This is a genomic window from Streptomyces sp. CB09001, assembly GCF_003369795.1.
Classification (GTDB): domain Bacteria; phylum Actinomycetota; class Actinomycetes; order Streptomycetales; family Streptomycetaceae; genus Streptomyces.
Map to the genome: position 1 here is coordinate 6450915 of NZ_CP026730.1, position 57671 is coordinate 6508585.

Annotated in this window: 42 protein-coding genes and 1 tRNA gene (2 of these 43 cut by a window edge); 32 read left to right on the forward strand and 11 right to left on the reverse strand. The window is 72.0% G+C overall.

Going from position 1 to position 57671, the window contains the following annotated elements:
* The 3 genes in view from C4J65_RS29855 to C4J65_RS29865 are tightly spaced (each overlapping or abutting the next) and all read right to left on the reverse strand, a layout consistent with a single transcriptional unit that may run on beyond the window.
* Nucleotides 1–1169: the 5' portion of an NAD(P)H-dependent oxidoreductase subunit E gene (locus tag C4J65_RS29855; protein WP_162833412.1), read on the reverse strand. It extends 781 nt beyond the left edge of the window; only the first 1169 of its 1950 coding nucleotides appear in the window; its start codon is at nt 1167–1169; its stop codon lies beyond the left edge, outside the window.
* Nucleotides 1150–3078, reverse strand: a complete 1929-nt coding sequence (locus C4J65_RS29860; protein WP_115745204.1) for a molybdopterin-dependent oxidoreductase — start codon at nt 3076–3078, stop codon at nt 1150–1152. The genes C4J65_RS29855 and C4J65_RS29860 overlap by 20 nt, the downstream gene beginning before the upstream one ends.
* The gene (locus tag C4J65_RS29865) at nt 3075–4046 is read right to left on the reverse strand and encodes a 2-dehydropantoate 2-reductase (RefSeq protein ID WP_115745205.1); all 972 of its coding nucleotides are present in this window, start codon (nt 4044–4046) and stop codon (nt 3075–3077) included. Before C4J65_RS29865 ends, C4J65_RS29860 begins: the two co-directional genes overlap by 4 nt.
* Nucleotides 4047–4223: 177 nt before the next feature.
* Between C4J65_RS29865 and C4J65_RS29870 the strand changes: the two genes are divergently transcribed.
* The 19 genes from C4J65_RS29870 to C4J65_RS29955 all read left to right on the forward strand — a co-directional run bounded on the left by C4J65_RS29870 (nt 4224) and on the right by C4J65_RS29955 (nt 28251).
* On the forward strand, nt 4224–5564 hold the full coding sequence (locus C4J65_RS29870; RefSeq protein WP_115745206.1) for an OFA family MFS transporter: 1341 nt from the start codon (nt 4224–4226) through the stop codon (nt 5562–5564).
* Nucleotides 5533–5685 (forward strand): hypothetical protein, encoded by a 153-nt coding sequence (locus C4J65_RS36425; protein ID WP_205351090.1) that lies wholly within the window; start codon nt 5533–5535, stop codon nt 5683–5685. Before C4J65_RS29870 ends, C4J65_RS36425 begins: the two co-directional genes overlap by 32 nt.
* 179 nt (nt 5686–5864) lie before the next feature.
* Complete coding sequence (locus tag C4J65_RS29875; RefSeq protein ID WP_115745207.1) at nt 5865–6815, forward strand: beta-ketoacyl-ACP synthase III; 951 nt, start codon at nt 5865–5867, stop codon at nt 6813–6815.
* A gap of 133 nt (nt 6816–6948) precedes the next feature.
* A complete protein-coding gene (locus C4J65_RS29880) occupies nt 6949–7626 on the forward strand; it encodes a GntR family transcriptional regulator (protein ID WP_115745208.1) in 678 nt (225 codons plus the stop codon).
* Between the two features lie 276 nt (nt 7627–7902).
* A complete protein-coding gene (locus C4J65_RS29885) occupies nt 7903–9084 on the forward strand; it encodes an ROK family transcriptional regulator (protein WP_115745209.1) in 1182 nt (393 codons plus the stop codon).
* A 222-nt stretch (nt 9085–9306) separates the two neighbouring features.
* Complete coding sequence (locus C4J65_RS29890; protein ID WP_115745210.1) at nt 9307–10824, forward strand: sugar ABC transporter ATP-binding protein; 1518 nt, start codon at nt 9307–9309, stop codon at nt 10822–10824.
* A complete protein-coding gene (locus tag C4J65_RS29895; protein ID WP_115745211.1) occupies nt 10821–11840 on the forward strand; it encodes an ABC transporter permease in 1020 nt (339 codons plus the stop codon). Before C4J65_RS29890 ends, C4J65_RS29895 begins: the two co-directional genes overlap by 4 nt.
* 17 nt (nt 11841–11857) lie before the next feature.
* Nucleotides 11858–12904 carry a substrate-binding domain-containing protein gene (locus C4J65_RS29900; RefSeq protein ID WP_115745212.1) on the forward strand — a complete coding sequence of 349 codons (1047 nt, stop codon included), beginning with the start codon at nt 11858–11860 and terminating at the stop codon, nt 12902–12904.
* 86 nt (nt 12905–12990) lie between these two features.
* Nucleotides 12991–14283, forward strand: coding sequence for a Gfo/Idh/MocA family oxidoreductase (locus C4J65_RS29905; protein WP_115745213.1), 1293 nt, complete (start codon nt 12991–12993; stop codon nt 14281–14283).
* Nucleotides 14284–14299: 16 nt separating this feature from the next.
* Nucleotides 14300–15298 carry a sugar phosphate isomerase/epimerase family protein gene (locus tag C4J65_RS29910; protein ID WP_115745214.1) on the forward strand — a complete coding sequence of 333 codons (999 nt, stop codon included), beginning with the start codon at nt 14300–14302 and terminating at the stop codon, nt 15296–15298.
* A gap of 263 nt (nt 15299–15561) precedes the next feature.
* Nucleotides 15562–19278, forward strand: a complete 3717-nt coding sequence (locus C4J65_RS29915) for a ThuA domain-containing protein (RefSeq protein ID WP_115745215.1) — start codon at nt 15562–15564, stop codon at nt 19276–19278.
* 139 nt (nt 19279–19417) lie between these two features.
* Nucleotides 19418–20725, forward strand: a complete 1308-nt coding sequence (locus C4J65_RS29920; protein WP_115745216.1) for an inositol-3-phosphate synthase — start codon at nt 19418–19420, stop codon at nt 20723–20725.
* Nucleotides 20722–21813, forward strand: coding sequence for an SCO3242 family prenyltransferase (locus C4J65_RS29925; RefSeq protein WP_115745217.1), 1092 nt, complete (start codon nt 20722–20724; stop codon nt 21811–21813). Before C4J65_RS29920 ends, C4J65_RS29925 begins: the two co-directional genes overlap by 4 nt.
* On the forward strand, nt 21810–22751 hold the full coding sequence (locus C4J65_RS29930; protein ID WP_115745218.1) for a sugar phosphate isomerase/epimerase family protein: 942 nt from the start codon (nt 21810–21812) through the stop codon (nt 22749–22751). Before C4J65_RS29925 ends, C4J65_RS29930 begins: the two co-directional genes overlap by 4 nt.
* Before the next feature lie 13 nt (nt 22752–22764).
* Entirely contained in the window at nt 22765–23502 is a 738-nt protein-coding gene (locus tag C4J65_RS29935) for an EboA domain-containing protein (RefSeq protein ID WP_115745219.1), read from the forward strand.
* Nucleotides 23502–24350, forward strand: coding sequence for a TatD family hydrolase (locus tag C4J65_RS29940; RefSeq protein ID WP_115745220.1), 849 nt, complete (start codon nt 23502–23504; stop codon nt 24348–24350). The genes C4J65_RS29935 and C4J65_RS29940 overlap by 1 nt, the downstream gene beginning before the upstream one ends.
* Before the next feature lie 3 nt (nt 24351–24353).
* The gene (eboE, locus tag C4J65_RS29945) at nt 24354–25529 is read left to right on the forward strand and encodes a metabolite traffic protein EboE (protein ID WP_115745221.1); all 1176 of its coding nucleotides are present in this window, start codon (nt 24354–24356) and stop codon (nt 25527–25529) included.
* A complete protein-coding gene (locus C4J65_RS29950; RefSeq protein ID WP_115745222.1) occupies nt 25526–26923 on the forward strand; it encodes a nucleotide pyrophosphatase/phosphodiesterase family protein in 1398 nt (465 codons plus the stop codon). The genes eboE and C4J65_RS29950 overlap by 4 nt, the downstream gene beginning before the upstream one ends.
* 146 nt (nt 26924–27069) lie before the next feature.
* On the forward strand, nt 27070–28251 hold the full coding sequence (locus C4J65_RS29955; protein WP_205351174.1) for a sugar phosphate isomerase/epimerase family protein: 1182 nt from the start codon (nt 27070–27072) through the stop codon (nt 28249–28251).
* A 77-nt stretch (nt 28252–28328) separates the two neighbouring features.
* Here the strand turns inward: C4J65_RS29955 and C4J65_RS29960 are convergent, their stop codons facing one another.
* The 4 genes from C4J65_RS29960 to C4J65_RS29975 form a co-directional block, all read right to left on the reverse strand.
* Nucleotides 28329–29708: an OFA family MFS transporter gene (locus tag C4J65_RS29960; RefSeq protein WP_162833413.1), complete on the reverse strand. Its 1380-nt coding sequence runs from the start codon at nt 29706–29708 to the stop codon at nt 28329–28331.
* Between the two features lie 123 nt (nt 29709–29831).
* A complete protein-coding gene (locus C4J65_RS29965) occupies nt 29832–31976 on the reverse strand; it encodes an acetate--CoA ligase family protein (protein WP_115746696.1) in 2145 nt (714 codons plus the stop codon).
* 4 nt (nt 31977–31980) lie between these two features.
* The gene (frc, locus tag C4J65_RS29970; RefSeq protein ID WP_115745225.1) at nt 31981–33258 is read right to left on the reverse strand and encodes a formyl-CoA transferase; all 1278 of its coding nucleotides are present in this window, start codon (nt 33256–33258) and stop codon (nt 31981–31983) included.
* 10 nt (nt 33259–33268) lie between these two features.
* Nucleotides 33269–34951: a thiamine pyrophosphate-binding protein gene (locus tag C4J65_RS29975; protein WP_115746697.1), complete on the reverse strand. Its 1683-nt coding sequence runs from the start codon at nt 34949–34951 to the stop codon at nt 33269–33271.
* A 143-nt stretch (nt 34952–35094) separates the two neighbouring features.
* Between C4J65_RS29975 and sucC the strand changes: the two genes are divergently transcribed.
* From sucC to C4J65_RS29990, 3 genes are read left to right on the forward strand one after another with little or no spacing between them, the layout of a single operon-like run.
* Entirely contained in the window at nt 35095–36246 is a 1152-nt protein-coding gene (gene sucC / locus C4J65_RS29980; protein ID WP_115745226.1) for an ADP-forming succinate--CoA ligase subunit beta, read from the forward strand.
* A 14-nt stretch (nt 36247–36260) separates the two neighbouring features.
* A complete protein-coding gene (gene sucD / locus C4J65_RS29985) occupies nt 36261–37178 on the forward strand; it encodes a succinate--CoA ligase subunit alpha (RefSeq protein WP_115745227.1) in 918 nt (305 codons plus the stop codon).
* The gene (locus tag C4J65_RS29990) at nt 37175–38737 is read left to right on the forward strand and encodes an aldehyde dehydrogenase family protein (RefSeq protein WP_115745228.1); all 1563 of its coding nucleotides are present in this window, start codon (nt 37175–37177) and stop codon (nt 38735–38737) included. The genes sucD and C4J65_RS29990 overlap by 4 nt, the downstream gene beginning before the upstream one ends.
* Nucleotides 38738–38768: 31 nt before the next feature.
* Here the strand turns inward: C4J65_RS29990 and C4J65_RS29995 are convergent, their stop codons facing one another.
* Nucleotides 38769–40100, reverse strand: a complete 1332-nt coding sequence (locus C4J65_RS29995; RefSeq protein WP_115745229.1) for a DUF2254 domain-containing protein — start codon at nt 40098–40100, stop codon at nt 38769–38771.
* 152 nt (nt 40101–40252) lie between these two features.
* Between C4J65_RS29995 and C4J65_RS30000 the strand changes: the two genes are divergently transcribed.
* Both C4J65_RS30000 and fusA read left to right on the forward strand, forming a co-directional pair.
* Nucleotides 40253–40337 (forward strand) — tRNA-Leu (locus C4J65_RS30000).
* A 355-nt stretch (nt 40338–40692) separates the two neighbouring features.
* Nucleotides 40693–42759 (forward strand): elongation factor G, encoded by a 2067-nt coding sequence (gene fusA / locus C4J65_RS30005; protein ID WP_115745230.1) that lies wholly within the window; start codon nt 40693–40695, stop codon nt 42757–42759.
* Between the two features lie 121 nt (nt 42760–42880).
* Here fusA and C4J65_RS30010 read toward each other — a convergent pair whose 3' ends face one another.
* Nucleotides 42881–44677 carry a coagulation factor 5/8 type domain-containing protein gene (locus tag C4J65_RS30010; protein WP_115745231.1) on the reverse strand — a complete coding sequence of 599 codons (1797 nt, stop codon included), beginning with the start codon at nt 44675–44677 and terminating at the stop codon, nt 42881–42883.
* A 280-nt stretch (nt 44678–44957) separates the two neighbouring features.
* Between C4J65_RS30010 and C4J65_RS30015 the strand changes: the two genes are divergently transcribed.
* The 4 genes from C4J65_RS30015 to C4J65_RS30030 all read left to right on the forward strand — a co-directional run bounded on the left by C4J65_RS30015 (nt 44958) and on the right by C4J65_RS30030 (nt 51781).
* A complete protein-coding gene (locus tag C4J65_RS30015; RefSeq protein WP_115745232.1) occupies nt 44958–46040 on the forward strand; it encodes a DUF1996 domain-containing protein in 1083 nt (360 codons plus the stop codon).
* A 93-nt stretch (nt 46041–46133) separates the two neighbouring features.
* Nucleotides 46134–47921, forward strand: a complete 1788-nt coding sequence (locus C4J65_RS30020; RefSeq protein WP_115745233.1) for a discoidin domain-containing protein — start codon at nt 46134–46136, stop codon at nt 47919–47921.
* A 33-nt stretch (nt 47922–47954) separates the two neighbouring features.
* Nucleotides 47955–50675, forward strand: a complete 2721-nt coding sequence (locus C4J65_RS30025; protein ID WP_115745234.1) for a glycoside hydrolase family 3 C-terminal domain-containing protein — start codon at nt 47955–47957, stop codon at nt 50673–50675.
* Nucleotides 50676–50740: 65 nt separating this feature from the next.
* Complete coding sequence (locus C4J65_RS30030; protein ID WP_115745235.1) at nt 50741–51781, forward strand: LacI family DNA-binding transcriptional regulator; 1041 nt, start codon at nt 50741–50743, stop codon at nt 51779–51781.
* A 27-nt stretch (nt 51782–51808) separates the two neighbouring features.
* Here the strand turns inward: C4J65_RS30030 and C4J65_RS30035 are convergent, their stop codons facing one another.
* Entirely contained in the window at nt 51809–52462 is a 654-nt protein-coding gene (locus tag C4J65_RS30035) for a TetR family transcriptional regulator (protein WP_115745236.1), read from the reverse strand.
* An 87-nt stretch (nt 52463–52549) separates the two neighbouring features.
* The gene (locus C4J65_RS30040; RefSeq protein ID WP_115745237.1) at nt 52550–53866 is read right to left on the reverse strand and encodes an ROK family protein; all 1317 of its coding nucleotides are present in this window, start codon (nt 53864–53866) and stop codon (nt 52550–52552) included.
* 176 nt (nt 53867–54042) lie between these two features.
* Here C4J65_RS30040 and C4J65_RS30045 point away from each other — a divergent pair, with 176 nt between their 5' ends.
* The 4 genes in view from C4J65_RS30045 to C4J65_RS30060 are tightly spaced (at most 55 nt apart) and all read left to right on the forward strand, a layout consistent with a single transcriptional unit that may run on beyond the window.
* Nucleotides 54043–55359, forward strand: coding sequence for a sugar ABC transporter substrate-binding protein (locus C4J65_RS30045; RefSeq protein ID WP_115745238.1), 1317 nt, complete (start codon nt 54043–54045; stop codon nt 55357–55359).
* A gap of 55 nt (nt 55360–55414) precedes the next feature.
* The gene (locus C4J65_RS30050) at nt 55415–56452 is read left to right on the forward strand and encodes a sugar ABC transporter permease (RefSeq protein ID WP_115745239.1); all 1038 of its coding nucleotides are present in this window, start codon (nt 55415–55417) and stop codon (nt 56450–56452) included.
* A gap of 7 nt (nt 56453–56459) precedes the next feature.
* Nucleotides 56460–57299 (forward strand): carbohydrate ABC transporter permease, encoded by an 840-nt coding sequence (locus C4J65_RS30055; RefSeq protein WP_115745240.1) that lies wholly within the window; start codon nt 56460–56462, stop codon nt 57297–57299.
* A 44-nt stretch (nt 57300–57343) separates the two neighbouring features.
* Nucleotides 57344–57671, forward strand: partial view of a GH1 family beta-glucosidase gene (locus C4J65_RS30060; RefSeq protein ID WP_115746698.1) — the beginning only. 1031 nt of this gene lie beyond the right edge of the window; 328 of the gene's 1359 nt are visible here — the first part of the coding sequence; the start codon lies at nt 57344–57346; its stop codon lies off the right edge, out of view.

Here is a 57671-nt window from a genome sequence, read left to right on the forward strand (position 1 = left end):
CCGAGCAGGCCGCGGGTGCGGGCCTGCTCGATGGCGTGGGTGAGGCGGGCCAGCGCGCGGGGGTACTCGCCGCGGAGGTAGAGGTGGCCCCGGTGGGCGCCGGTCGCGTAGGCCGCGATCGTCATCGCCTCGACCAGGGCGTACGGGTCGCCCTCCATGAGGACGCGGTCCTTGAAGGTGCCCGGTTCGGATTCGTCTGCGTTGCAGACCAGGTAGTGCGGGTGGTCGGGCTGGGCGGCCGTCGCCTGCCACTTGCGGCCGGTGGGGAAGGCGGCGCCGCCGCGGCCGACCAGGCCGGCGTCGGTGACCTCGCGGATGACGGCGGCGGGGCCGAGTTCGAAGGCGCGGCGGAGGGCGGTGTAGCCGCCGTGGGCGCGGTAGTCGTCGAGGGAGGCGGGGTCCACGGTGCCGATGCGTTTGAGGAGGGTGAGGTCGGGGGCGCCGGTCTGGGGGACCGCCAGGGCGGGGGCGGGTTCGGTTGGGGCCGATTCGGGGGCGGTGGCGGTTCGGACCGCCGTGTCCGGGGTCGCGGGGGCGCAAACGGCCGTTGCGCGGAGAGTGGTTCGCCCCCGTCGCCCCTTCCCTGTCCCGTCCCCGGGGGCTGCCGCCCCCGGACCCTCGCTGTCGGCCCGGACGGCCTCGTCCTCGAACTCCCCCGGAGGGGGTACCCCCAGACGGGCTGATTCGCCCGCCCGGATCGCCAAAGTCGCCGGGGCACGCTCGCACAGGCCCAGGCATGGGCTGCGCTCGACCTGCACTCCGCTCTCCGGGCCCAGCCGTGCCTCCACCGCCGCGCACAACTCACTCGCGCCCCCCGCCGTGCACGCCAGGTCGGTGCAGACGTGCAGGACCGTGGCCGGGCGGGGGCGGACCGAGAACATCGCGTAGAAGGTGGCCACGCCGTACGCCTCGGCCGGGGGGACGGTCAGGCGGCGGCACACGTAGTCCAGGGCGCCCTCGCTGATCCAGCCGACGCGGTCGTTGAGTGCGTGCAGGGCCGGCAGGAGCTGGTCGCGGCGGTCCCGGGCCTCGCGGCCGCCGCGTGCCCACCTGAGGTCGGCGTCGGAACGGTCCGCGCCCTCCCAGGACGACGTGGGCGGGCCGAGCAGGGCGTCCACGGCCGCGCGTTCCTCGTCCGTGGGTTTGCTGTCACCGAAGCGCAGGTCCACTGGCGCTCACCTTCTCGATCCGGATCGCCGAGGCCTTGAACTCCGCCGTCCCGGCGATCGGGCAGTTGGCCTCGATGGTCAGCTGGTTGGTGTCCACCTCGTCGGGAAAGTGGAAACTCATGAAGGCCAGCCCGGGGCGCAGGGCCGTGTCGACCCAGACGGGCGCCAGGAGCGAACCGCGCCGCGAGGTGACCCGGACCTCCTCGCCGACCACGACCCCGTAGCGTTCGGCGTCCTCCGGGCAGAGCTCGACGGACTCGCCGCGGCGCAGGGGCGAGGCGTAACCGCCGCTCTGCACCCCCGTGTTGTAGGAGTCGAGGCGACGTCCCGTGGTGAGCCGGATCGGGTACCGCTCGTCGGTGAGGTCCACGGGCGGGTCGTGCCGGACGAGGCCGAAGGGGGCTGGGCGGCCGCGGTCGGACCGCTCCCGGGCCCACAACCTGCCGTGCAGATAGGTGGGTTCCAGCTCCTCCGTGCTCGGGCACGGCCACTGGATGCCCCGGTGCTCCTCGAGGCGGGCGTAGGTCATGCCGTGGTGGTCGGGGGAGAGGGAGCGCAGCTCGTTCCAGACCGCCTCCGCGTCGGCGTACTTCCAGTCGTGGCCGAGGCGGGCCGCGAGGTCGCAGAGGATGTCGATGTCCTCGCGGGCCTCTCCGGGCGGGGTCACGGCCCGTCGCACGCGTTGGACGCGCCGCTCGCTGTTGGTGGTGGTGCCCTCCGTCTCCGCCCAGCCGGCCGTCGCCGGGAGGACCACGTCGGCCAGTTCGGCTGTCCTGGTGAGGAAGATGTCCTGGACCACCAGGAAGTCCAGGGCACGCAGGCGGCGTACCGCCTGTTCGGCGTCCGCCTCCGACTGGGCCGGGTTCTCGCCGATGCAGTAGACGGCGCGGAGCGTGCCCTCGTCCATCGCCTCGAACATCTCCGTCAGCGTGAGGCCGTGGTACGGCTCGACCACCGTGTCCCACGCCGTCTCGAACTTCCGGCGGACCTCCGGATCGAGCACGTCCTGGAAGCCGGGGAGGCGGTTGGGGATGGCGCCCATGTCGCCGCCGCCCTGCACGTTGTTCTGGCCGCGCAGGGGCTGAAGACCGGAGCCGTAACGGCCGACGTGGCCGGTGAGCAGGGAGAGGTTGATCAGGGCGCGGACGTTGTCCGTGCCGTTGTGGTGTTCGGTGATGCCGAGGGTCCAGCACAGCTGTGCGCGCTCGGCGCGGGCGTAGGCGTGCGCCAGCTCGCGGATGGCGGCGGCCGGTACGCCGGTCACCTTCTCGGCGAGGGAGAGGGTCCAGGGTTCGACCAGGGCCCGGTAGTCGTCGTAGCCCGTCGTCGCGCGTTCGATGAACGCCTCGTTGGCGAGGCCCGCGTGGATGATCTCCCGGCCGACCGCGTGCGCCAGCGGGATGTCCGTGCCGACGTTCGGTCCGAGCCAGCTCTCCGCCCACTCGGCGGTGGAGGTGCGGCGCGGGTCCACCGCGTACATGCGGGCGCCGCCCCGGATGCCCTTCAGCACGTGCTGGAAGAAGATCGGGTGCGCGAAGCGGGCGTTGGAGCCCCACATCACGATGACGTCGGTGTGCTCGATCTCCTCGTAGGAGGAGGTGCCGCCGCCCGAGCCGAAGGCGGCGGACAGGCCGGCCACGCTCGGTGCGTGACAGGTGCGGTTGCAGGAGTCCACGTTGTGGGTGCCCATGACCACCCGGGCGAACTTCTGCGCCACGTAGTTCATCTCGTTGGTCGCCCGCGCGCAGGAGAACATCCCGAACGCGCCGCGCGCCGCCGCCAGGCCCCGGGCCGTGCGGTCCAGGGCCTCCTCCCAGGTCGCCCGGCGGAAGGGCTCGTCGCGCGAGTCCCGGACCAGGGGGTGGGTGAGACGGGTGTAGGTCTTGGGGGTTCGGTCACGTTTCCTCATGCGGCGCTCCTCAGCGCGAGCAGGTCCGACAGGGCGTGCACGGTGCGCAGGGTGGGCACCGGGACCCCGGTGATCTCCGCCAGCTCGACGACGGCCGCGAGCAGGACGTCGAGTTCGAGCGGCTTGCCGCGCTCCAGGTCCTGGAGCGTGGAGGTGCGGTGGTCGCCGACCCTCTCGGCGCCCGCGAGCCGGCGCTCGATGGAGACGCCGACCTCGCAGCCGAGGGCCGCGGCGACCGCCAGCGTCTCGGTCATCATGGTCTCGATGACCACCCTGGTGCCGCCGTGCCGGCACATCTGCCGCATGGTGGCCCGGACCAGGGCGCTGATCGGGTTGAAGGAGATGTTGCCCAGCAGCTTCAGCCAGATGTCGCCCCGCAGGTCCGGCTCGACCGGGCACTTCAGGCCGCCCGACCGCATCGCCTCGCTGAGCGCCAGGCACCGCGGCGAGACCTCCCGGCCGGGCTCGCCGATCGAGAACCGGGTGCCTTCCACGTGGCGTACGACGCCCGGTTGTTCCAGTTCGGTGGCCGCGTACACGACGCAGCCGACGGCCCGTTCGGGTGCGAGCACCGCACTGACCGCGCCGGCCGGGTCCACGCTTTCGAGACGGCGCCCGTCGTGGGGGCCGCCGTGCCGGTGGAAGTACCACCAGGGGATGCCGTTCTGGGCGGCCACGACCGCCGTGGCCGGGTGCAGCAGCGGCTCGATCAGCGGCCCGCACGCCGCGTACGAGTTGGCCTTCAGACCCAGGAACACGTAGTCGACCGGGCCGACTTCGGCCGGGTCGTCGGTGGCGCGCGGATGCGCGGTGAAGTCGCCGCGCGGGCTGCGCACCCGTACTCCGTACTGCCTCATGGCCGCCAGATGGGGTCCACGGGCGATGAGATGCACGTCGGCGCCCGCACGGTGGAGCGCGGCGCCGACGTAGGCGCCGATCGCCCCGGCGCCGAGGACTGCGACTTTCATGGCGGGGGAGCTCCGTTCGGTCGAGGGATACCGAGGAACTGGAAAGTGTGTCGACGAAATATTGTCTACAGTATGGAGGTTGGAGCGGCAAGGCTTTGTGCAGCAGTGGTGGTGGTCTGTAGTTGTCCGCTCAACAGTCTTCTCAAGCGCATTCCGGATGCCTACGGTTGGGGACCCATGAGTCCCCCCGTCGCACCCCCGGGCTGGAGCCGCTGGCTCGTTCCCCCGGCCGCTCTCTCGGTCCACCTCTCCATCGGCCAGGCCTATGCCTGGTCCGTGTTCAAACCGCCCCTGGAGTCCGCGCTCGGCCTCAGCGGCACGCAGAGCGCGCTGCCCTTCCAGCTCGGCATCGTCATGCTCGGGCTCTCGGCGGCGTTCGGCGGCACGCTCGTGGAGCGGCACGGGCCGCGCTGGGCGATGACCGTCGCCCTGATCTGCTTCTCGTCCGGCTTCCTGCTCTCGGCGCTCGGCGCGGCGGTGGAGCAGTACTGGCTGATCGTCCTCGGCTACGGCTTCGTCGGCGGCATCGGCCTCGGCATCGGCTACATCTCGCCCGTCTCGACGCTGATCAAGTGGTTCCCGGACCGGCCCGGCATGGCCACCGGCATCGCCATCATGGGCTTCGGCGGCGGCGCCCTGATCGCCTCGCCCTGGTCGGCGCAGATGCTGAAGTCCTTCGGCACCGACAGCTCGGGGATCGCCCTCGCCTTCCTCGTCCACGGACTGACGTACGCCGTCTTCATGCTGCTCGGCGTGCTGCTGGTACGGGTGCCGCGGCCCAGGGAACGGGCGGACGGCCGGCCCGGCCCGCTCGAAGGGGTCCAGGTCTCGGCGCGTTCGGCCATGCGTACCCCGCAGTTCTGGCTGTTGTGGATCGTGCTCTGCATGAACGTCACCGCGGGCATCGGCATCCTGGAGAAGGCCGCGCCGATGATCACGGACTTCTTCGCCGACACCTCCACGCCGGTGTCGGCGACCGCCGCCGCCGGGTTCGTGGCCCTGCTGTCGGCGGCCAACATGGCGGGCCGGATCGGCTGGTCCTCCGCCTCCGACCTGATCGGACGCAAGAACATCTACCGCGTCTACCTCGGTGTCGGCGCGCTGATGTACACCCTGATCGCGCTGTTCGGCGACTCCTCCAAGCCGCTCTTCGTCCTGTGCGCCCTGGTCGTCCTGTCCTTCTACGGCGGCGGCTTCGCCACGGCCCCCGCCTACCTCAAGGACCTCTTCGGCACCTACCAGGTCGGCGCGATCCACGGGCGGCTGCTCACCGCCTGGTCGCTGGCCGGTGTCCTCGGGCCGCTGATCGTGAACTGGATCGCCGATCACCAGGAGGAGGCCGGACGGCACGGCTCGGCCCTGTACGGCACGTCCTTCCTCATCATGATCGGGCTGCTGGTCGTCGGCTTCGTCGCCAACGAACTCGTCCGCCCCGTCCACGCCCGGCACCACGAACCCGCCACCCCGACACAGCAGGAGGGCAACGATGTCACCCGACCGCAGCCAGAGTCCGCCTGAGGCGACCGGGACGGCCGGCCGGCGGCCGCTCATCGCCTTCACCTGGCTCTGGGTGGGCGCGCCGCTCGCCTACGGTCTGTACGAACTCGTGCGGAAGGCGACCCAGCTCTTCACCGGGTGACGGCGCGGGCCGGCGACCGGGAACGACCGGGAACGGCCGCCCGACCGGGGGCGACCGGGGATGCTGACCGAAGCCGACAAGCCGGCCGCCGGTTTCCTGTCGTATCGCCTGCCGCCGTACCCGTCGGTCACTGACCACACTGGTGGATCCCGTACCCCGAGGCAGCGAGGACTCCACCCATGCACCAAGGCTCCCGCATCACCGCCGTCGGCCACTACCAGCCCGCCCGGATCCTCACCAACGAGGACCTGGCGGGCATGGTCGACACCAGCGACGAGTGGATCAGGAGCCGGGTGGGCATTCGTACGCGCCGGATCGCCGGACCCGACGAGCCGGTCGACGAGCTGGCCGGCCACGCCGCCGCGAAGGCGCTCGCGGCGGCCGGGCTGACCCCCGCCGACGTGGACCTGGTCGTGGTCGCCACCTCCACCGCGATCGACCGCTCCCCGAACACCGCCGCCCGTGTCGCGGCCCGACTCGGCATCCCCGGCCCGGCCGCGCTGGACCTCAACGTCGTGTGCGCGGGCTTCACCCATGCCCTCGCCACCGCCGACCACGCCGTCCGGGCGGGCTCCTCGGGTCGGGCGCTGGTCGTCGGCGCGGACAAGATGTCCGAGGTCGTCGACTGGACCGACCGCACCACCTGCGTGCTGGTCGGCGACGGGGCGGGGGCCGCCGTGGTCGAGGCCTGCGACGAGGGCGAGGAGGCGGGCATCGGCCCCGTGCTGTGGGGGTCTGTGCCCGAGATGGGCAACGCGGTCCGCATCGAGGGGACCCCGCCGCGGTTCGCGCAGGAGGGGCAGAGCGTCTACCGCTGGGCCACCACCCGGCTGCCCGCCATCGCGCGCCAGGCCTGCGAGCGGTCCGGTCTCGAGCCGGCCGACCTCGCCGCGGTCGTCCTGCACCAGGCCAACCTGCGCATCATCGAACCCCTCGCCGCGAAGATCGGCGCCGTCAACGCCGTGGTCGCCCGCGACGTCGTCGAGTCCGGCAACACCTCCGCGGCGAGCATCCCGCTGGCGCTCTCCAAGCTGGTGGAGCGGGGCGAGATCACCACCGGTGACCCGGTGCTGCTCTTCGGCTTCGGCGGCAACCTCTCCTACGCCGGACAGGTCGTCCGCTGCCCCTGAACGTCCCGGACCGTCCCTCGGTGTGACGTGGCCTACACCCACGGCGTCCCGGCCCGGGCGCGCCGTAGACTGTAGACGAAAGACAATCAATACTTCGCGTACTGATTGTGTTCCGGCCGTCGAGGGGGGACCGATGTTGTCCGCAGGACTGCCGCAGGGCGCGGTGCCCAGGCTCGAACGGCCCGGCCCGTTGCGGGACCGTGTCTACGAGGCGCTGCTCGAACTCATCACCACCCGGGCCCTCCAGCCCGGCCAGCACCTCGTCGAGAGCGAACTCGCCGGTCACCTCGGGGTGTCGAGGCAGCCCGTGCGCGAGGCGCTGCAGCGGCTCAACACCGAGGGCTGGGTCGACCTGCGCCCCGCGCAGGGCGCGTTCGTGCACGAGCCGACGGAGGAGGAGGCGGACCAGCTCCTGACGGTGCGTACGCTCCTGGAGGCCGAGGCGGCCCGGCTAGCCGCGGCCAACGCCTCCAGCGCCGGCATCGCGGCGCTGGAGGAGCTGTGCGAGGAGGGGGAGCGGGCCGTCGCCGCCGAGGACGTGGACGCCGCCGTCGCCTGCAACGCCCGTTTCCACGGCAAGGTCATGGAGCTGGCGGGCAACGCCGTCCTCGCCGAACTCGCCGCGCAGGTCGACCGCCGGGTCCGCTGGTACTACACGCCGGTCGCCCGGCAGCGCGGCCGGCAGTCCTGGATCGAGCACCGCGGGCTGATCGCCGCCATCACCGAACGGGACGAGCAGGCGGCGACCCGGCTGATGCGCGAACACACCGAGCACACCCGCCACTCGTACCACGCACGCGGAGAATCCTGAGGTCACAGCCCGTCCGCAGCGGGTTCACGGGCCGTCCGGCGCATGGGCCGGACGGCCTCTTCGCGTCCGGGGGCGTCCCGTGTCGCACCCTTCTTTGTCCACTCAGTGGAGAAAGTTCGCAGCAATTCGTGCGTGACTTCTTCCCACACCCGGCGCCCACTGCTACGTTCCCTCCGAAAGCAAGCCACGACGACAAGTCACGACGACAAGTCACGGACGTGGCCGGAAACCGGCGGACCCAAGGCCGATCGAGGCGGGGAGGGGCTCGTGAGACGCATGACCGCACGACCCGCTAACGCCCACCAAGCGCGACTGCTCCAGCTGTTGCGCGACGGAGGGCCCAACTCCCGTGCCCAGCTGGGCGACCAGGTCGACCTCTCCAGGTCCAAGCTGGCCGTCGAGGTGGACCGGCTGCTGGAGACCGGTCTCGTCGTGGCCGACGGACTCGCCGCCTCGCGCGGCGGGCGCCGCAGCCACAACGTCCGCCTCAACCCCCAACTGCGCTTCCTCGGCGTCGACATCGGCGCGACCTCGGTCGACGTCGCCGTCACCAACGCCGAACTGGAGATCCTCGGACACATCAACCAGCCTCTGGACGTGCGCGAGGGCCCGGTCGCGGTCTTCGAGCAGGTACTGTCCATGGCCGCCAAACTGCGCGCCTCCGGGCTCGCCGAAGGTTTCGACGGCGCCGGCATCGGCGTCCCGGGACCGGTCCGCTTCCCCGAGGGCGTGCCGGTGGCCCCGCCGATCATGCCGGGCTGGGACGGCTTCCCCGTACGGGAGGCGCTCAGTCAGGAGCTCGGCTGCCCCGTCATGGTCGACAACGACGTGAACCTGATGGCGCTGGGGGAGCAGCACGCGGGCGTCGCCCGCACCCAGCACGACTTCCTCGTCGTCAAGATCGGTACCGGCATCGGCTGCGGCATCGTCGTCGGCGGGGAGGTCTACCGCGGTACGACCGGCAGCGCGGGCGACATCGGGCACATCCAGGCCGTGCCCGACGGACGCCAGTGCGCCTGCGGCAACCGGGGCTGCCTGGAGGCCCACTTCAGCGGCGCCGCCCTGGCCCGCGATGCCACGGAGGCCGCCGAGCAGGGGCAGTCGGTCGAGCTGGCGAACCGGCTGGAGGCGAACGGGGGCCTCAGCGCCGCCGACGTCGCCGCCGCGGCCGCCGCGGGCGACGCCACCGCGCTGGACCTGATCAGGGAGGGCGGGCGCAGCACCGGCCAGGTCATCGCCGGCCTGGTCAGCTTCTTCAACCCGGGCCTGGTGGTGATCGGCGGCGGGGTGACCGGCCTCGGTCACAACCTGCTGGCCGCGATCCGTACTCAGGTCTACCGCCAGTCGCTGCCCCTGGCGACCGGCAACCTGCCCATCGTTCTGGGGGAGTTGGGACCCACCGCCGGAGTCATCGGCGCGGCCCGGCTGATCAGCGACCACCTGTTCTCACCCGCGTAGCCGCCTTCGCTTTCCCACGCTCCACGGCTGCACGGCTCCACATCTGTACGGCTCCACGGCTCCACGGCTCCACGGCTCCATGGCTCCGCAGCTCCGTCCGGCACAGCGCTCTACCCCGACACGCCCTGTTCCGCCCAGCACAACCCAGCCCAGCCCAGCACTGTCCCGCCCAGCCCCGCTCTGCCCTGACACCGGCCCGCACGCCCGCCGAGGGGACCTCACATGGCACCAGAACCACCGCTGCTCAGCATGTCCGGCATCACCAAGTCGTTCCCCGGAGTCCGGGCCCTCGACGGCGTCGACCTCGACGTCCAGGCCGGCGAGGTGCACTGCCTCCTCGGCCAGAACGGCGCCGGGAAGTCCACCCTCATCAAGGTGCTGGCCGGCGCCCACCAGCCCGACACCGGCACCATCCGCTGGCGCGGCGAGGAGGTCACCCTGCGCTCGCCCATCGCGGCCATGCGTCTGGGCATCGCCACCATCTACCAGGAACTCGACCTGGTCGAGCACCTGTCGGTCGCCGAGAACGTCCACCTCGGCCACGAGCCGACCGCCGCCGGCTTCGTCGTACGGGGGAGGGCGGCCAAGGCGTCGACGGCCGCGCTGCTCAAGCGGCTCGGGCACCCCGAGGTCGACCCGGGGCGGCTGGTCGGGGAGCTGTCGGCGGCGCAGCAGCAGATCGTGTCCATGGCACGGGCGCTGTCGCACGACGTACGGCTGATCGTGATGGACGAGCCGTCCGCCGCGCTCGACCCGGACGAGGTCGACAACCTCTTCCGCATCGTCGCCGACCTCACCGCCGACGGAGTCGCCGTCGTCTACATCTCGCACCGCCTGGAGGAGATCCGCCGCATCGGCGACCGGGTCACCGTCCTCAAGGACGGCCGCGCGGTGGCCGGCGGGCTGCCCGCCGAGTCGACGCCGACCAGCGAGGTAGTGGCGCTGATGACCGGCCGCAACGTCGAGTACGTCTTCCCGGACCGGCCCACCGCGCCGCCCGCGGGCGAACCCGTGCTGAGCGTCGAAGGGCTGTCCCGGGAGGGGGAGTTCGACCGGCTCGACCTGGAGGTGCGCCCCGGCGAGATCGTCGGCCTCGCGGGACTGGTCGGCTCCGGCCGCTCCGAGATCCTGGAGACGGTCTACGGCGCCCGGAAGGCGAGCACCGGCCAGGTCCTCGTCGACGGGCGGCCGCTGAGGCCCGGCAGCGTGCGGGCCGCGGTCCGCGCCGGGCTGGGCCTCGCCCCCGAGGAACGCAAGGCCCAGGCCCTGCTGATGCTGGAGTCCGTCACCCGCAACGTGTCGGTCTCCGCCATGTCCCGCTTCTCGCGCGGCGGCTGGATCGACCGCGGCGCCGAACTCGGCGCGGCCCACAAGGCGACCCGCGAGCTGTCGCTGCGGCCCGACAACCCCGCGGTGCCCGTGCGCACCCTGTCCGGCGGCAACCAGCAGAAGGCGGTCCTCGCCCGCTGGCTGCTGCGCGGCTGCCGGGTCCTGCTGCTCGACGAACCCACCCGCGGCGTCGACGTCGGCGCCCGCGCCGAGCTGTACGCCGTCATCCGGCGCCTCGCCGACGAGGGCCTCGCCGTCCTGCTGGTCTCCAGCGAGGTGCCCGAGGTGCTGGGCCTCGCCGACCGCGTACTGGTGCTCCGCGAGGGCCGCGTCGTGTACGAGGCCCCCGCCCGCGAACTCGACGAACACCGCGTACTCGACCTCGTGATGGAAGGAAGCCCGGCGTCATGACGCAGCACGTGTCCCCGCCACGGGGCGGCACCGACAAGGCGGCACCCGTGGAGGGTCCGCCCGCCTGGCGGGTCCGGTTGGGCCGCGCCGACGTCCGCACCCTCACCCTGCTCGGTGTGCTCGCCGCACTGGTCCTCATCGGCGGCATCACCCAGCCCGACGCGTTCCTCGACACCCGCAACCTGCAACTGGTGCTCACCCAGGCGTCCGTGATCGGCGTCGTCACCGTCGGCGTCACCTTCGTGATCATCTCCGGCGGCATCGACCTGTCGGTCGGCGCCATCGTCGCCCTCTCCTCGGTGTGGGCGACCACGGTGGCCACCCAGGAATACGGCTTCGCCGGGATCCTCTTCACGGCGATCGTGGTCGGCGTCGGCTGCGGCCTGGTCAACGGCCTGCTCATCTCCTTCGGCGGGATGGTCCCCTTCATCGCCACCCTCGCCATGCTGGCCTCGGCGCGCGGACTCGCGCTCCAGATCACCGACGGCCGCACCCAGGTCGTCACCGTCCCGAGCGTCCTCGACCTCGCCGAGCGCGACTCGTACGTACTCGGCATACCGCCGCTGGTCCTGGTCTTCGCGGCCGTCACCGTCGTCGGCTGGCTGGTCCTCAACCGGACCACCTTCGGCCGCCGCACCGTCGCCGTCGGCGGCAACGCCGAGGCCGCCCGGCTGGCCGGCATCGACGTCCGCCGCCAGAGGCTCTACCTCTACCTGCTGTCCGGGCTGTGCTGCGGCATCGCCGCCTTCCTGCTGGTGGCCCTCGCCGGCTCCGGCCAGAACACCAACGGAAACCTCTACGAACTCGACGCCATCGCCGCCGCGATCATCGGCGGAACGCTGCTGACCGGCGGCCGGGGCCACATCATCGGCTCCGTGCTGGGCGTCCTGATCTTCACCACGATCACCAACATCTTCGCCCTGAACAACCTGCAGAGCGACGTCCAGCAGATCGCCAAGGGCGCGATCATCGTCGCCGCCGTGCTGGTCCAGCGCCGTACCGCAAGCACGCATTGAGGAAAGGGTTCACCGTCATGACGAAGCTCACGAGTCGCAGAGGGATGCTCTTCGGAGCCGCCGCCGTGTCCGCAGGTGCCGTCCTCGCCGGGTGCACCAGCAACGACCCCGACAGCGGCGACGACAAGGCCGCCGCGGACACCCAGCCGGCCGCCGACGACAAGCCCGGCAAGCCGGTCACCATCGGCTACGCCGGCCCGCAGGCCGACCACGGCTGGCTCAACGCCGTCAACGACCAGGCCAAGAAGCGCGCCGAGAAGTACTCCGAGATCACCATGGAGATCACCGAGGGCTCCAACGACACCGCGCAGCAGATCGGCCAGATCGAGACCCTCATCAACAAGAAGGTCGACGTCCTGGTCATCCTGCCGGCCGACGGCAAGGCCCTCACCCAGGTCGGCCTGAAGGCGATGCGGGCGGGCATCCCGGTCATCAACCTCGACCGGATCTTCAACAGCCCCCAGGCCTACCGCTGCTGGGTCGGCGGCGACAACTACGGCATGGGTCTCAACGCCGCCCACTACATCGGCGAGAAGCTCAAGGACAAGTCGGACGCCAAGGTCATCGAGCTGGCCGGCATCGACAACCTGGAACTGACCCAGCAGCGCACCCAGGGCTTCGACGACGGCCTGAAGAACTACCCGAACATCAAGAAGGTGGCCCGCCAGGCCGCCGAGTTCACCGTCGAGTCCGGACAGGCCAAGATGGCTCAGCTGCTCCAGGCCCAGTCGGACTTCGACGCCCTGTGGAACCACGACGACGACCAGGGCGTGGGCGCCCTGCGCGCCATCGAGCAGGCCGGACGGGACGACTTCCTGATGGTCGGCGGCGCGGGCGCGCTCTCCGCCTTCGAGGCCATCAAGGCGGACAGCGGCGTCCTGAAGGCGACGGTGCTCTACCCGCCGACCATGGCCGCCTCCGCGATCGACCTGGCCCGCGCCCTCGGCCAGGGCAAGGGCGTCAGCGGACTCGCCGAGTTCGAGATCCCCTCGACCGTCACCTGCTACTCGGCCGTCGTCGACAAGGACAACGTCGACCAGTACATGTCCACGGGCTTCAAGTGAGGGCTGCCGCTCCGGCAGCGGCCTGACCAGCCGCCGCCGGGGCGGGGCCCACCCCACCGCGCCACCACGACGAGGAGGACATCCGCATGGGACAGCCGCAGCAGCCCGAGGGGGCCGGCGCCGAGGAGGCAGCCGCCGGGACCGACAGCGGGACCGATACCGGGACCGGTGCCGGGGCCGGGGCGGCAACGGGGGCGTCCGCGACCAGACCACCCCTGCGCGTCGGCATGGTCGGCTACGCCTTCATGGGCGCCGCCCACTCCCAGGGCTGGCGCACCGCCGGCCGGGCCTTCGACCTGCCGCTGAACCCGGTACTGGCCGCGATCTGCGGACGGGACGCCGACGCCGTCCGCCTGGCGGCCGACCGGCACGGCTGGGCGAGCACCGAGACCGACTGGCGGACCCTGGTCGAACGGGACGACATCGACCTCGTCGACATCTGCACCCCCGGCGACAGCCACGCCGAGATCGCGCTGGCCGCGCTCGCCGCCGGGAAGCACGTCCTGTGCGAGAAGCCGCTGGCCAACACCGTCGAGGAGGCGCAGGCGATGACCCGCGCCGCCGAGGAGGCCGCGGCCCGGGGCCAGCTGGCCATGGTCGGCTTCAACTACCGCCGGGTACCGGCCACCGCGCTGGCCCGCCGGATGGTCGCCGAGGGCCGCGTCGGCCGGCTGCGGCACCTGCGGGTGACCTACCTCCAGGACTGGCTGGTCGACCCGAAGGCCCCGCTCACCTGGCGGCTGCGCAAGGAGCTGGCCGGATCGGGGGCGCTCGGCGACCTGGGCGCCCACATCGTCGACCTCGCCCAGTACCTGTCGGGCGAGCGGATCGCGGGCGTCTCCGCCCTCACCGAGACCTTCGTACGGGAACGCCCGCTGCCCGCCGGCGCCCCCCGGGGCCTGTCCGCGGGCTCGGCGGACGGGGTGACGGGACGGGTGACCGTCGACGACGCCGCCGTGTTCACCGGCCGCCTCACCTCCGGCGCCCTGGTCTCCTTCGAGGCCACCCGCTACGCCACCGGCCGCAAGAACGCCCTGCGCATCGAACTCAACGGCGAGCGCGGCTCCCTCGCCTTCGACCTGGAACGGCTCAACGAGCTGTCGTACCACGACGGCACCGAGCCCGGGGAACACGCCGGCTTCCGCCGGATCCTGGTCACCGAACCCGAACACCCCTACCTGGACGCCTGGTGGCCGCCGGGCCACGGGCTCGGCTACGAGCACACCTTCGTGCACCAGGCGCGCGACCTCGTGCACGCCGTGGCAGAGGGCCGCGGGCCCGAACCCTCCTTCGCCGACGGGCTGCAGGTGCAGCGCGTGCTCGCCGCCGTGGAGGAGAGCGCCGAGAAGAACTCCGTCTACACCCCGATCACCCCCTGAGGAGGCCGGCAGCGCCATGCCACGCAACTTCACGCTCTTCACCGGACAGTGGGCGGACCTGCCGCTGGAGGAGGTCTGCCGCCTCGCCCGCGACTTCGGCTACGACGGCCTGGAACTCGCCTGCTGGGGCGACCACTTCGAGGTCGACAAGGCCCTCGCGGACCCGTCCTACGTGGAATCCCGGCACCAGCTGCTCGACAAGTACGGCCTCAAGTGCTGGGCCATCTCCAACCACCTGGTCGGCCAGGCCGTCTGCGACGCCATCATCGACGAGCGCCACGAGGCCATCCTGCCCGCCCGCATCTGGGGCGACGGCGACGCGGAGGGGGTGCGGCAGCGCGCCGCCGCCGAGATCAAGGACACCGCACGCGCCGCCGCCCGGCTCGGCGTCGACACCGTCATCGGCTTCACCGGCTCTTCGATCTGGCACCTGGTCGCCATGTTCCCGCCGGCGCCCGAATCCATGATCGAGCGCGGCTACCAGGACTTCGCGGACCGCTGGAACCCGATCCTGGACGTCTTCGACGCCGAGGGCGTGCGGTTCGCCCACGAGGTGCACCCCAGCGAGATCGCCTACGACTACTGGACCACGCAACGCGCCCTGGAGGCGGTCGGCCACCGGCCCGCCTTCGGCCTCAACTTCGACCCGTCCCACTTCGTGTGGCAGGACCTCGACCCCGTCGGTTTCCTGTGGGACTTCCGCGACCGCATCTACCACGTCGACTGCAAGGAGGCCCGCAAGCGCCTCGACGGCCGCAACGGGCGGCTCGGCTCCCACCTGCCCTGGGGCGACCCGCGGCGCGGCTGGGACTTCGTGTCGGCCGGCCACGGCGACGTCCCCTGGGAGGACGTCTTCCGCATGCTGCGCTCCATCGACTACCAGGGGCCCGTCTCCGTCGAGTGGGAGGACGCCGGCATGGACCGGCTGCAGGGCGCGCCCGAAGCCCTCTCCCGGCTCAAGGCCTTCGACTTCGAGCCGCCGAGCGCGTCCTTCGACGCCGCGTTCAACAGCTGACCGCGCGCTCCCGAGCGCAGGCCGGGACGGGGACCGGACCACCCGCCGGTCCCCGGTCCGGCCTGCCTGAATCCCGCTTTGTCCTGAGTTGGGAAAAAGTTCAACCAGCTGCGGTCCAAGGGGTGTTCGCCCCGGAAGAACGCGGTTACCGTCCCTGAAGTGTTCAGGACACTCACACCTCCGGGGTGACGGCGCACCCCGGCGCCCGCATCGCACGTCTTCGCACCCATCCCGTACGGCCCACCCGTTCCCGGAGGGACTTCGTGCACAGAACCAGACTCAAAGGCACCGGCACCACCAGGCGCCCCAGGCTTCGCACCACACTCGCCCTGTTCACCGGCCTGCTGCTGGCCGTGGGCACCCCGGCGACCGTCGCCGGCGCCCACCCCGGCCACCCGGAGCACGACGAGACGGCGGCCGCCGCCGAGGGACAGTTCCAGCAGGTACCGCTCGCCAAGGGCGAGCCCGAGATGGGCGAGCCGATGTCGCTCGCGGTGCTCCCGGACCGCAGCGTCCTGCATACCGCCCGCGACGGCACACTGCGCCTGACCGACCAGGGCGGCGTCACCAAGGTCGCCGGCAAGATCCCGGTCTACAACCACGACGAGGAGGGCCTGCAGGGCGTAGGCATCGACCCGGACTTCGAGAACAACCGGGCGATCTACCTCTACTACGCCCCGCCGCTCGACACCCCCGCGGGCGACGCCCCGGAGAACGGCACCGCCGAGGACTTCAAGCCCTTCGACGGCGTCAACCGCCTCTCCCGCTTCGTCCTGAACGCCAACGGCACGCTGGACATGGCCAGCGAGAAGAAGGTTCTCGACGTCGCGGCCTCCCGGGGCACCTGCTGTCACGTCGGCGGCGACATCGCCTTCGACGCCGAGGGCAACCTCTACCTCTCCACCGGCGACGACACCAACCCGTTCGCCTCCGACGGCTACACGCCGATCGACGAGCGCGCGGACCGCAACCCGGCCTTCGACGCCCGCCGCAGCGCCGGCAACACCAACGACCTGCGCGGCAAGCTCCTGCGCATCAAGGTCGCCGAGGACGGCTCGTACACCATCCCGGAGGGCAACCTCTTCGAGCCCGGCACGGAGAAGACCCGGCCCGAGATCTACGCGATGGGCTTCCGCAACCCGTTCCGGATCAGCGTCGACAAGAAGACCGGCACGGTCTACGTCGGCGACTACGGCCCCGACGCGGGCGCCGCCGACCCGAAGCGCGGCCCGGCCGGGCAGGTCGAGTTCGCCAAGGTCACCAAGGCCGCCAACTTCGGCTGGCCCTTCTGCACCGGTGACAACGACCCGTACGTCGACTACGACTTCGCCACCAAGACCTCCGGCGAGACCTTCGACTGCGCCGCCCCGAAGAACACCTCGCCGCACAACACCGGCCTCACCGACCTGCCGCCCGCGCAGACCGCGTGGATCCCCTACGACGACGACTCCGTGCCCGAGTTCGGCAGCGGCTCCGAGTCCCCGATGGGCGGCCCGGTCTACCGCTACGACCCCGACCTCGACTCCAGCGTGAAGTTCCCCGAGGAGTACGACGGGGACTTCTTCGCCGGTGAGTTCGGCCGCCGCTGGATCAAGCGGATCGAGCAGACCGAGGACGGCGCGGTCTCCAAGATCAACGACTTCCCGTGGACCGGCACCCAGATCATGGACATGGAGTTCGGCCCCGACGGCGCGCTCTACGTCCTGGACTACGGTCTGTCCTGGTTCCAGGGCGACAAGGACTCCGCCCTGTACCGGATCGAGAACGCCGCGGACGGCTTCTCGCCGATCGCCGAGGTGAGCGCGAACAAGACCTCCGGCGCGGCCGGCCTGAAGGTCGCCTTCACCGCCACCGCCAAGGACGCCGACTCCCCGGACCTCACCTACGGCTGGGACTTCGGCGACGGCACCAAGGGCGAGGGCCTCACGCCCACCCACAAGTACAAGAAGGTCGGCACCTACACCGCGACCTTCACCGCCAAGGACCCCGAGGGCAACACCGGCAACGCCAGCGTCCGCATCGTCGTCGGCAACACCGAGCCCAAGGTGACGATCGAGACCCCCGGCAACGGCACCCTGCTCCCCATGGGACAGCCCATCCCGTTCAAGGTGAAGGTCACCGACCCCGAGGAGACGATCGACTGCTCCAAGGTCAAGGTCGCCTACAGCCTCGGCCACGACTCCCACGCCCACGAGCTGACCAGCGAGATGGGCTGTGAGGGCACCCTCAACCCGCCGCCGGGCGACGGCGGTCACGACCCCAACGCCAACATCTACGGCGTCGTCGGCGCCAGCTACACCGACGGTGGGGCCAACGGCCAGGAGGCCCTGACCGGCACCGCCCGCACCGTGATCCAGCCCCCGCACCGCCAGGCCGAGCACTTCACCGCTCAGCAGGGCGTGTCGCCCATCGACAAGACCGGCGCCAACGGCGGCAAGACCGTCGGCGACATCAACGACGGCGACTGGATCTCCTTCAGCCCCTACAAGTTCGACGGGCAGAAGAAGCTGACCGTACGGGCCTCCTCCGGCGGCGCCGGCGGCTATATCGAGGTCCGCACCGGCTCGCCCACCGGTCCGCTGCACGGTTCGGCGTACATCCCGCCGACCGGCAGCTGGGAGACCTTCCAGAACGTCGACGTGCCGCTGCGGGCCCTGCCCAAGAAGACCACCGACGTCTACCTGGTCTTCAAGGGCGGCGAGGGCGCGCTGTTCGACGTCGACGACTTCGAGTTCTCCACGGAGCCGTTCAAGGCCGGCAAGAAGGTCCTGGTCTTCTCCAAGACCGCGGGCTTCCGCCACGACTCCATCCCGGCCGGCATCGCCGCGCTGAAGGAGCTGGGCACCCCGGCCGGCATCTCGGTCACCGCGACCGAGGAGGCCGGACAGTTCACCACGGCCAACCTCGCCAAGTACGACGCGGTCGCCTTCCTGTCCACCACCGGTGACGTACTCAACGCCGATCAGCAGAAGGCGTTCGAGAACTACGTCAAGAACGGCGGCGGCTACATGGGCATCCACGCCGCCGCCGACACCGAGTACGACTGGGAGTTCTACGGCGGCCTCGTCGGCGCCTACTTCGACTCCCACCCGGCCATCCAGAAGGCCACCGTCCGCGTCGAGGACCACGACCACCCGGCCACCGCGCACCTGGACGACGCCTGGGAGCGCACCGACGAGCTGTACAACTACCGCACCAACCCGCGTGAGCAGGCCAAGGTCCTCGCCACCCTCGACGAGACCACCTACCAGGGCGGCAACATGAAGGGCGACCACCCGATCGCCTGGTGCCAGCCCTACGAGGGCGGCCGCGCCTTCTACACCGGCCTCGGCCACACCAAGGAGTCCTACGCGGACGAGGCCTTCCGCGGCCACCTGCTCGGCGGCATGCAGTACGCCACCGGCCAGGTCAAGGCGGACTGCAAGCCGGCCAGGGGCTACCGGGACATCTTCAACGGCCAGACCCTGGAAGGCTGGAAGCAGGCCGGCCCCGGAAAGTTCAACGTCAAGGACGGCGTCCTGGAGTCCGAGGGCGGCATGGGCCTGCTCTGGTACCAGGCCAAGGAACTGAAGTCGTACTCCCTCAAGCTCGACTGGAAGATGCGGGGCGACGACAACTCCGGCGTCTTCGTGGGCTTCCCGGCCTCCGACGACCCCTGGTCCGCCGTCGACAAGGGCTACGAGATCCAGATCGACGCCACGGACGCCGTGGACCGCACCACCGGTGCGATCTACACCTTCAAGGCGGCGAACATCAAGGCCCGTGACCAGGTTCTGCGGCCGCCCGGCCAGTGGAACTCCTACGAGATCAAGGTCCGGGGCGAACGCCTCCAGGTGTTCCTCAACGGAGTCAAGATCAACGACTTCACCAACAAGGACCCCGAGCGGAGCCTGACCGACGGCTACATCGGCCTGCAGAACCACGGCGCCGACGACCAGGTCTCCTTCCGCGACATCCAGCTCAAGGAACTGCCCTCCTAGGGCGAACCCGCCCCTGAGGGGGCGACCGGAACGGCGGCGGGCGGAGGACGCCGGACCTCCGCCCGCCGTCACCCCGAACGGAACCCCCGGCCGTACCACCGCTCGTGTGTGCCCGACGCGCTCGACAAGGAGGCTGCCCATGTCCGCGTCCCCCTCTGCTTCCTCCCGTGGCTCCCGTACCGGTGTCTGGCTGATCGGAGCCCGCGGCTCCGTCGCCACCACGGTGGTGGCGGGCTGCGCCGCCGTGACCGCGGGGCTGAACCCGCCGACCGGCATGGTCACCGAGACCCCCGACTTCGCCGACGCCGGACTCCCCGCCCTCCCGGCCCTCGTCTTCGGCGGTCACGACACCGTGGACTGCCCCCTGCCCAAGCGGGCCGAGGCCCTGGCCGCCGGTGGCGTGCTGCCGCACGGACTGCCCTCGGCCGTGCACGCGGAACTGGCCGCGGCCGACCGCGAGATCCGCCCCGGCGGCCCGCTGCCCGGCGACACCCGCGACGAGGAGGAGCTGATCGCCGCCTTCGCCGCGGACATCACCGACTTCGCGCGCCGCTCGGGTGTGGACCGGACGGTGGTCGTGAACGTCGCCTCCACCGAACCCGCGCCCAGTGGTGGCGCCCTGCCCGCCAGCTCGCTGTACGCCGCCGCCGCCCTCCGCGCCGGCTGCCCGTACGTCAACTTCACGCCGTCGACCGGCCTGCACCACCCGGCGCTGTCCGCACCGGCGGAAGCGAGCGGCCTGCCCCACGCCGGCCGCGACGGCAAGACCGGGCAGACCCTGTTGCGCTCGGTGCTCGGCCCGATGTTCGCGCAACGGGCGCTGGCGGTGCGTGCCTGGTCGGGCACGAACCTGCTGGGCGGCGGCGACGGCGCGGCGCTGGCCGACCCGGCCGCCGCCGCGGCGAAGAACGCCGGCAAGGAGCGCGTCCTGGCCGACACCCTCGGCGCCCCCGTCGAGGGCGAGGTCCACATCGACGACGTGCCCGCCCTCGGCGACTGGAAGACCGCCTGGGACCACATCGCCTTCGACGGCTTCCTCGGCGCCCGCATGTTCCTCCAGACCACCTGGCAGGGCTGCGACTCGTCCCTGGCCGCGCCGCTCGTCCTGGACCTGGCCCGTCTGGTCGCCCGCGCCCACCAGCGGGGCCTGTCCGGCCCCCTGGGTGAACTGGGCTTCTTCTTCAAGGACCCGGTGGGGGACGGACCGTCGTCCCTGGCCGAGCAGTACGGGGAGCTGAAACGCTTCGCCGGACGGCTGCGGGACGACGCTGACCGCGCCCCCGGCGACGGGGAGGGCCGCGAGGGCGGGCAGAACGGTGCCGCCGGGGAGAACGGTCCCGACAGGGAGAACGGTCCCGTCAGGGAGAACGGTCCCGACAGGGAGGACGGTGACGCCGTTGCCGTCCGGTCCGACGGCCGCGGTGTCGAAGGCGGGGCCGGGCGATGAGCCGCGCCGTCGCCGCGGCGCGGGACGCGGCCGCTCCGTCGGGAGCCCCGGCCGCGTCGTCGGGGACGCCGGCCGGAGCGTCGGCGGTGCCGGGAGCGGCCTCCGGGGCCATCGGGCCGCCACTCGCGACCGCCGCAGCGTCCCCTCGGGCCGCCCGCCTCGGCGCCTGGGCCGAACTGCTCCGGCTGCCCGCCCTGTTCACCGTCCCCGGCGACGCCCTGGCCGGCGCGGCGGCGGCCGGTGCGCGCCCCGGGCCCCGCAGCCTGCTCGCCATCGGCTCCTCCCTGTGCCTGTACGAGGCCGGCATGGCGCTCAACGACTGGGCCGACCGCGCGGAGGACGCCGCGGAGCGCCCGCACCGCCCCCTCCCCTCCGGCCGTATCCGCCCCGCCGCCGCCCTCACCGCCGCCGGGGTCCTCACCGGCGCGGGCCTGGCGCTGGCGGTCGGTGCGGGACGACCCGCGCTCGCGGTCGCTGCGCCGCTGGCGGCCACCGTCTGGGCCTACGACCTCGCCCTGAAGCACACCCCGGCCGGACCCGCGGCCATGGCGGCGGCCCGCGGACTGGACCTGCTCCTGGGCGCTGCCGCCACCGGCGGGGGCACCCGTGCCGCGCTGCCCTCGGCCGCGCTGCTCGGCAGTCACACCCTCGCGGTCACGGCCGTCTCCCGCCGGGAGACCACCGGCGGTTCCGTCCTGGCTCCGCTGGCCGCCCTCGCGACGACGGGGGCGCTGACCGGCCTGGTCGTCCGCCGTCGCACCCGACTCCCGGCAGGCCGGCGGGCAGCAGCCGCCCCCGGCCTGTCGGGCTCCACCCCGGCCCCCACCGTCACCGACGCCCTCACGGCCGCCCTGGGCGCCGCCTACGCCGCGACGGCCGCCCGCCCCTACTTCCACGCCGCGCTCAACCCCTCACCCCCGCTCACCCAACGCGCCGTGGGCGGCGGCATCCGGGCCACGATCCCGCTCCAGGCCGCGCTCGCCGCCCGATCCGGCGCGAGCGGCACGTCCCTCCTGGTCGCGGCCCTTGCCCCGGCCGGCCGGTGGTTCGCGAAACGGGCCGCCATGAGGAAGGTGAGCATCACGTGAGCCGGAACCCGCATCAGGGACCGGACGAGGCCGGAGACGGTCCCGCCACCCACCCGCTCCGCTTCGGCTACGGCACCAACGGCCTCGCCGACCTCCGCCTCGACGACGCCCTCGCCCTGCTCGCCGACCTCGGGTACGACGGCGTCGGCCTGACCCTCGACCACATGCACCTCGACCCGCTCGCCGACGACCTCACCGCCCGCACCCGCCGCCTCGCCCGGCGGCTGGACGCGCTCGGTCTGGGCGTCACCGTGGAGACCGGCGCCCGCTACGTGCTCGACCCGCGCCGCAAGCACGGCCCCTCCCTGCTCGACCCCGACCCGGAGGACCGCGCCCGCCGTACCGACCTCCTGGTGCGCGCCGTCGACGTGGCCGCCGACCTCGGGGCCCACGCCGTGCACTGCTTCAGCGGGGTCACCCCGGTGGGCACGGACGCGGACACGGCGTGGAAGAGGCTGGCCGAGGCACTCGCCCCGGTCCTGGACGCCGCCGCCACCGCGGGTATCCCCCTCGCGGTGGAGCCCGAACCGGGGCACCTGCTCGCCACCCTCGCCGACTTCCACACCCTGCGCCGCACCCTCGGCGATCCCGAACACCTCGGACTCACCCTGGACATCGGGCACTGCCAGTGCCTCGAACCACTCCCTCCCGCCGACTGCGTGCGCGCCGCCGCCCCCTGGCTGCGCCACGTGCAGATCGAGGACATGCGCCGCGGCGTCCACGAACACCTCCCCTTCGGTGACGGCGAGATCGACTTCCCGCCCGTCCTCGAGGCCCTCGCCGCCACCGGCTACCAGGGCCTGACCGTCGTCGAACTGCCCCGCCACTCCCACGCGGGACCCCACTTCGCCGAACGCTCCCTCCCGTTCCTGCGCCGCGCCGCACCGGCGCCGCCACCCCGCACCAACCGCTCGGGCGAGCCCTCCGCCACCCACTGAAGGGAGCCACACCATGACGCAGCCGCACGCCGCCCACGTCACCCCCGACACCCAGGACGCGGACGGCACCCCCGACGGGCAGGACCCTCAGGGCACCACCCCCGCCCACGTCCCGCCCGCCGACCTGCGCGCGAGCCTCGCCACCCGGCTCGGCGGATCCGCCCGGGCGTGGCTGGACCAGGCCCTCGACGAGGCCGCCGCCCACCCCGGCACCCACGGCCCCATCTCGGTGTGGGAACTGCGCCTCGCCGAGGCAGGCCGCCGCTGCGGGCCCGCCCACGCCGACGCCGCCCGCGTCCTCGTCCTGCACGCCGCCCGCGCCGACACCGAGGCCCTGACCCGGGTGTACTCCCAGGGCACCGCCGACGAACGCCGCGCCGTCCTGCACGCCCTGCCCCACCTCGTGCCGGGCCCGGACGCCCTTCCGCTCGTCGAGGATGCCCTGCGCACCAACGACACCCGGCTCGTCGCCGCCGCCCTCGGCCCGTACGCCGCCCGGCACCTCGACGCCCACCAGTGGCGGCACGCCGTGCTGAAGTGCCTGTTCACGGGTGTCCCCGTCGACAGCGTGGCGGACCTCGCCCGCCGGGCCCACGGAGACGACGAACTCGCCCGGATGCTCGCCGACTACGCCGCCGAACGCACCGCCGCGGACCGCACCGTCCCCGAAGACCTGCACCGCGTCCTGGCCCTGACCGAGTCCGGACGCCCCGCGCCCGGCACGGCCGACCCCCACGGCAAGGAGTCCTGATGCGCATCTTCGACCCCCACATCCACATGACCTCCCGGACCACCGACGACTACGAGGCCATGTACGCGGCAGGCGTCCGCGCCCTCGTCGAGCCGTCCTTCTGGCTGGGCCAGCCCCGTACCTCGCCCGACTCCTTCCGCGACTACTTCGACGCCCTGCTCGGCTGGGAACCCTTCCGCGCCGCCCAGTACGGCATCGCCCACCACTGCACCATCGCGCTGAACCCCAAGGAGGCCAACGACCCCCGCTGCCTGCCCGTCCTCGACGAGCTGCCCCGCTATCTCGTCAAGGACCGGGTGGTGGCGGTCGGCGAGATCGGCTACGACTCGATGACGCCCGCCGAGGACACCGCCCTGGCCACCCAGCTCCAGCTCGCCGCCGACCACGGCCTGCCCGCCCTCGTGCACACCCCCCACCGCGACAAGCTGGCCGGCCTGCGCCGCACCCTGGACGCGGTCCGGGAATCGGCGCTGCCGACGGAGCGGGTCCTGGTCGACCACCTCAACGAGACCACCGTGAAGGAAGCCAAGGACTCGGGCGCCTGGCTCGGCTTCTCCGTCTATCCGGACACCAAGATGGACGAGGCCCGGATGGTCGCCCTGCTGCGCGAGTACGGCCCGGAGCAGGTCCTGGTGAACTCCGCCGCCGACTGGGGCAGGAGCGACCCGCTCAAGACCCGCAAGGTCGGCGACCTGATGCTCGCCGAGGGCTTCGGCGAGGACGACGTGGACCGGGTGCTGTGGCGCAACCCCGTCGCCTTCTACGGCCTCAGCGGACGGCTGGAACTCGACGTGGCCTCCGGGAACGCCACGCACGAGGGCAACTCCATCCTGCGCGGCGGGGAGTGAGCGATGCGCTTCCGGCACCCCGACGGCTCCACCGTCCACCTCGCCTACTGCACCAACGTGCACCCCGCCGAGACCCTGGACGGCGTCCTCGCCCAGCTCCGCGACCACTGCGAGCCGGTCCGCAAACGCCTCGGCCGCGACCGCCTCGGCATCGGGCTGTGGCTCGCCCGCGACGCCGCCCACGCCCTGGTCACCGACCCCGCCGCCCTGCGCGGCCTGCGCACCGAACTCGACCGGCGCGGCCTGGAGGTCGTCACCCTCAACGGCTTCCCCTACGAGGGCTTCGGCGCCGAAGAGGTCAAGTACCGCGTCTACAAGCCGGACTGGGCCGACCCCGAACGCCTCGAACACACCACCTCCCTGGCCCGTCTCCTCGCCGGACTGCTGCCCGACGACGTCACGGACGGCACCATCTCCACCCTGCCGCTGGCCTGGCGCACCGCCTACGACGAAACCCGCGCCGACAAGGCACGCGCCGCCCTCGTCACCCTCGCCGAACGCCTCGACGCACTCCAGGAACTGACCGGCCGCTCCATCCGCGTCGGCCTGGAACCGGAACCCGGCTGCGTCGTCGAGACCACCCACGACGCCATCGCCCCGCTGACCGCGATAGCCCACGACCGCATCGGCGTCTGCGTCGACACCTGCCACCTCGCCACCTCCTTCGAAGACCCGCACACCGCCCTGGACGCGCTCACGGCCGCCCGCGTACCCGTCGTCAAGTCCCAGCTGTCCGCCGCACTGCACGCCGAACGCCCCGCCGACCCCGCGGTCCGCGAAGCCCTCGCCGCCTTCGCCGAGCCACGCTTCCTGCACCAGAGCCGCACCACCACCCCGTCCGGCGGCCTGCACGGCACCGACGACCTCTACGAGGCCCTCGCGGACGGCGGCCCGCTGCCCGACACCGCGCCCTGGCGCGCCCACTTCCACGTCCCCCTGCACGCGGCCCCCGCCGCGCCCCTCACCTCCACCCTTCCGGTACTCAAGGCCGCGCTGACCCGGCTCGTCGGCGGCCCGCACCCCCTCACCCGGCACCTGGAGGTCGAGACCTACACCTGGCAGGCCCTCCCGCCCGAGCTGCGGCCCCGCGCCCGCGCCCAGCTCACCGACGGCATCGCCGCCGAGCTGACCCTCGCCCGCGACCTGTTGACGGACCTCGGCCTGAAGGAACTGCCATGACCCGACCCACCCCCTCCGACGGACCGACCCCCCTCCTCGTCCTGGACGTCGTCGGCCTCACCCCCCGTCTCCTCGACCACATGCCCCACCTCAAGCAGCTCGGCCAGTCCGGCACCCGGGCGCCGCTCGGCACCGTCCTGCCGGCCGTCACCTGCGCCGCCCAGTCCACCTTCCTGACCGGCACCATGCCCTCCGAGCACGGCATCGTCGGCAACGGCTGGTACTTCCGCGAACTCGGCGACGTCCTGCTGTGGCGCCAGCACAACGGACTCGTCAGCGGCGACAAACTCTGGGACGCCGCCCGCCGCGCCCACCCCGGCTACACCGTCGCCAACATCTGCTGGTGGTACGCCATGGGCGCCGACACCGACATCACCGTCACCCCCCGTCCCGTCTACTACGCCGACGGCCGCAAGGAACCCGACTGCTACACCAGGCCCCCGGCCCTGCACGACGAACTCACCGACAAGCTCGGCACCTTCCCCCTCTTCCACTTCTGGGGACCCGGCGCCGACCTGGTCTCCAGCCAGTGGATCATCGACGCCACCCGGCACATCATGGCCACCCGCCATCCCGACCTGACCCTCTGCTACCTCCCTCACCTCGACTACGACCTGCAGCGCTTCGGCCCCGACGACCCGCGCTCCCTGAAGGCCGCCGCCGACCTCGACGCGGCGCTGGCCCCGCTGCTCGACGACGCCCGCGCCGAGGGCCGCACCGTCGTCGCGCTGTCCGAGTACGGCATCACCCCCGTCAGTCGCCCCGTGGACATCAACCGCGCCCTGCGCCGCGCCGGGCTGCTCGAGGTGCACACCCAGGACGGCATGGAGTACCTCGACCCGATGGCCTCCCGCGCCTTCGCCGTCGCCGACCACCAGGTGGCCCACGTGTACGTGCGCCGCCCCGAGGACCTCGACGCCACCCGGGCCGCCCTGGACGGACTGCCCGGCATCGAGCAACTCCTCGACGACGAGGGCAAGAAGGCCCAGCACCTCGACCACCCCCGCGCCGGCGAACTGGTCGCCCTCGCGGAGCCGGACGCCTGGTTCACGTACTACTACTGGCTCGACGACGACCGCGCGCCCGACTTCGCGCAGCTCGTCGAGATCCACCGCAAACCCGGCTACGACCCGGTCGAACTGTTCATGGATCCGCTCGACCCCTACGTCAAGGTCAAGGCGGCCGGCGCCCTGGCCCGCAAGAAGCTCGGCATGCGCTACCGCATGGCGGTCGTGCCCCTGGACGCCTCACCTATTCGAGGCAGCCACGGCCGCCTCCCCGCGAGCGACGACGACGGTCCGCTCCTCATCTGCTCCACCCCCCGCGCTGTCGGAGACCGCGTCGCGGCGACCGACGTGAAACAACTCCTGCTCCGGCTGGCCGGACTCGGTTGACGCACCACCCGGTACGCCCGCCGAATTCCGACTACTGAGAGTGAAACACACGGCACTGACAACGGCCCGCCCGAGCCGCATCGGCGCAGGCCACGACCCAGAAGGCAGGCACCGTGACCCCGTTCACCGACCCCTCCCGCACCGACATGGGTACCGACCCGGCCACCGACGGCCCGGGCGAGGCCCTGCGCCGCTCGCTCGGCGTGAATCGGCGCCGCTTCCTCAGTACCTGCACCGCCGTGGCGGCCGGAGCCGTCGCGGCCCCCGTCCTCGGCGCCTCCCCGGCCCTCGCCCACGACCGGGACAGAGACCACGACCACGGACACGGGCACGGCCATGGACACGGGCAGATCCTCGTCCCGGCGGACAAGCGCGGCATCATCCTCTACACCGTCCGCGACGCCACCGCCCGCGACCCCCTCGCCTCCGACCTGCCCTCCGGCTTCCGCGAGGTCTTCAAGCAGCTGTCCCGCCACGGCTACCGCCAGGTGGAGTTCGCCGGATACAACCAGCACGCCAACGCGCCCGGCGGGGCCAGCCTGGAATCCGTCCAGGGCGCCCGGCTGCTGCGCTCCTGGCTCGACGACTACGGTTTGCGCGCCCAGGGCAACCACGGCTTCATCCCGTCCTCCTGGCCGCTGACCGCGGCGGACAAGGACACCTTCAAGAAGCACCTGGAGATCGCCAACATCCTCGGCATGGACCACATGGGCACCGGCGGCGACCCCACCGGCAGCTCCTACCGCGCCGACTGGGACGTGGCCGCCGACAAGTGGAACGCCCTCGGCGCGATCGCCCACCGGGAGGGCATCAAGCTCTACACCCACAACCACGACAGCGCCTACGGCTTCCTGCTCGACGGCGGCCCGCTGGACGACCAGGGCCGGCCGACCCGCAGTTCGGGCATCCGGAAGCTGGAGTACTTCCTCAAGGTCACCGACCCGCGGGTCGTCTGGCTGGAGATGGACATCTTCTGGGCGCACGTCGCCCAGTACAAGTTCCACGAGTACACCGCCCACGACGGCACCACCCGGAAGAACGTCTTCGACCCGGCCGGCCTGGTCGTCCGCAACAACCGGCGCTACCCGCTCTTCCACGCCAAGGACGGCGTGGTCAGCACGACCAACGGCATGGGCTACGACATGGTGCCGTTCGGGACCGGAGTCATCGACTACACGACGTTCTTCTCCCGGGTCGGACAGCGCAACTACCACAACCCGATGATCGAGGACGACAACTCCCCGAGCGCCACCGATCCCTCGCAGTCGCTGCGGGAGGCCAAGATCAGCTACGACAACCTGGCCGCCCTGCGCAAGCGGCGCCACTGACCAGGAGCACAGACCGGGCGGCCCCTCCCGCGTGCTGGGAGGGGCCGCCCGGTCCGTGCGAAGAAGCCTCCGTCAGGTCATCCCTCACCCAGCGGCTGGGGATTCGGAGTGACGCGCTTGCCCTTGGAGCGTCCCGGCGGTTGCAGGAACAGCGCCACGAACCCGGCGAAGATCGAGATGCTGCCCGCCAGGCTGAAGGCACCGTTGTAGCCCCAGACGCCGACGACCACGGAACCCATGCCCGCGCCGAGACCGGAGACGAGCTTGGAGCTGTAGACCATCCCGTAGTTGGTGGCGTTGTTGTTCTCTCCGAAGTAGTCCGCCGTCAGCGCCGCGAACATCGGGAAGATGGCACCGCCGCCGAACCCGGAGACGGCGGAGAAGAGCAGGAACAACGGCAGGTTCTTGATCTCGGCCGACCAGATGATGCCGAACTGGGCGAGGCCCAGGATCGCGCACACGTAGAGCAGGCACTGCTTGCGGCCGTAGAGGTCGGAGAGCCAGCCGATGACGCCGCGCCCGGTGCCGTTGACGATCGCCTTGAGCGACATCGCGGCCGCCACGATCCCGGCCGCGAAGCCCGCCTCCTCGCCGATGTCGACCTGGAAGGCGATGCCGAAGATGTTCACGCCGGAGGTGCAGGCGAGACAGAACCACATCAGCGCCACCCGGCCGGTCCGCCAGGCCTCCATCGGGGAGTACTGCTTGACGGCCGGGGGGTTCTTCTCCAGCGAACGCCGGGCCCGCGGGTCGGCCGGCGGGTTCAGCGGGTCGACGGCGGCCGGCCACCAGTTCTTCGGCGGGTCCCGGAAGTAGAACCCGGCGACCGCCACCATGGCGGCGAGCAGGACACCGGCCGAGACCAGCACCCAGCGGAAGTTGGAGGTGTCCATGTAGCCGTGGAAGATGAAGACGAACGGCACCGAGCCGTAGGCGAAACCGCCGTTGACGAAGCCGGTCTTCCCGCCCCGGCGCTCCGGGTACCACTTGCCGACCATGTTGACGCAGGTCGCGTACACCATGCCGGCACCCATGCCGCTGAACACGCCGAAGCCGATGAAGGCGAGCGAGACATGTGGCGCGAACGCCAGCGACAGATAGCCCAGCAGCGTGCCGGCCGATCCCAGCATCATCGCCCAGCGCGCCGGCAGCCTGCCGCTCTCCCGCAGCCGTCCCGCCGGAAACGCGACCGCGGCCTGGCAGAACACCCAGGCGGTCATCATCCAGTAGATGCTGCCGCTGGACCAGTGGTGGGCCTCGTGCAGCGTGTCCTCGGCGGACGCGAACGCGTACTCGGCGGAGGAGATGCCCATCATCCCGATCCAGGGCAGGATCACCATCCACTTGCGCTTGCGCCCCATGATGTCGATGTCGGACTCGCCCACGCGATAGACGCGTCCGTTCCTGTCGGTCACCTCCTGGTAGGCGGCGACCCGTGTGACATCGGTGGTTGTCATGTCGTTTGCACCCCTAGCGTCGAAAGTTCTGGCCAGCGCCCCCTGTCCAATGCCTTTCGTGCGCGCGCGGGTCCCCGGGGCCGGCCGACGCGCACCCGTCGGCCGGCCCCTCGCCGTCTCACGTCATGAACCGCCCCCCAACAACCCCGCGGCCCGCGCCCACCGGTACTTCGCGCCCAGCACGGCCACCGGCTTCTCGGTCGTGTACGGGTACGCCACGACGCCGCGCTCGAAGAGGTACTGGCACGCCTCCTCCACCTCCACGTCGCCCGCGAGGGAGGCCACCACGGGCTTCTCGATGCCGCGCTCGCGGAACTCGGCCACCACGCGCGCGGTGAGTTCGGCGAACACCATGGGAGGCGTGACGATGGTGTGCCAGTAGCCGAGGACGAGCGCGTGGATGCGGGGGTCCTCCAGGCCCAGCCGGATCGTCGCCTCGTACGTCGACGGCGGCTCGCCCCCGGTGATGTCCACCGGGTTGCCCGCCGCGCCGAAGGGCGGGATGAAGGCGCGGAACGCCGTGTCCAGGTCGGGCGGTATCTCCATCAGCGACAGCCCGTTGTCGGTCACCGCGTCGGAGAGCAGCACACCGCTGCCGCCGGCGCCCGTGATGATGACCACGTTGTCGCCCTGCGGAGCGGGAAGCACCGGCAACGCGCGCGCGTACTCCAGCATCTCGTTCAGCCCCGGCGCGCGGATCACGCCGGCCTGTCGCAGGATGTCGTCGTACACGGCGTCGTCCCCGGCGAGTGCCCCGGTGTGCGACCCGGCCGCCTTGGCGCCCGCCGCCGTACGGCCCGCCTTGAGCACCACGACCGGTTTCCTCGGCACGGTCGCCCGCGCGGCCTCGACGAAGGCGCGGCCGTCCTTGAGGTCCTCCAGATGCATGGCGATGCAGTCGGTGTGCGGGTCCTCGCCGAACCAGGTCAGCAGGTCGTCCTCGTCCAGGTCCGACTTGTTGCCCAGGCCCACGATCGCCGACACGCCGGTCTTCGTCGTCCGCGCGAAGCCCAGGATGGCCATGCCGATGCCGCCCGACTGCGAGGTCAGCGCGACACCGCCCTTGACGTCGTAGGGCGTGCAGAACGTGGCGCACAGGTCCTGCCAGGTCGAGTAGTAGCCGTAGATGTTCGGGCCCAGCAGCCGGATGCCGTGCCGTTCGGCGACCGCCACGATCTCGTCCTGGAGTGCCTGTTCGCCGGTCTCGGCGAAGCCGGAGGGGATGAGGACGGCGTTGGGGATCCGCTTGCGCCCCACCTCCTCCAGGGCCGCCGCCACGAACCGCGCGGGGATCGCGAAGACCGCCACATCCACCTCACCGGGAACGTCGGTGACACTCTTGTACGCCTTGCGGCCCAAGATGTCATCGGCCCTGGGGTTCACCGGGTGGATCTCGCCCGCGAAGCCGCCGTCGACGAGGTTGCGCATCACGGAGTTGCCGATCTTCCCCGGCTCGCCCGACGCGCCGATCACCGCGACCGACGCGGGCTGCATCAGGCGGCGCATCGAGGTGAGGATCTCCTCGCGCGTGTACCGGCGCCGCTCCTTCGGCTTGTCGGTAGCCAGGATCACCCTGATGTCGGCGGCGACCGCACCCTCGGGCGTGGCGATCACCGGGTTCAGGTCCACCTCGGCGATCTCCGGGAAGTCGGCGACCAGCTCGGAGACCCGGCGGATCTGCTCCGCCACCGCCCACCGGTCCACCCCGGCCCGCCCGCGCACCCCGCGCAGCACCTCGGCCGCCCGGATCGAGTCCAGCATGGACAGTGCCTCGTCGGCGTCCACGGGGGCGAGCCGGAAGGTGACGTCCTTCAGCACCTCGACCAGCACCCCGCCCAGTCCGAACGCCACCACCTTGCCGAACGTCGGGTCGGTGACCGCCCCGACGATGACCTCCTGCCCCTGCGGCGCCAGCTCCTGGATCTGCACGCCCTCGATCCGCGCGGAGGCGTCGTACGCGCGCGCGTTGTCGACGATCCGGCAGAACGCCGCCCGCACGTCCGCCGCGCCCTCGACCCCCACGACCACACCGCCGGCGTCGGTCTTGTGCAGGATGTCCGGCGAGACGATCTTCATCACCACCGGTCCGCCGAAGCGTGCCGCGCACGCCACCGCCTCGTCGACGTCCCGCGCCAGCTCCTCACCCGGTACGGCGATCCCGTAGGCGTCCGCGAGCACCTTGCCCTCCGGTGCGGTGAGCGCGGTGCGCCCCTCGGCCCGCACGGCGTCCAGGAGCCCGCGCACCCGCGTCAGACGGTCCTCGGCCATCACGTCAGATCACCCCGCTCGACTTGAGCAGCCGCAGTTCCTCGTCGCCGAGGCCCAGCTCGCCGACGTAGACCTCTTCGTTGTGCTCGCCGAGCAGCGGTGAACTGGTCACCTGTACGGGGGAGTCGGAGAGCTTCAGCGGGCTGCCGACGGTCACGAACTCGCCGCGTTCGGGGTGGGGCACGGTGACGACCATCTCGTTGGCGACCAGCGAGTCGTCCTCGATGATCTCCTTCGTGGACAGGATCGGCCCGCACGGGATGTTGTGGGCGTTGAGCCGCTCCAGCACCTCCCACTTGGGCAGGGTGGACGACCACTCCTCGATCAGCTGGAACATCTTGTTCAGCTTCGGCAGCCGGGCCCGCGGGGTCGCCCACTCGGGGTCGTCCGCCAGCTCGGGCCGGCCGATCAGCTCACTGAGCGGCTGCCAGCCGACCGGCTGGACGATGACGTACACGTAGTCGTTGGGGCCGCCCGGGGCGCACTTGACCGCCCACCCCGGCTGCCCGCCGCCGGACGCGTTGCCGGACCTGGGAACCTCGTCGCCGAAGTCCTCGTTGGGATATTCGGCGAGTGGACCATGGCTCAGGCGCTGCTGGTCGCGCAGCTTCACCCGGCAGAGGTTGAGCACCGCGTGCTGCATGGCCACGTTCACCCGCTGACCACGTCCGGTGTGCTCCCGCTGGTAGAGCGCGGCGAGGATGCCCGCCACGACGTGGACGCCCGTGCCCGAGTCCCCGATCTGGGCCCCCGTCGCCAGCGGCGGCCCGTCCTCGAAACCGGTGGTGGACATCGATCCGCCCATGGCCTGCGCGACGACCTCGTACGCCTTGAAGGCGGTGTACGGGCCCTCGCCGAACCCCTTGATGGAGGCATAGACGATCCGTGGATTGATCTCCTTGATGCGGTCCCAGGTGAAGCCCATCCGGTCCACCGCGCCCGGTCCGAAGTTCTCGACCATGACGTCCGAGCGCCGGATCAGCTCGGTGAGGATCTCCTTGCCGCGCTCGGTCTTGGTGTTGAGGGTGATGCTCCGCTTGTTGCAGTTGAGCATCGTGAAGTAGAGGGAGTCGACGTCCGGCAGATCGCGGAGCTGCCCCCGTGTGATGTCACCGTGCGGCGCCTCGAGCTTCACGACGTCGGCGCCGAGCCAGGCGAGCAGCTGGGTCGCCGAGGGCCCGGACTGCACGTGCGTCATGTCCAGGACCCGGATGCCCTCAAGAGCCTTCGCAGGCGTTCCGGTCGTGCCTGTCGTTCCGGTCGTGCCAGTCGTGCCTGTCATGGGGGGCACCTCACTTGTACATCGTCTGGTTCATGGTTCCGGGGGCGTACGCGTCCGGGTCCACCCAGACGTTGATCAGGGACGGCTTGCCGGACTCGCGGGCCCGGCGCAGCGCGGGGCCGATGTCGGCGGGGTCGCGCACCTCCTCGCCGTGGCCGCCCAGCATCCGGGCGAACCGGTCGTAGGGCACGTCGCCGAGCGTGTTGCCGACCCGCTCGCGCTCCTTGCCGTACTTCACGGCCTGGCCGTAGCGGATCTGGTTCATCGAGGAGTTGTTGCCGACGATGCCGACGAAGGGGAGGTCGTAGCGGACCAGGGTCTCGAAGTCCCAGCCGGTGAGCGAGAAGGCGCCGTCGCCGAAGAGGGCGACGACCTCCTTGTCGGGCCGCGCCTGCTTGGCGGCCAGCACGAAGGGGACGCCGACGCCGAGCGTGCCGAGCGGTCCCGGGTCCATCCAGTGGCCGGGTGACTTGGGCTGCACGACCTGCCCGGAGAAGGTGACGATGTCGCCGCCGTCGCCGATGTAGATGGAGTCCTCGGTGAGGAAGTCGTTGATCTCGCTGACCAGCCGGTAGGGGTGGATGGGGGAGGCGTCCGACCTGAGCTGCGGCAGCCGCTTGTCCAGCGCCGTCCGCTCGGCCGCGCGCAGCTCGTCCAGCCATTCCTTGCGCTTCGCCGCGCCCCCGTTGATCCGTCCGGAAGCCGCCTCGGTCACCGACTTCAGCACCAGCCCCGCGTCGCCGACGATGCCGAGGTCGATGTCGCGGTTCTTGCCGACGGTGCGGTAGTCGAGGTCGATCTGCACGACCGTCGCGTCCGGGGAGAGCCGCTTGCCGTACCCCATCCGGAAGTCGAAGGGCGTGCCGACGATGACGATGACGTCGGCGTTGGAGAAGGCGTAGCGGCGGGAGAGCTGGAAGTGGTGCGGGTCGCCGGGCGGCAGGGTGCCGCGGCCGGCGCCGTTCATGTACGCCGGGACGTTGAGCGTGCGGACCAGCTCGACGGCGGCCTCGGTCGCGCGGGTCGTCCACACCTGGCTGCCGAGCAGGACGGCCGGCTTCTCGGCGTGCACCAGCAGGTCGGCGAGCCGCTCGACGGCCTCGGGGTCCCCGGCCGACCGGGTGGAGGCGCGGTAGGCCCCGGCCCGCGGCACCCGCGCCTGCTCCGCCGGCACCTTGGCGTCCAGCACGTCGCGCGGAATCTCCAGGAAGGAGGGCCCCGGTGCGCCGTGGTAGCACTCGCGGAATGCCATCGACACCATGTCGGCGGCGCGGGCGGTGTCCGGCACGGTCGCCGCGAACTTGGTGATCGGCGTCATCATGTCGACGTGCGGCAGGTCTTGCAGTGACCCCATCTTGTGCTGGGTGTGCGCGCCCTGACCGCCGATCAGCAGCATGGGCGACTCGGCGCGGAAGGCGTTGGCGACCCCGGTGACGGCGTCGGTGGTGCCCGGCCCCGCGGTGACCACCGCGCAGCCGGGCTTGCCGGTGATACGGGCGTACCCGTCGGCGGCGTGCGCGGCGACCTGCTCGTGGCGTACGTCGACGACCTCGATGCCCTCGTCGACGCAGCCGTCGTAGATGTCGATGATGTGGCCGCCGCACAGCGTGTAGATGCGGTCGACCCCCTCGGCCTTGAGTGCCTTGGCCACGAGGTGGCCGCCGGAGATGACGTCCTGAGTGTCGTCGGGCATGGCGAAGTCCTGTCCCTTCACGAGGGGTTGGGGCGCTCTCGCGGTACATTGCATACAGTCGACGAATACTGTATGAAGCTTGTTATCCCGCATCCGGTGGGTGGTGTCCAGGGGGCGTGCGGCACTTTCAGTCAGGAGCCGAGATGGACCTGTACGAACACCAGGCAAGGGAACTCTTCAAGGAACACGGGATCGTCGTGCCGAGGGCCGAGGTCACCGACTCGCCCGAACGGGCCCGGGAGATCGCCCGCGCACTCGGCGGACGCGCCGTCGTCAAGGCGCAGGTCAAGACCGGCGGGCGCGGCAAGGCGGGCGGAGTACGGCTCGCCGCCGACCCCGCCGAGGCCGAGGAGGCGGCGCGGCACATCCTCGGCATGGACATCAAGGGACACACGGTCGACACCGTCATGCTCGCCGAACCCTGCGACATCGAGCGGGAGTTCTACGTCTCCTACGTCCTGGACCGGGCGTCCGGGCGCTTCCTCGCCATCGCCTCCGCGGAGGGCGGCATGGAGATCGAGGAGGTCGCCGCCCGGCGGCCCGAGGCCGTGGCGCGCATCCCCGTGGACCCCGCCACGGGTGTGCACACGGCCACCGCGGTACGCATCGCCGACGCCGCCGGCCTGCCCCCGCAGACCGTCGACACCCTGGTGCGGCTGTGGAAGGTACTGGTCCGCGAGGACGCCCTCCTGGTCGAGGTCAACCCGCTGGTCAGGACGGCCGAGGGCAGGATCGTCGCCCTCGACGGCAAGGTCACCCTCGACGACAACGCCCGCTTCCGGCAAGCCCGTTGGGGTGAGGCGAAGCAGGAAGCCGCCGACTCCCTGGAGGCGCGGGCCGGCGCCCAGGGCCTCAACTACGTCAAGCTGGACGGCGAGGTCGGCGTCATCGGCAACGGCGCCGGGCTGGTCATGTCGACACTCGACGTGGTCGCCGGCTGCGGCGCCCGACCCGCCAACTTCCTCGACATCGGCGGCGGCGCCTCCGCCCGGGTCATGGCCGACGGGCTGTCGCTCGTCCTCTCCGACCCCGACGTGAAGTCCGTCCTCGTCAACGTCTTCGGCGGCATCACCGCCTGCGACGCGGTCGCCGACGGCATCGTCCGCGCCCTCGACGAGGTCCGGCTCACCAAACCGCTCGTCGTACGCCTCGACGGCAACAACGCCGCCCGGGGCAGGGCCCTGCTCGACGCACGCGCGCATCCCCTGGTCGAACAGGCCACCACCATGGACGGCGCAGCCCGCCGTGCCGCGCGGCTCGCCACCGCGGCGTCCACCGCCGGACAAGCCGGATAAGGAGACAGGACGACATGGCGATCTACCTCACCAAGGAGAGCAAGGTCCTCGTCCAGGGCATGACCGGTGCCGAGGGCATGAAGCACACCCGCCGCATGCTGGCCGCGGGCACCGACGTCGTCGGCGGCGTCAACCCGCGCAAGGCGGGCCGCACCGTGGACTTCGACCACCGCACCGTCCCGGTCTTCGGGTCGGTCCGCGAGGGCATCGAACGCACGGGCGCCGACGTCACCGTCGTCTTCGTGCCGCCCGCCTTCGCCGAGGCCGCGGTCGTCGAGGCCGCCGACGCCGGCATCGGCCTCGCGGTCGTCATCACCGAGGGCATCCCGGTCCACGACTCCGTCGCCCTCACCGCCCACGCCCGGGCCAGGGGCACCCGCGTCATCGGCCCCAACTGCCCCGGCCTGATCACCCCCGGCCAGTCCAACGCGGGCATCATCCCGCCCGACATCACCAAGCCCGGCCGCATCGGCCTGGTCTCCAAGTCGGGCACGCTCACCTACCAACTCATGTACGAACTGCGCGACATCGGCTTCTCCACCTGCGTGGGCATCGGCGGCGACCCGGTCGTCGGCACCAGTCACATCGACTGCCTCACCGCCTTCGAGGACGATCCCGACACCGAACTGATCGTTCTTATCGGCGAGATCGGCGGCGACGCGGAGGAACGCGCGGCGGCCCACATCCGCGCCCACGTCACCAAACCCGTCGTCGCCTACATCGCCGGCTTCACGGCACCCGAGGGCAGGACCATGGGCCACGCCGGGGCCATCGTGTCCGGCTCCTCGGGCACGGCGCGGGCGAAGAAGGAGGCGCTGGAGGCGGCCGGCGTACGGGTCGGGAGTACACCGACCGAGACGGCACGGCACGTACTCGCCGTAACAGGAAGTGCCGCACAGGACGACGCGGCCCGCGACGGAGTCCGCGCATGACGGCGGCCGGCGCTCAGGACACCGAGCTTCTCGCCCTCAAGTCCGGCACTTCCTGGGCCGACGCATGGCGCCGCTGCCGCACCGTCGCCCCCGAGGCGTTCCACGAGGACCGCGTCCTCAACCTCTGGGACGCCGGCTGGCGGGCGGACGGCCGGGTCCTGCCGGCCACCAGCCCGGTCGACGGCACCCCGATCGCCGGCCTGCCCCGGATCGACGCGGCCACGGCCCACCGCGCCGTACGCGCCTCACTCGACCAGCACCGGGCCTGGCGCCACGTCCCCCTGCCCGAGCGCCGCGCCCGCGTGGCGGCCACCCTCGACGCCCTCGCCCAGCACCGCGAACTGCTCGCGCTGCTGCTGGTCTGGGAGATCGGCAAGCCCTGGCGGTCGGCGCGGGCCGACGTCGACCGGGCCGTCGACGGCGTGCGCTGGTACGTCGACGGCATCGAGGACATGCTCGACGGGCGTGCTCCGCTGGACGGCCCGGTGTCCAACATCGCCAGCTGGAACTACCCGATGAGCGTCCTCGTCCACGCCCTGCTGGTCCAGGCCCTGGCGGGCAACGCGGTCATCGCCAAGACCCCGACCGACGGCGGAGTCGCCTGCCTGACCCTGGCCTGCGCACTCGCCGCCCGCGAAGGACTTCCCGTCACCCTCCTCAGCGGCAGCGGCCGAGAGCTGTCCCAGGCACTGGTCCGGGCACCCGAGATCGGCTGTGTCTCCTTCGTCGGCGGCCGGGACACCGGCGCGCACGTCGCCACCGCCCTCGCCGACCTCGGCAAGCGGCACATCCTCGAACAGGAAGGACTCAACACCTGGGGCATCTGGAACTTCACGGACTGGGACGCGCTCACCCGGATCGTCCCGAAGCTCTTCGACTACGCCAAGCAACGCTGCACCGCCTACCCGCGCTTCGTCGTCCAGCGGCAGCGGTTCGACGCGTTCCTCGCCGCGTACCTCCCGGCCGTCCGCACCCTGCGCGTCGGCCACCCGCTCGCCGTGGCCGCGCCGGACGACCCGTACCCGGCACTCGACTTCGGCCCGGTGATCAACGCGGCCAAGGCCAAGGAGCTGCACGACCAGGTCGCCGAGGCCGTCGACCGGGGCGCCGTCCCGCTGCACCGCGCCGGCGCGGCCGACGCCCGGTTCCTGCCCGGGCAGGACACCTCGGCCTACGTCCAGCCGGTCACCCTGCTCAACCCGCCCCGGTCCTCACCCCTGCACCACGCGGAACCCTTCGGCCCGGTCGACACCATCGTCCTGGTCGACACCGAGGCCGAGCTGCTCGCCGCGATGAACGCCTCCAACGGCGCACTGGTGGCCACGCTGTCCACGGACGACCCGACGACGTACGACAGGCTGGCGCCGCAGATCCGCGCGTTCAAGGTCGGCCACGGCGTACCCCGCTCCCGCGGGGACCGCGACGAGCTGTTCGGCGGACACGGGGCGTCCTGGCGCGGCGCCTTCGTGGGCGGTGAGCTGCTGGTGCGCGCCGTGACACGCGGACCCGCGGGGGAGCGGCTGCCGGGGAACTTCCCGGACCACCACCTCATGCCCTAAGGGGTGTCGGCCCGGTCCGCCGGGCCCCGGGTCAGCCGATGCCCTGGCGGTCCGGCCGCAGCGCGAAGGCCCGGTCCGCGGCGGTCGGCGCGGTCCGCTCGACGGCCTGCCGCAGCAGCTCACGGTGGCGCAGCAGTGGTGCGCGCCGCTCCGGCGGCACAAGCAGCAACAGGTCGTCGAGACCGGCCACCAGACGCCGAGTGACCTGCGGCGACCCGGTGGCGCAGGCACGGACCTCGGCGAACCCGAGGTCCACCAGCTCCGCCCAGCCGGGTACGGGCTGCACCAGCCGGAGCGCACCGCGGCGGTCCCGGTGCAGAGCGGCGTCCAGCGGCCGCCGGGACAGCGTGGCCAGGATCTGCACGACCCGGTCCAGTGCCTGCACGGCGGTCGTCGGATCGTTCACCGCGGGCGACAGCGCGCGCAGCCCGATGTCGGACAGCTGGCGCAGCCCGAACGACAGGTCCTGGTGAAAGGTGCGCTCCACCCCCACGGACAGGGCGTACCGCAGCGCCCGGCGCGGCGGAGCCGCCCCGCCGTGCACCGCCAGGACCGATGTGCCCGGCACCAGGAAGTCACCGATCCGCGGGACCAGCCGCAGCACCACCCCGTGCCCCCGGGCCACCCGCACCAGCCGGGCGATGTGCACGTCCCGCAGTACGCCGCCCTGCCCGTCGTGGGCGATCCACGCCGTCACGGGCCCGAGCCCGGGCGCCGCTCCGCCGTCCGCCGGCACCGGCATCAGCGCCGCCACCCGGAAGGACTCGGCGGCGATGCGGGCGATCACATGGCTGACCCGCATCAGGCGCAGGGTGGCGTTCACGTACATGACGAAGAGCAGCAGACTCAACGCGACCATGACCAGGGTGAGCACCGACTGCACCAGCGGGACAGAGGTGGCGGCGCGGGGGTCGGGATTGCTGTCGTAACTGGTCAGCACGAGCAGCGTCAGGACGAAGGTGGCGAGGAAGACGCCGAACGTCGCCTTGGTGATCCGGCTGCGGACGAAGAGCCGCACCACCCGCGGGGTGAACTGTCCGCTCGCCATCTGCACCGCGACCAGGGAGATGCTGAACACCACACCGATGAAGGTCATCATCGCCGAGCCGACCGCCGACACCACCGTCTTCGCGTCGTCCGCGAAGCGCAGCAGCTCGGCGAGCGTGTCGTAGTCGCCGTCGTCCTGCAGCGAACGGACGAGGGCCGCGTCGAGCTCCTGAGCCACCAGCCAGACCACGAAGACACCCGCCATGGCCGCAGTGGGCGCGAACCAGAACGTGTCCCGCAGATGCTCCCTGAGCGGCGACAACGCCCGCGCCCGACGACGCCGGAGCGGGCCCTGCGTAACCATCCAGTCACTCATGGTGCGACCCTAGGCGCAGCGGAGCCGCCCGTCCCGGACCGCCGCTCAGGGCGGGGGTGAGGGAAGGAAACGCAGGTGAAAGGCACCGCGAAAGCTTGGTATGGTTGTCCATGTCGCCGCGGGGATCACCCCCGCACCGCGACAGACACCTGGTCCGGGTGGCGGAATGGCAGACGCGCTAGCTTGAGGTGCTAGTGCCCTTTATCGGGCGTGGGGGTTCAAGTCCCCCCTCGGACACAAGATCGAGCAGAGGACGATGCCGGTCGGGAGAGATCCCGGCCGGCATCTCGCGTTTCCGGACGAAAAACCCGGTGCGGCGCCGGACCCGGCCTCCCTACACTCACCACCACACGCCGGGATCGTGACCGAGCGAGGGGAGCAGGGCCGTGCGCATCCGCACCGCTGCCGTCGTCCCCCCGTCCCGCTACGAGGTGATCCTGGTGTCTTCGGCCGTCCGGTGCCCGCTGCGCGGCCGGCACCGGATGCCCGCGACGCACATCTGACAGCCCACGCCCCTCGCCGGGAGCGTCCGGCGCGTGCGTCCGGGGAGATCGCGCTGCCCCTTTCCGGTTCCTCCGAAAGGCCTCGGGCCATGCGCACCAACCCGCTCACCACCGTCCGCAACCTGGGCATCCTCGCCCACGTCGACGCAGGAAAGACCACCGTCACGGAGCGGATCCTCTACCTCACCGGTACCACCCACAAGCGCGGCGAGGTCCACGACGGCACCACCGTCACCGACTTCGACCCGCAGGAACGCGACCGGGGCATCACCATCTTCGCCGCGGCCGTCAGCTGCGCCTGGGCGGGCCACCGGATCAACCTCATCGACACCCCGGGGCACGTCGACTTCGCCGACGAGGTCGAACGCTCCCTGCGCGTGCTGGACGGCGGGGTCGCCGTCTTCGACGCGGTCGCGGGGGTGGAACCGCAGAGCGAGTCCGTGTGGCGGCAGGCCGACCGGCACGGCGTTCCCAGGATCGCGTTCGTCAACAAGATGGACCGGGCGGGCGCCGACCTCGACACCGCCGTCGCCTCGATCCGCCAGCGGCTGCATCCCGTACCCCTGGTCGTGCAGCTGCCCATCGGCACGGAGGACGGCTTCACCGGCGTCGTCGACCTGCCGCGCATGCGCGCCCTCGTATGGGCCGAAGGCACGGACACGGCCGAGGAGGGGCCGGTACCCGACACCCTGCGCGAGGAGGCGGCCCGCAGACGGCGGCTGCTGGAGGAAGCGGTCGCCGAACGCCACCCGGGCGCGCTGGAGGAGTTCTGCGACCGGGAGACGCTCACCTCGGCCACCCTCACCGGCGCCCTGCGCGACCTGACGCGCACCGGCGACGGCGTGGTCGTGCTGTGCGGTTCCGCCTACCGCAACCGCGGCGTCGAACCGCTGCTGGACGCCGTGGTGGCGTACCTGCCCTCGCCGCTGGACGTGCCCCCGGTGCGCGGCAGCCACGACGGCACCGAACGGGAGCGGCCCGCCGACCCGGCGGCGCCGATGGCGGCACTGGCGTTCAAGGTGAACGCCACCCCGACGGGACGAATGACGTACCTGAGGGTGTACTCGGGCACGATCGAGAAGGGAGACACCGTGTGGGACGCGGGCACGCGCCGCACCGAGCGCATCGGCCGCATCCTGCGGGTACGGGCCGACCGGCACGACCCGCTGGAGCGCGCGGTCGCCGGGGACATCGTCGCCGTGGTCGGGCTGAAGTCGGCCCGCGCCGGCTCGACCCTGTGCGCACCGGGCGCCCCACTGCTCCTGGAACCCCCGGGCGTGGCCGAACCGGTCGTGCACGTCTCGGTGGAGGCCCGGCGTTCCACCGACACCGGCCGGCTGGCCTCCGCGCTCGCCCGGCTGACCGAGGAGGACCCCTCACTGGCCGTGCGGACCGACCCGGAGACCGGACAGACCGTGCTGTCGGGCATGGGCGAACTGCACCTGGAGGTCGCGGTGGAGCGCGTCCGGCGCGAGCACGGTCTCGAGGTCACGGTCGGCCGCCCCGTCGTGGCGTACCGCGAGACGGTCGGTGAAGGCGTCACCGGCTTCGTCCACCGGCACGTCAAACAGGACGGCGGCGCCGGGCAGTTCGCGCACGTCGTACTCGACGTCGAGCCGTGGGAGGGGGAAGGCGGCGGCGACGGGGACGCCGCGGGCGGCGGTTTCGTGTTCCGTTCGACGGTCGTCGGCGGACGCGTGCCGCAGGAGTACGTCCGGGCCGTCGAGGCGGGCTGCCGGGACGCCCTCGCCGAAGGTCCGCTGGGCGGCCACCCGGTGACCGGCCTCAGGGTCACCCTCACCGACGGCCAGACCCATGTGACGGACTCCTCGGACACGGCCTTCCGCGCCGCCGGCCGGTTCGGTCTCCGCGACGCCCTGCGCGCCTCGGGGACGGTCCTGCTCGAACCGGTCGTGGAGGTCACTGTCACGGTGCCCGAGGACGGTGTCGGCGGCGTGCTCGGTGACCTCGCCGCGCGCCGCGGCCGGGTCACCGGCTCCGACACCCGGGGCGGCGCGGCGGTGGTCACGGCCACGGTCCCGCTGGCCGAGCTGTTCGGTTACGCGACCCGGCTGCGCAGCCGCACCCAGGGCCGGGGCACCTTCACCGCCCGGCCCACCGGCTACGCACCGGCACCCGCGGCGGTCGCACGGTAGGCGCGCCGGGCGGCCCCGTCCACCCGCGGCCACCGCGCAGCACTCCGCCCCGCCGGGCCGAAGCCCGGCGGGGCGGAGCGCCACCTGCCGCCGAATCGACGGCACCGACGTCACGTTCACCTCAGGGGTACTGCACCACCTTCGACGGCACGGTGTCCGTCCCCGACGTGGGCGAGCCCGTGTCGTTGATGACGCACTCGTACTGCCCGTTGCCGCCGAGCGACACCACGAGCAGCCCGTGGAAGCGCACTCCGGAACGGTTCGGTGCGGCGAAGCCGTGGTGCTGCACGATGGACGGGTTCACGTTGTAGTAGCAGTAGCTGCCCAGGCCCCAGCCCTCGTGCTCGGTGACGTCGTCGCCGACCTTGTAGGCGGCGTAGCCCTTGACCGAGCCGTTCTGGATCGCGGCCTGGTCCGGGGCGTCGTACGCCTTCTCGTTCTGGAAGAAGACCGTGCGGCCGCGCTCGCCGTTCCACTGGACGTCGTACTTGTTGAAGTGCTCCACGAACAGGCCGGTGATCAGTACGTCGTCGCCGTTGACCACCACGCCGTAGTCGGCGCGGTTGGTCTCCCAGCCGACGCCGTCGCCGTGGTCGGCGCGCCACACCCAGGTGTGGTCGACGATCGTGTGCCGGCTGTTGACGACCAGGCTCGTGGTCGCCTTGCCGGGACCCGCGCCGCCGATCCGGACGAACACGTCCTGGACGGTGGTCGGGTTGGCCGAGTGGTCCGCCGACGCCCCCTCGGGCCCGACCTCCAGCAGGGTCGCGGAGTTCACCGGACCGGCGTCCACGAGGAACCCGGCCAGTCGGACGCCGTCCACGTCGGCGACCTTCAGGGCGGTGACACCGTTGTCGGGGATGAGGGTGGCGTAGCCGAGGCCCAGGACGACCGTGCCCGCCCGCTTCACGTCCACGGTCCGGTCGAGGTGGTAGATCCCCGGCGTCAGCAGCAGGTGCAGGCCCTCCTCCAGTGCCTGGTTCAGGGTGGCCGCCGAGTCGGCGGGCTTGGCCACGTAGAACTGGGTCAACGGCAGCGAGGTGCCGCGCGGGGTGCCGTTGCCCCAGGAGACGCCGCGGGCGTCGGTGCGCTTCTCCGGCAGGAAGACGCGGTACTCCTCGCCGTCGAGGTACAGGAAGGGCTTCTCCCGGGAGACGGGCGTCGTCTCCAGCGTCGTGTACGGCGGTTCGGGGAAGCTCTGCGCGGGCGCGCCTTCCACGCCGGAGAACACCATGTTCCACACGGCGTTGAGCCAGCCGCCGACCGAGCTGTCCCGGGTGTACCACTGCTGCTGGGAGTACGGACCGACCGTGCCGTCGATCCGGCTGTCGGCGATGTAGCCGCCGCTGGCCCATCCGTAGCCGTCGGGGGCGAGGTTGAGGCCGCCGCGCACGTGCATGCGCCGGAAGGGTGCCGCCTGCGAGACCGCCCAGCGGTTGGTGCCGCTGACCGGGACCAGGGCGAGGTTCTCCGCAGAACGCCAGAAGTTCTGCGTGGCGTTGCCGTCGAACCAGCCGGCGTCGACCGTGACGTCGCCGTTGATGGTGGTGTCGTCGGGGGAGAGGCCGAGGCCCGCGATCGCGGTGTAGAAACCGAGTTGGGCGTTGAGACCGCTGTAGGTGCCGGGCTTGAACAGCAGCGCGTAGCGGCCGGTGCCGAACTGGGCGGACTCCTGCTGCTTGAAGATCTCGTCCAGCCTGCCCTGGATGTTCGCCGTGGACGGGTCGAAGACGATGACGTTCGGCCCGAGGTCGCCACCGCCGGGCAGCGCGCGAGGCCCGTCGGGGGAGTCTGCGGCGGCGCTTCCCGCTCCGGCCAGTGAGGCCAGCACGGGTGCCGCGGCGGCCGCCGCGAGGAGGCTGCGGCGCCGCACCCCGGAGGGTTCGGGGGTGGGGGAGGGTGTGGGGGAAGAGGGCATGCGGGCGGCTCTCCTTGTTCGGAAAGTGAACGAAGTGGGGGTGGGGGAGCGCTCTCTGGATGTGCATGCTTCATCTGCGCGCACGGCACGTCAAGAGTTGCGACCGTTTCTTGTGTGCTGTGTTCAACAAGTGGGGGCGCAGGGTGCGTTGACCCACCCGCTGTTGCTTCCGTCCAAGCCCTTGACACCCTTCCGCCGTGCCCTCAACACTCCGACGTGGGAGAGCGCTCTCCGAGAAATTCTCCGACCGTCTCAGCCCGATCCCTCTCAGGAGGTCTCCATGCCACGGAGATCGAAAGTTCTGTCCGGCACCCTCGTCGCGAGCGCGTTACTGCTGACCACGATCGGCATCGGCACGGTCGCCGCCGGCGCGGACACCCCCGCCGCCTCCGCCCCGGCCGGCGCCACGCACGCCGGGCACACCATGGCCCTCTCGACCGCCGCCTCGCCCGAGGACCCGGACGGCGACGGCTACATCCCCGCGAACCCGCCGGTCACCGGTGTCACCCCGTCCACGAAGGAGCCGCCGCACCGCTACTTCCACGAGTTCCAGGCCAACTGCGCGGTCAGCCACACGGCGCCCGACGACCCGATCGTCTACGCGCAGCAGCCGGGCAAGTCCCACGACCACACCTTCATGGGCAACACGACGACCAACGCGTACAGCACCACCGCCTCGCTCGACGCCGGGTCCACCACCTGTCTGGCGCCCGGCGACCGGTCGGGCTACTGGATGCCGACCATGTACGACGGCGACCGCCCGGTGCTCCCGGTCGGCCCGCAGACCATCTACTACAAGGCCGGCGTCACCGACTACACCAGCGTGCGGCCCTTCCCGAAGGGGCTGCGTTACGTCGTCGCCAGCCCGATGCAGAGCGCCCAGGAGTTCCGCGACCACCCGGGCTTCGTCGAGGGCTGGGAGTGCGGCGACAGCTTCTTCAACGTCGACTTCCCGACCGACTGCCCCGAACGCCAGGACGTCCAGGTCAACATCCGTTTCCAGGCGCCCAGTTGCTGGGACGGCAGGAACCTGGACACGCCGGACCACAAGAGCCACATGGCCTATCCGGTGGTCAACCCCGGGACCAACAACAACATCTGCCCGGCCGACCACCCGGTCGCCCTGCCGATGATCGAGTTCAAGATGGCCTTCCCGGTCAACGGCGACCTCTCCCGGGTGCGACTGGCCAGTGGCGCGAGCTACTCGTTCCACTACGACTTCTTCAACGCCTGGGACGAGGCGACCCTGGACGCCATGGTCGGCCACTGCATCGTCGGCGGGCTGCAGTGCGACGCACGCGGCTACGACCAGACCCACCCGGAGGCCGGAGCGGCGCTGAACGAGGACTACGAACTGCCCTGACCGCGCCCCGGCCCATGAGACCGGCCCGGCCGTCCCCTGCCCCCGCCACGGCCGGGCCGCCCCCCCATACCCCACACACCGGAGACAACCCCGATGAGCCGACCCCGCACCCCCACCAGCAGACTCGCCCCCGCCAGCAGATTCACCCCCGCCCGCGGGCTCACCGCCACGCTGACCGCCGGCCTGCTCACGCTCGGCGCACTCACCGCCCTGCCCGCCGCGCAGGCACACGCCGCCGGCAGCGTCGTGAAGGTCACCGGCAGTCAGGGCAACTGGCAACTGACCGTGAACGGCAGCCCGTACACGGTCAAGGGCCTCACCTGGGGTCCGTCCCCGGCCGACGCCGACCGGTACCTGCCCGACCTGGCATCCATGGGCGTCAACACCATCCGCACCTGGGGCACCGACGCGAGCAGCCGTCCGCTCCTCGACTCCGCCGCCGCCCACGGAGTCAAGGTCGTCGCGGGCTTCTGGCTCCAGCCCGGCGGCGGTCCGGGCAGCGGCGGCTGCGTCAACTACCTGACCGACACCTCGTACAAGGACCAGATGCTGGCCGAGTTCCCGCGCTGGGTCCAGGAGTACAAGGACCATCCGGGCGTCCTGATGTGGAACGTCGGCAACGAGTCGGTGCTGGGCCTGCAGAACTGCTACAGCGGTGACGAACTGGAGCGCCAGCGCGACGCCTACACCACCTTCGTCAACGACGTCGCCAAGAAGATCCACGCCGTCGACCCGAACCACCCGGTCACCTCCACCGACGCGTGGGTCGGCGCCTGGCCCTACTACCAGAAGAACGCCCCCGACCTGGACCTGTACGCCATCAACTCCTACGACGCCGTCTGCGACGTCCGGACCGCCTGGGAACAGGGCGGCTACACCAAGCCGTACATCGTCACCGAGTCCGGACCGGCCGGCGAGTGGGAGGTGCCGGACGACGCCAACGGCGTACCGGAGGAACCCACCGACGAGGCCAAGGCGCAGGGCTACACCGACGCCTGGAACTGCGTCACCGGGCACCGCGGAGTCGCCCTGGGCGCGACCCTGTTCCACTACGGCACCGAGTACGACTTCGGCGGCATCTGGTTCAACCTGCTGCCCGCGGGCCAGAAGCGGCTGTCGTACTACGCCGTGAAGCGGGCCTACGGCGGTGACACCTCCCGTGACAACACCCCACCGGAGGTGAGCGGATTCGGCGTCGAGGGCGACGCGGGCAAGGTGCAGGCCGGCAAGGACCTGGTCCTCACCGTGCGTGCGACCGACCCCGACGGCGACCCGATCGCCTACGAGGTGCTGGCCAACAGCAACTACATCGACCAGAGCAAGCAGTTGACCCCGCTCCCCGCCACCGACCTCGGCGGTGGACGCCTCAAGGTCACCGCGCCCGACCGGCCCGGCGTCTGGAAGCTGTACGTCAAGGCCACCGACGGCAGGGGCAACGTCGGCGTCGAGACCCTCTCGGCGCGGGTCGTGCCACCCGCCGTCGACGGAACGAACGTCGCCCTCGGCAGGCCGGCCACCGCGTCCTCCTTCCAGCCGAGCTACGGAGACTGCCCGTGCACCGCCGCCAACGCCGTGGACGGGAAGGCGGACACCCGGTGGGCCAGCGACTGGAGCGACCCGCAGTGGGTCCAGGTGGACCTCGGCACCCGCACCGCGTTCCGGCACGTCCAGCTGTACTGGGAGTCCTCCTACGCCAAGGCCTACACCGTCCAGACCTCGGACGACGGACAGAACTGGCGAACCGTGTCCACCGTGACCGACGGCAACGGCGGCGTCGACACCCTCGACGTGTCCGGCAACGGCCGCTATGTGCGCGTCAACGGCACCGCGCGCGGCACGGGTTACGGCTACTCGCTGTACGAGTTCGGCGTCTACGCCTGACGCCGGGGACCAGTCGGAAGGGGGGAGACCCGGGTGGGGACGAGTGACGAGGAGATCGACCGGCTGCTCGGCAAACTGACACCACGTGCCCGCGCGCTGCTGCTGAACGGCGCCACGACCTGGCGCACGAGGGCGGAACCGGCGGTGGGCCTCAGGGAGTTGGTGATGTCGGACGGCCCGTCGGGCGTACGGGGCGAGGCCTGGGACGAACGGAGCACCTCCCTCCTGCTGCCCTCCGCCTCGGCGCTCGCCGCCACCTGGGACGACGCACTGGTCGAGGACCTCGGCGGCCTGCTCGCCGCCGAGGCCCGGCGCAAGGGCGTGGACGTCCTCCTCGCCCCGACCTTGAACCTGCACCGCAGCCCGCTGGGCGGCCGGCACTTCGAGTGCCTCTCCGAGGACCCCGAGCTGACCGGCCGGATCGGCGCCGCGCTGGTCCGCGGGATCCAGGCGCACGGCGTGGCCGCCACCGCCAAGCACTACGTGGCCAACGACTCCGAGACCGACCGCCTCACCGTCGACGTGCGAGTGGGCGAACGGGCGCTGCGGGAGGTCTACCTCGCCCCCTTCGAGGCGGCGGTGGCCGCCGGGGTCCGGCTCGTCATGGCGGGGTACAACGCGGTCAACGGCACCACGATGACCGCGAACGCCCTGCTCACCGACCCACTGAAGAGCGAGTGGGGCTTCGACGGCGTCGTCGTCTCCGACTGGGGCGCCGTGCGCGGCACCGCCGACACCGCCCGCGCCGGTCTCGACCTCGCCATGCCGGGCCCCGACGGCCCCTGGGGTGAGGCGCTGGCCCGCGCGGTGGCCGAGGGCGGCGTGCCCGAGGCGGCCGTCGACGACAAGGCACGGCGCCTGCTGCGACTCGCGGCGTGGCTGGGCGCGTTGGACGAGCGCGACGCGTTCCGGACGCGGGACCCGGACAGACCGGCTGCCTCGGCGGTCCCGCTTCTGCCGTCCGGCGCGAGGGATGCGTCGGTCATGCCTCTCCCGTGCGGCGCGGAGGGCCCGCCGTACCGGGATCCGTCGCCTGGCGTGGAGGGATCGCCGGGCCGGGGGGCGGGGGTCTCATCGACTTCGGCCGTCTCGCCGGGTGTGGACGGTGCGGCGCGCCGGGCTCCGTGGCCCGGTGCGGAGGGCTTCCCGGACCGGGGCCCGGCGCACGGTGCGGAGCCGTCCGGGCCCGGTCCGCGGTGTGCCGGGGACGCCCGGGCGCTGGTGCGTCGTGCCGTCGCCGCCGGTGCCGTGCTGCTGGCCAACAGGGGCGTCCTGCCGCTCGACCCCGAGCGCCTCGGGACCGTCGCCGTGATCGGCGCGCACGCTCTGCGGACCCGTACCCAGGGCGGCGGCAGCGCGGGCGTCTTTCCCCGGGACGAGGTGTCGGTTCTCGACGGCATCCGGGCCGAACTGCGCGGCCGGGCCCGCGTCGTGCACGTCCCAGGCCCCCGGCCGGACGGTCCCGCACCTCCAGTGGACCCGGACACCTGCACCGACCCGCGTTCGGGGCTGCCCGGCGTCCTGCTGCGGATGCTCGACGCGGACGGCCGCGAGTTGTACGCCGAACGGCGCCGCGGCGGGCGTCTGCTGGAGCCCCGCCTGGTGCCGGGCGCGCACACCGTCGAGATCGGCGCCCGGCTGCGCCCCCGCACCGGCGGCTCCTGGTCCCTGGGCGTGGCCGGCTTCGGCCGGATGAGCCTGACGATGGACGGACGCACTCTGCTGGCGGGCGACTTCCCGCCGCCCACCGACGACCCGGCGGTGGTGCACGTCAACCCGCCCGCCCAGTACGTCACGGCCGACCTCACCGTCGGCCGGGACATCCTGGTGGTGGCCCGCCGCGAGCTGGCACCCGGCACCGGCCGGGCCACCGTCCTCGTCGCGGCCCCGCCCGCCCCGGACGTGACCGCGTCGCTCGCCCAGGCCGCCCGCGCGGCGCGTGCGGCGGACGCCGCTGTCGTGGTCGTCGGCACCACCGAGCACGGGGAGTCGGAGGGCTACGACCGTACGAGCCTGGCGCTCGGCGCCACCCAGGACGCGCTGGTCCGGGCCGTCGCGGCCGCCAATCCGCGCACCGTCGCCGTCGTCAACAGCGGCGGCCCGGTGGAACTGCCCTGGCGGGAGCAGGCGGGCGCGGTGCTCCTGGCCTGGTTCCCCGGACAGGAGGGCGGCGGTGGACTGGCCGACGTGCTCTTCGGACGCGCCGAGCCAGGCGGCCGGCTGCCCACCACCTGGCCGGCGGTCCTCGCCGACGCGCCGGTCACCCGCACCCGCCCCGAGGGCGGCCGCCTCGACTACGACGAGGGCCTGCACCTCGGCCACCGGGGCTGGCTGCGCCACCACCGTCCGCCCGCCTACTGGTTCGGCCACGGGCTCGGCTACACCACGTGGCTGTACGAGGGGCTGACCGTCCCGCCGGTAGCCAGGGCGGGCGACGACCTCACCGTGCGCGTGCGGGTGCGCAACACCGGTGCGCGGGCGGGCCGGGAGGTCGTCCAGGTGTACCTGGCCCGGCCCGCGTCGGCTCTCGACCGTCCCGCCCGGTGGCTCGCCGGGTACGTGGCGGTGCGGGCGCGCCCGGGGGAGGCGGTGACGGCGACGGTGCGCGTCCCGGCGCGGGCCCTGCGCCACTGGTCGGCGGCGGAGCACGCCTGGCACACGGAGGCGGGGCCCTGCCGGGTGCTGGCCGGGCGGTCGGCGGGGGACGTGCCGCTGGTCGCGGACCTGGAGGTGGTGCTGCCGTCGTCCGCGTGAGAGCGGGGGAGAGCGAGGGGAGAGCGCTCTACCACCCGCCGTGCGCCGCCGGTTAGGGTGCGGGCATGAGCAGACAGGCCCCAACCCTGGAGGACGTGGCCCGGGAGGCCGGCGTCTCCCGGGCCACCGTCTCGCGGGTGGTCAACGGCGTCCGCAACGTGGACCCGGCCATCCAGGACCTGGTCCGCCGGGCCATCGAACGGACCGGGTACGCGCCCAACCAGGCCGCCAGGCAGCTCGTCACCCGGCGCACGACGACCGTAGCCCTGGTCGTCTCGGGCGCGGGCGACGCCTCGGACACGGAGCAGAACGCGTTCGCCACGCGGGTGTTCGCCGATCCGTTCTTCGGTCGCGTCGTCGGCGGCGTGGTCGGGCATCTGAGGCCGCGCAGGATGCACCCGGTGCTGATGTTCGCCGAGACGCCCGAGGCCAGGCAGGAGGTCGTGGCCTACCTCCGGCAGGGCGGCGCGGACGGTGCGCTGGTGGTGTCCACGCACCCCGACGACCCGCTGCCCGCGCTGCTCGCCGGCGCCGGACTGCCGGCCGTGCTGTTCGCCCGTCCGGGCCGCCCGGTGCCGCTCAGCTACGTCGACCTGGCCCACCGCGACGGCGGCCGGCTCGCGGCCGAGCACCTGATGGAGCGGGGGTGCCGCCGGGTGGCCACCGTCGCGGGCCCGCTGGCGGTCGCGGCCAGCCAGGAGCGCCTGGCCGGCTTCCGCGACACCCTGGCCCGGCACGGGCACCCCTACGTGCCGGTGGCCGAGGGCGGCTTCACCGTGGACAGCGGCATGGCCGCGATGACGTCACTGCTCGCCGAACACCCCGACACCGACGGCGTGTTCACCGCCAACGACCTGATGGCCCAGGGCGCCGTCCAGGTGCTGCGCGACCACGGACGCCGGGTGCCGCAGGACGTCGCGGTCGTCGGTTTCGACGACTCCAGCGTGGCCGTCACCTGCCGGCCCCGGCTGACCACCGTACGGCAGCCGGTGGAGGAGATGGCGGCCACGATGGCACGCCTCCTCGACGACCACATCAAGGGCGTGCGCGGCGAGCCCACGTCGGTGATCTTCGACCCGGAGCTGGTGGTACGGGACTCGGCGTAGCGACCGGGACCCCGCGCCGGGGACCGGTCAGGGGATCGCGGCCTCGATGTGGGCGAGGTGGGCGGCGAGGATCTCGTCGAAAGCAGCGCCGCGGTCCGCGCCCAGCGGGCGGATCTCGCGGGCGAAGTGGGCCAGCGCGGGGAAGCGCCCGGGATCGGCGCCCAGCACCGCGACCCGGAACTGCTCCATGCCCTGCTCGTGCTCCTCGGTACCGACGGCGCCGAATCCGCCCTCGGCGGTGATCAGCGAGGAGATCAGGATCACCAGCCGGTGGTAGCACCCGGGGATCTCGTCGTCGGGCAGGCCCGAGGCGCGCAGGGCCTGCAGCACCTCTTCCATCATCAGCCGGGAACCCGTGCCGCCGGACCCGTGGCGCCCCCAGACCGCGGCGAGCTGCGGCTGTTGCCCGAAGGCCTCCCGCAGCCGCAGGGCCACGGCGGTGAGGCGCTGCTTCCAGTCACCCTCGGGCCGGTAGCCGTCCATGGCGGACAGCAGGATCCGGTCGGCGACCGCGCGCAGCAGCTCGGTCTTGTTGCGGAAGTGCCGGTAGAGGCTGGAGGAGTCGGTCCCCAGCGCCGCGGCGAGCTTGCGCACGCTGAACGTCTCGGCGTCACCCGCGAGCAGCAGCTCCGCCGCCGCATCCAGGATCTGCTCGGTCGACCAGCGCCTTCGGCCTGCCATCTCGTCGTTCTCCCTGTCGCTCCAGCCGCTCCCGGTCGGCTCAGCCTAGTCCACGCACCTGCCGCTGCACGCGCCGCGCGCACGTCCTCATCCCTCGCCCCGCTGCCCCGCCAGCCTCCCCCCGAGGGCCGCCCGCCACGCCGGGGCCGGCGCGGGGGAGTCGACCGGCGGACGCCGGCCGCCGCGGGCGAAGAACGCCGCCAGCGGCAGGATCGCGGCGCCCACCGTCACCGCGTCGGGTCCGAGGCGGCCCAGCGCGATGCCCACCCGCCCGGCGGGGTGCCGCAGGGCGTGGGCGAGCGTGTGGGCCCGTACGGAGTCCAGGAAGGCCGGGCCCAGTTGCAGTCCGGCCCAGCCGCCCACCAGGATCCGCTCGGGCTGGAAGAGGTTGACCAGGTCCGCCAGCCCCGCGCCCAGGTACTCGGCGGTCTCCGCGAGCACCCGCGACGCCACCGGGTCCGGTTCGCCCCCGTCGCCCGGCCTGGCCGCGGCCAGCATGGCCGTCAGCGCGGCCTCCTCGTCGGCGCCGGGCGGCGGCTGTCCGCCCGCCTCACGCCATCGCGCGAGCAGCGCCTGCGCCCCGGCGTACGCCTCCAGGCAGCCCCGCGCTCCGCACCGGCAGCGGCGCCCCCGCACCCGTACCGTCAGATGACCCCACTCCACCGCCCGGCCCTGCTCGACCTCGTCCGTGACGACGCACGCGCCGACCCCCGAGCCGAAGAGCACGACCACGGCGTTGTGCGCGCCGCGTCCGCCGCCGAACCACATCTCGGCCTGCCCCAGCGTCCTGGCGCCGTTCTCGATGAACAGCGGTACGTGCGCGGGCAGTCGGCCCGAGCCGCGCAGCAGCGCCTCCAGCGGGACCGCGTCCCAGCCGACGGTCTGACCGTGCACCAGGGCGCCGTCGGCCGTGTGCTCGACGATGCCGGGGACACCGATGCCGACCCCCAGCAGCTCACCGCGGCCCTGCGCCCCGCCCTCGTCGCCGAGCACCTCCGCGACCCCGTCGAGGATGTGCCCGGCGACGACACCGATGTCGTAGGAGCGCGACCCGTGCCCCGGCAGGACGCGCTCCGTCCGGGCCAGTTCGGACATCGACAGGTCGAACAGCTCCACGCGTACGCGGGTCTCGCCGACGTCGACCCCGACGAGGCGCCCCCGGCCCGCCGCGACACGGACCAGGGTGCGCGGCCGGCCGCCGTCCGCGCCGAGGCTGCCCGCCTCCTCCACCAGTCCGTCGGCCATCAGCTCCGCGACCACGGTGCTGACGGAACCCGAACTCAGGCCCGCCGCCGAGCCCAGCGCGAGCCGGCTCATCGGCCCGTCGAAATACAACCGTTGCAGAACGGTGCTGCGGCTCTCCCGCCGCAGGTCACGGACCGTGCGCCCGCCGTGCCTGGCCATCCGGCCCCTTCCTCTGCCGCCCCCGCCCGCCCGTCGAACGTGCGTGAGACCTTGACGAGTCTTTCTCTCGGGGTTTAACTCACGTCCTAAATTAAGCCATGAGGGGCTTCGGAAGGGAAACAGCCGAAGCCGCCGTCGGGACTTCCCGACCGACTCCCGGAAGGAACCCAGGAGCCATGCGCAGCATCCGAGCCGCGGCCGTAGGCGCCGTCACCATGTCTCTCGCACTCGCCGCCACGGCCTGCGGAGGGGGCTCCTCCTCGGGCGGCGGATCCAACGACTCGCCGAAGGAACTCACCTACTGGGCGTCCAACCAGGGCGCCAGCGTCGAGGTCGACAAGAAGGTCCTCCAGCCCGAACTCGACAAGTTCGAGAAGGAGACCGGCATCAAGGTGAAGCTGGAGGTCGTGCCCTGGTCCGACCTGCTGAACCGGATCCTCACCGCCACCACCTCGGGACAGGGCCCCGACGTCCTGAACATTGGCAACACCTGGAGCGCCTCCCTCCAAGCGACCGGCGCCCTGATGCCCTGGGACGCGAAGAACTTCGAGAAGATCGGCGGCAAGGACCGCTTCGTCGACTCGGCGCTCGGCTCGACCGGCGTCGAGGGCCAGGACCCCGCCGCGGTCCCGCTGTACTCGATGGCGTACGCGCTCTACTACAACAAGCAGATGTTCGCCGACGCCGGCATCACCAAGCCCCCGGCCACCTGGGACGACCTGGTCGCAACCGGCAAGAAGATCTCCAAGGACGGCAAGTGGGGCCTGGGCGCCGAGGGTTCCAACCTGTCCAACAACATCCACCAGGTCTTCGTCCTCGCCAAGCAGCACGGCGCCGACTTCTTCACCGCCGACGGCAAGCCCGACTTCACCTCCGACGGCGCCGTCGCCGCCGTCAAGCAGTACGTCGACCTGATGGCCGAGGACAAGGTCGTCGCACCCGGCAACGCCGAATACGCGCAGAACCAGTCCCTGAGCGACTTCGCCAAGGGCAAGACCGCGATGGTGCTGTGGCAGACCGCCTCCGCCACCTTCAAGACCATGGGTATGAAGGACGACGAGTGGGGCGTCGCCCCCGCGCCCGTCCCGTCCGGCGCCCCCGGCGCCGACCGGGCCACCAACTCCATGGTCGCCGGCATCAACATGGCCGTCTTCAAGAACAGCGACAACATCGACGGCGCCACCGAGTTCGTGAAGTTCATGACCGGCGACGCCGAGCAGAAGCTCCTCAACAAGGCCTACGGCTCCATCCCGCCGGTCAAGGCCGCCCAGTCCGACCCGGCGTTCAACACCCAGGCCACCGCCGTGCTCCGCGAGACCCTCGCCACCAGTGCCGCGGCCCTGCCCCAGGTGCCCGACGAGTCGCAGTTCGAGACCGCGGTCGGCACCGCCGTCAAGGAACTCTTCGCCGACGCCGCCAACGGACGCGAGGTGACCACCGAGTCCGTCAAGGAGAAGCTCGCCAAGGCCCAGCAGCAGATGCCCAACAAGTGAGCGCCTTGACCTTCGTCCCGGCCCCACCGACTCCGACACGGACACGGACCCAGCGATGACCACCACGACCGCCTCGGCGCAGCCGGGTGAGCGGACGGTCGGCAAGAGCTCCCCCGGGACGGTGCGCGGACCCCGCCGCCGCCCCGGGCGGATCCGCCGCATCGGCCTGCCCTACCTGCTGCTCCTGCCGGCCCTGCTCCTCGAACTCCTCGTCCACCTGGTGCCGATGGTCATCGGCATCGTGATGAGCTTCAAGGAACTCACCCAGTTCTACATCCGCGACTGGACCACCGCCCCGTGGACCGGGCTCGACAACTTCACCATGTCGGTGGACTTCGACGCCCCGGTCGGCGAGGCGCTGCTCCACTCCTTCCTCGTCACCTGCGCCTTCACGATCCTCTCCGTCGGCCTGTGCTGGCTGATCGGCACCGCCGCCGCGATCTGCATGCAGGACGCCTTCCGCGGCCGGGGCCTGCTCCGCGCGATCTTCCTGGTGCCGTACGCCCTGCCGGTCTACGCGGCCGTCATCACCTGGGCGTTCATGTTCCAGCACGACAACGGCCTGGTGAACCACGTCCTGCACGACCAGCTCGGCCTCACCGACAAGCCCTCCTTCTGGCTGATCGGCGACAACAGCTTCGTCGCGCTGCTCGTCGTGTCCGTCTGGAAGGGCTGGCCGTTCGCCTTCCTCATCGTCATGGCCGGCCTGCAGAACATCCCCAAGGAGCTGTACGAGGCCGCCGCCCTGGACGGCGCCGGCGTCTGGCAGCAGATCCGCCGCATCACCCTGCCGTCGCTGCGTCCGGTCAACCAGGTCCTGGTCCTGGTGCTGTTCCTGTGGACGTTCAACGACTTCAACACGCCGTTCGTCCTGTTCGGCAAGGCGGCGCCGGAAGCCGCCGACCTGATCTCCATCCACATCTACCAGTCGTCCTTCGTCACCTGGAACTTCGGCGCCGGCTCCGCGATGTCGGTCCTGCTGCTCCTCTTCCTGCTGCTGGTGACGGGCGTGTACCTGTTCGTGACCTCCCGGGCCACCAGGACCCCACGGGCGCCGCGGAAGCCCCAGGAAAGGAAGACGGCCGATGTCTAGGTCCCCGATGGCGGCGCCGCGCTCCTTCACCTGGACCCGCCGCGTCTTCCTCACCCTGCTCACCGGCTTCGTCCTGCTGCCGGTGTACGTCATGGTGTCCAGTTCGCTGAAGCCGCTCGAGGACGTCTCCAGCCAGTTCCACTGGGTGCCGAGCAACCTCACCGTCCGCCCGTACATCGACATCTGGTCGACGGTCCCGCTGGCGAAGTACTTCGTGAACTCGCTGATCGTGGCGGGCGCGGCGACCGTCTGCTCCGTCGTGATCGCGGTCTTCGCCGCCTACGCCGTCAGCCGCTACGAGTTCCGCGGCAAGCGCGTCTTCTCGGTGACCGTCCTGTCCACGCAGATGTTCCCGGGCATCCTCTTCCTGCTGCCCCTGTTCCTGATCTACGTCAACATCGGCAACGCCACCGGCATCGCTCTGTTCGGCTCCCGCGGCGGCCTCATCCTCACCTATCTGACCTTCTCCCTGCCCTTCTCCATCTGGATGCTGATCGGGTACTTCGACTCGGTCCCCCGCGACCTGGACGAGGCGGCCCTCGTGGACGGCTGCGGGCCGCTGCGCGCCCTGTTCAAGGTCGTCGTGCCCGCCGCGATCCCCGGCATCGTCGCGGTCGCCGTCTACGCCTTCATGACCGCCTGGGGCGAAGTCCTGTTCGCCTCGGTGATGACCAACGACGCTACCCGCACCCTCGCGGTCGGACTCCAGGGCTACTCCACGCAGAACGACGTGTACTGGAACCAGATCATGGCCGCCTCGCTGGTCGTGAGCGTCCCCGTGGTCGCGGGCTTCCTGCTGCTCCAGCGCTATCTCGTGGCGGGCCTGACGGCCGGAGCCGTCAAGTGACCGGCACGCCCCAGCACCTTCACCCCCACCCCGAAAGGACCTTCGTGACCATCGACTTCGCCGCACTCCCGGACGACTTCCTGTGGGGCACGGCCACATCGGCGTACCAGATCGAGGGAGCCGTGGCGGAGGACGGACGTTCGCCGTCGATCTGGGACACCTTCTCGCACACCCCCGGGAAGATCGACAACAACGACCACGGCGACGTCGCCTGCGACCACTACCACCGCACCCACGAGGACATCGAGCTGATGCGGCGGCTGGGCACCAACGCCTACCGCCTCTCCGTCGCCTGGCCGCGCGTCCTGCCCGGCGGCGACGGCCCGGTCAACGCGAAGGGCCTGGCCTTCTACGACCGGCTCGTCGACGACC

Excerpts from the sequence above, each read along its gene's own strand:
- C4J65_RS29935 (WP_115745219.1), top strand. The coding sequence starts at position 22,765 with ATGACGCAGCCGCACGCCGCCCACGTCACCCCCGACACCCAGGACGCG.
- C4J65_RS30045 (WP_115745238.1), top strand. The coding sequence starts at position 54,043 with ATGCGCAGCATCCGAGCCGCGGCCGTAGGCGCCGTCACCATGTCTCTC.
- C4J65_RS30020 (WP_115745233.1), top strand. The coding sequence starts at position 46,134 with ATGAGCCGACCCCGCACCCCCACCAGCAGACTCGCCCCCGCCAGCAGA.
- C4J65_RS30035 (WP_115745236.1), bottom strand. The coding sequence starts at position 52,462 with ATGGCAGGCCGAAGGCGCTGGTCGACCGAGCAGATCCTGGATGCGGCG.
- C4J65_RS29955 (WP_205351174.1), top strand. The coding sequence starts at position 27,070 with ATGGGTACCGACCCGGCCACCGACGGCCCGGGCGAGGCCCTGCGCCGC.
- C4J65_RS30015 (WP_115745232.1), top strand. The coding sequence starts at position 44,958 with ATGCCACGGAGATCGAAAGTTCTGTCCGGCACCCTCGTCGCGAGCGCG.
- fusA (WP_115745230.1), top strand. The coding sequence starts at position 40,693 with ATGCGCACCAACCCGCTCACCACCGTCCGCAACCTGGGCATCCTCGCC.
- C4J65_RS30050 (WP_115745239.1), top strand. The coding sequence starts at position 55,415 with ATGACCACCACGACCGCCTCGGCGCAGCCGGGTGAGCGGACGGTCGGC.
- C4J65_RS29880 (WP_115745208.1), top strand. The coding sequence starts at position 6,949 with ATGTTGTCCGCAGGACTGCCGCAGGGCGCGGTGCCCAGGCTCGAACGG.
- C4J65_RS29975 (WP_115746697.1), bottom strand. The coding sequence starts at position 34,951 with ATGCCCGACGACACTCAGGACGTCATCTCCGGCGGCCACCTCGTGGCC.
- frc (WP_115745225.1), bottom strand. The coding sequence starts at position 33,258 with ATGACAGGCACGACTGGCACGACCGGAACGACAGGCACGACCGGAACG.
- C4J65_RS29900 (WP_115745212.1), top strand. The coding sequence starts at position 11,858 with ATGACGAAGCTCACGAGTCGCAGAGGGATGCTCTTCGGAGCCGCCGCC.
- C4J65_RS30055 (WP_115745240.1), top strand. The coding sequence starts at position 56,460 with ATGGCGGCGCCGCGCTCCTTCACCTGGACCCGCCGCGTCTTCCTCACC.
- C4J65_RS29860 (WP_115745204.1), bottom strand. The coding sequence starts at position 3,078 with ATGAGGAAACGTGACCGAACCCCCAAGACCTACACCCGTCTCACCCAC.
- C4J65_RS29865 (WP_115745205.1), bottom strand. The coding sequence starts at position 4,046 with ATGAAAGTCGCAGTCCTCGGCGCCGGGGCGATCGGCGCCTACGTCGGC.
- C4J65_RS29995 (WP_115745229.1), bottom strand. The coding sequence starts at position 40,100 with ATGAGTGACTGGATGGTTACGCAGGGCCCGCTCCGGCGTCGTCGGGCG.
- sucD (WP_115745227.1), top strand. The coding sequence starts at position 36,261 with ATGGCGATCTACCTCACCAAGGAGAGCAAGGTCCTCGTCCAGGGCATG.
- C4J65_RS29965 (WP_115746696.1), bottom strand. The coding sequence starts at position 31,976 with ATGGCCGAGGACCGTCTGACGCGGGTGCGCGGGCTCCTGGACGCCGTG.
- C4J65_RS29910 (WP_115745214.1), top strand. The coding sequence starts at position 14,300 with ATGCCACGCAACTTCACGCTCTTCACCGGACAGTGGGCGGACCTGCCG.
- C4J65_RS29960 (WP_162833413.1), bottom strand. The coding sequence starts at position 29,708 with ATGACAACCACCGATGTCACACGGGTCGCCGCCTACCAGGAGGTGACC.
- sucC (WP_115745226.1), top strand. The coding sequence starts at position 35,095 with ATGGACCTGTACGAACACCAGGCAAGGGAACTCTTCAAGGAACACGGG.
- C4J65_RS29895 (WP_115745211.1), top strand. The coding sequence starts at position 10,821 with ATGACGCAGCACGTGTCCCCGCCACGGGGCGGCACCGACAAGGCGGCA.
- C4J65_RS29990 (WP_115745228.1), top strand. The coding sequence starts at position 37,175 with ATGACGGCGGCCGGCGCTCAGGACACCGAGCTTCTCGCCCTCAAGTCC.
- C4J65_RS29950 (WP_115745222.1), top strand. The coding sequence starts at position 25,526 with ATGACCCGACCCACCCCCTCCGACGGACCGACCCCCCTCCTCGTCCTG.
- C4J65_RS29870 (WP_115745206.1), top strand. The coding sequence starts at position 4,224 with ATGAGTCCCCCCGTCGCACCCCCGGGCTGGAGCCGCTGGCTCGTTCCC.
- C4J65_RS29920 (WP_115745216.1), top strand. The coding sequence starts at position 19,418 with ATGTCCGCGTCCCCCTCTGCTTCCTCCCGTGGCTCCCGTACCGGTGTC.
- C4J65_RS29925 (WP_115745217.1), top strand. The coding sequence starts at position 20,722 with ATGAGCCGCGCCGTCGCCGCGGCGCGGGACGCGGCCGCTCCGTCGGGA.
- C4J65_RS29940 (WP_115745220.1), top strand. The coding sequence starts at position 23,502 with ATGCGCATCTTCGACCCCCACATCCACATGACCTCCCGGACCACCGAC.
- C4J65_RS30010 (WP_115745231.1), bottom strand. The coding sequence starts at position 44,677 with ATGCCCTCTTCCCCCACACCCTCCCCCACCCCCGAACCCTCCGGGGTG.
- eboE (WP_115745221.1), top strand. The coding sequence starts at position 24,354 with ATGCGCTTCCGGCACCCCGACGGCTCCACCGTCCACCTCGCCTACTGC.
- C4J65_RS29890 (WP_115745210.1), top strand. The coding sequence starts at position 9,307 with ATGGCACCAGAACCACCGCTGCTCAGCATGTCCGGCATCACCAAGTCG.
- C4J65_RS29885 (WP_115745209.1), top strand. The coding sequence starts at position 7,903 with ATGACCGCACGACCCGCTAACGCCCACCAAGCGCGACTGCTCCAGCTG.
- C4J65_RS29905 (WP_115745213.1), top strand. The coding sequence starts at position 12,991 with ATGGGACAGCCGCAGCAGCCCGAGGGGGCCGGCGCCGAGGAGGCAGCC.
- C4J65_RS36425 (WP_205351090.1), top strand. The coding sequence starts at position 5,533 with ATGTCACCCGACCGCAGCCAGAGTCCGCCTGAGGCGACCGGGACGGCC.
- C4J65_RS30030 (WP_115745235.1), top strand. The coding sequence starts at position 50,741 with ATGAGCAGACAGGCCCCAACCCTGGAGGACGTGGCCCGGGAGGCCGGC.
- C4J65_RS30040 (WP_115745237.1), bottom strand. The coding sequence starts at position 53,866 with ATGGCCAGGCACGGCGGGCGCACGGTCCGTGACCTGCGGCGGGAGAGC.
- C4J65_RS29875 (WP_115745207.1), top strand. The coding sequence starts at position 5,865 with ATGCACCAAGGCTCCCGCATCACCGCCGTCGGCCACTACCAGCCCGCC.